The sequence below is a fragment of the Mycobacterium sp. NTMscope_MAC_12 genome (assembly GCF_976985675.1).
In genome coordinates this window covers 861,077-918,747 of the sequence record NZ_CDRJYY010000001.1, presented here as the reverse complement: position 1 = coordinate 918,747, position 57,671 = coordinate 861,077, and the positions used below count along the sequence as shown (strand labels likewise).

Below are 57,671 nucleotides of genomic sequence, written 5' to 3'. Positions count from 1 at the left end.
GGCAGTTCCGACTCAGCCATCGACCCAACCAGCCTGGCGGTCAACGACTTCGGCGAGCTGTTCGCCGACTACCCCGCCCTCACGACGGTGTACTTCAACGGCGTCAAGGCCGCGGAGCTCTACCGCAGGCGGGTGGCATCGCCTAGCGAGATCCGGTGCACCCGGCTGCCGTCGACCAGCCCGGCCCACGTGATGCGGCCGGGCGCGAAGCTCGCGGCGTGGGCAGTGATCGCGGAGGCGCCGCCGGGCGAAGCGGGTCGGCGCGCGTAGATCCAGCCGATCGCGGAGGCTGGGCCGCTCTTATGACACCGGCGGCCGGCGAAGGGCCCACGGTCGAGCGGCTTCGATCTGCGCCGACAGCGACAACAGCGTCGCTTCGTCATAAGGCCGGCTGACGAGTTGCACCGACATCGGCATACCGTCTGCGTCCAAGTCCCACGGAACCACCGCCGCGGGCTGTCCGGTCAGGTTCCAGACCTGTTGGTAGGGAACGTATTGCCCCACTCTCAGCAGTGTCGACACGGCACCGCGCCGTTGATAGGCGCCGATACGGGATGGGCCCGTTGCTGTTCCGGGCGTGACGACGACGTCGACATCGTCGAAGATCGCCTGGATCCGCGAGACCACGGCTCCTTCGGCCGCCCGGAGGGACTCCATCCGGCGGTCCGAGAAGAACGATCCCAAGCGGGCCATGTTGCGGGTGCGTGATTCCAAGCGTTCCGGATGAGCCAGGGCGTCCGCGTCGTCGCAGATGCCGCGCAAGTAGCGGGGCAGGTAGTTGGTGAGGATCGCCGAGGCCGGATATTCCGGGTCGGCCGTGATGACGTCATGCCCGAGATCGCGAAGCAACGCGCCGGCCTGGTCGACCGCGGCCAACTCTCGCTTGCCGACCCGAACCGGCAGCGGCGTTGGGACCTTGGTGCTCAACGCAATTCGTAGCCGGCCGGGGCTGCGCGTCGCCGCGGCCACGAACTCCCCCTCCGGGCCGGGCACCGTCGAGGTCGCGTCCAGGAACAAGGCCGCGTCGATCACCGTGCGGGCGATCGGGCCGTTGACGCTCAACCCGTACCAGGCGTCGTCGTGGGGTTCCAGCGACACCCGATCGCGTTGCGGCTTCAGGCCGAACACGCCGCACCAGGTCGCCGGGATGCGAATCGACCCGCCCCCGTCGGACCCCAACGCCAGCGGAGCCAGCCCGGCCGCGACCGCGGCGGCGCTGCCGCCGCTGCTGCCGCCCGGCGTGCGCCTGGGATCCCACGGATTGCGGGTAGCTCCGAACGTCAGCGACTCGGTATACGGCAGCATCATCAGCTCGGGCACATTGGTTTTGCCGACGATGACGGCGCCCGCGGCGCGCAACCGCCGCACCACCTCCGCGTCGGAGCTCACCGCAGGCCGGTGCCCGCCGCTACCGAAGGTCGTCACCTCCCCGGCCACGTCGACGTCGTCTTTGATCGCGATCGGCACACCGAGCAGCGGCAGCCGTTCACCCGCGTCCAGGCGGTCCTGCGCCACGGCGGCCTCGTAGCGGGCTTGGTCGGCGAGCACCACGCGGTAACACCGCAGCTGGCTGTCCAGCTGCGCGATCCGCTCCAGGTAGACCTCGAGCAATTCCGGTGCGGTCAGTTCACCGTTGGCCAGCATGCGCGCCTGCGCCGCCGTGCCGGCGAAGGCGAGATCGTCGCTCACTGCGGCAGCGTAACCCCGTAAACGGGCCGGGCCCTGGCTGGTCCCGGCGGGGTTGCGGCGCAGCAACAAGTACCGTGGGCGACATGTCCTGCGTGTTCTGTGCGGTCGTCGCCGGGGAAGCTCCGGCCATCCGGATCTACGAAGACGACGACTACCTGGCGATCCTCGACATCCGCCCGTTCACTCGCGGCCACACGCTGGTGGTGCCCAAGCGGCACAGCGTCGACCTCACCGACACCGCACCGGAAACGCTGGCCGGGATGGTCACCCTGGGCCAACGCATCGCCCGGGCCGCGCGCACGACGGAATTGGCCGACGCGACCAACATCGCCATCAACGACGGCAGCGCGGCCTTTCAGTCGGTGTTCCACATCCACTTGCACGTCTTGCCGCGCCGCAACGGCGACAAGCTGTCGGTGGCCAAAGGAATGCTGCTGCGCCGCGACCCGGACCGCGACGCCACCGGCCAGATTCTGCGCAACGCGCTGGCCCGTATCGACGCAAGTCAGCCGGACTAGGCTCGGCGCCCGCCGCCGCTCGGTGGGCAGGGGCCGCACCAACCTGGCAAAAGCCACACTCAGCGCACATCCGCAGCGGTTTAATGCCCTGTAACTCGTGGTGAAGTTGTTCGTTTTCACCACACAGCAGGGGAGCGGCTGGAGCGGCATGAAACGGCGGGCGGTGAATCCGTGGCGGCGGTCGGGGGTGCCCGCGCCCGCCGGGTGGCTCCTCGTCGCCGTATACGGCGTAGCCGGGTTGTTGATCGTGCTGTCGTCGTTCTGGGGATGGCGCGGCCCGTACGGGACGCACCCGGTCAATGGGTTCGTCATCGCGATGTGCCTTGCCGTCGCGGCGGCATACGCCGGGCGCGCGGCCCGCTCCAAGCCCCCGCGGCAACGATACGGCTGGCTGGCGCTGGTCGCGGCCCTGCTCGGTTGGGCGGCCGGGGAGGTCATCTGGGCGGTTTATGACGTGCGGCCGGAATTCGACCACGCCACCCACCCCGCGGCGACAGAGTTCGTGCTGCTGCTGTGGCCGGTCGGCGCCATGACGTCGTTGGTGCTGCTGTCCCAGTTGTCTCGCAACAGTCCCCGGCGTCTGCTTCTCGACGGTCTCATCGTGGCGACGTCGCTGTTCGTCATCGCCTGGGTGTTCGTGGTCGAAGCGCAGCTGCAAAAGCATTCCGGTGCACGGCTGGTGACCTCGGCGGAGGTCTTCGCCGACATCATCCAGGTGACGACGGCGATCCTGATGCTGTCCCGGGCTCGTCCCGGTGACCGGCCGAGCCGCACCCTGCTCGCCGGTGGCGTCGCGACCATCTGCCTCGCCGACATGGCGCTGGTCTTCTATACCGGCATCGCCAGCTATCACACGGGCGGTGTCGGTGACCTGATCCGCGTGGCCGGGCTGGCGTTGTTGGCGCTCGCGGCGCTGTCCGCGGTGCACGAGGGTCCCGCGCCGGCATCGCCGGATGAGATCGAATTCCGGGCCCGGCTGTGGCTGCCCTACTTGCCGTTGATCCTCGCCGCCGCGGCGGTCTGGGCACACGCGGCGGGAAATTCGCTGCACGATCCCATGCTGGCCGCGCTGGGCGTACTGGTGGCCGCCGTCCTGGCCCGCCAATTCGTCGTCCTGGTCGACAACCAGCATCTGTTGTCGGAAGTCGCGCGGGAAGCTTTTCGTGACAACCTGACCGGTCTGGCGAATCGGGCCCTCTTCCTGCAGCGCCTGGAACAGGCGGTGGCGCGCCGGCATCCCAACGGCATGCCCATCGCGGTGTTGTGCCTGGACCTCGACAACTTCAAGGCGGTCAACGATGCCCTGGGGCATCCCGCCGGCGACGAGCTCCTCATCCGGGTGGCCGGGCGGCTCACCGCGGCGTTGGGGGAAGCCGGCACCATCGCCCGCCTTGGTGGCGACGAATTCGCGGCCGTCATCGAGGCTTCCGTCACGGAATCGCAGGCGGCCGCGCATCGGATCCTCGACGCCTTCACCGGGGCCATTCTGATCGACGGCATTCCGATCACCGTCCGGCCCAGCATCGGATTCACGGTGTGCACCGGCGCGTCGGCCTGCACGGTCGATCAGCTGCTGCGGCATGCCGACCTCGCCATGTACGCCGCCAAACGCGAAGGCGGGCAATGCATCCGCAGCTTCATGCCCGACCGGCCGCTGCCGTATGCCTTTCCGCCGTCTCCCGGTTCGCAGGATTCCGCGGTTGCGTCGCGTGTCGCCGTCAGCGCCGAGGCGACACCGCCGCCGCCCGTGTCCGACGTCGCGACAACACCCACGACCTCGCCCGCCGCCGATGTCGCGCAAGCCCCCCGTCGACCGCCGAGCGTTGTCCAGGCCGGCTTCGCGGTGCTGGCCATCGGGGTGATCGCCTTCGCCGCGTCCAGCGTCGTACATCCGGATACGGGACATGGCATGTTCTCGGCCACGACGCTGTATTCGGCGCTGAACGTGTTGGCGGCCGGTCTGGTTGCCCTTCGCGTGTGCCGCGTCCCGGGCGACCGCTTGGCGTGGTCACTGATCGCCGCCGCTATGGCGTTCTCGGCCGCGGGCGACATCGTCTACGCCGTGTGGGTGCCCAACGGTCGGTCCCCGTCGGTGGCCGACCCGGTGTACTTGGCGTACTACCCCTTGGTCTACGCGGGGCTGCTGCTGCTCATGCGGGCACGGTTCAAGCGGCTGCCGATCCCGATCCAGCTCGACTCGCTGGTGTGCGCCCTGACGTTGGCGGCGGTGGCCGTGGCCTTGACCGAGGGCCCCATGCGCGCGGCGACGTTACGCACACCGGCGACGGTTTGGATGGGCCTGGTCTACCCCTGGATCGACCTGGTGCTCCTGGCCCTGGCCGCCGGCATGTTGCCAATACTCGGTTGGCGCAATGAATTTCGTTGGGCTCTGCTGGTGGCCGGGTTGGTCTTGTTTGCGGTGGCGGACGGGGCGTATCTGTTCCAGACGACCGCCGGCTCGTATCGGGTCGGCACCTTGCTGGATGCCTGCTGGCCGGCGTCGTCGTTACTCATCGCGATGGCCAGCTGGTCCCCTTCGTCGCCGGCGGCGCCATTGCCCAAGTACCGATTCAGCCCGTATATCACCCCGGCGATGACCTCGGTTGTCGCACTGGGAGTGATTGTCCTGGCGCATCATTCGCGACCAGCCGCGACGCTGGCGGCGTTGAGCCTGGTCGTGGCGACGGGGCGGTTCTCGCTGACCTTCCGCGACGTGAGCCTGCTGCACACGCACGGCAAGCACGCCATGACCGACGAGTTGACCGCGCTGCCGAACCGGCATTCACTGGCGGCGGCGCTGACCGCGTTGCCCGCTTCGGCGTCGCCGGGGCCGTCGTCGCTGCCAAGCAAAGCGCACGCGCGGCGGGCATTGTTGTTGTTGAGCCTCAGCGATTTTCGCGAGATCACCGACTCGATCGGTCGCCAATTCGGCGATGAGTTGCTGTGCCATATCGCAAACCGATTGTCCGGCAGCGTCCGCCGCGACGACATGCTTGCGCGGGTCGGTGATGACCAATTCGCCGTGCTGCTCTCGGACGGGGCCAACCTCACCGCCGCCAGCGCCCAGGCGGGCCGGCTGCTGGAGTCGTTGAGCGAGCCGATCGCCCTGGATCCGATCACCGTCCAAGTCGAAGGCCGCATCGCCATCGCGCTGTGTCCCGACCACTGCGACCGCCCGCAGGAGCTGCTGAGCCGCGCCGAAACCGCGATGGCGCACGCCAAATCCGCCCGCAGCAAGATCGCGGTGTACGACTCGTCGTTCGAGGCTTATCGGAACAACGACCCCGACCTCATCGAGGACCTGCGCACGGCATTGTTCGACACCGACGAGCTGAGATTGCACTACCAACCCAAGATCGACGGGCGCGACGGCAGCGTTCACAGCGTCGAGGCGGTGCTGCGCTGGCAGCACCCCACCCGCGGAACCCTGCTGCCCGAGGAGGTTCTGCCCATCGCCGAACGCGCCGGACTGATGCGCAAGATCTCCAACCGCACGCTGAGCATGGCTCTCAAACAGGTCCGGTGCTGGCGTGAGCAGGGCATCACGCTCACCGTCGCGGTGAACCTGTCGACGACCAACCTGCTCGACATCGAGCTCGTCGGTACCGTCGAGCGGCTGCTCGCAAATTATGACCTGCCCGCAGACGCGCTCATCCTCGAGATCACCGAGAGCGCGCTGATGGATTCCGCGCGATCCCGCAACACCGTCGCCGCATTGCAACGCCTGGGAATTCGCATATCGATCGACGACTACGGCACCGGCTGGTCGTCATTGGCTCGCCTGCAAGAGGTTTCGGTCGACGAGCTCAAACTCGACCGGATTTTCGTAACCCGCCTGGCCCACGACACGCGATCGGTCGCCATCGTGCGCTCGACCGTGGCGCTCGCGCACAACCTGGGCGCCGACCTGGTCGCCGAGGGCGTCGAAAACGAGACCACGCTGAACGCCCTGCACCGCTATGGCTGCATGATCACCCAGGGTTTCGTGCACAGCCCGCCCATGCCTCCGGAAGAGTTGCGGCACTGGATGGCCGACAACGCACCCGAACCCCGCCCCAGCCAGTCCAACCCGCGGGCCTGAGCGGGGCTCAGAACAACTCTTTGGCCAGCAGCTCCAGCGTCGCGACGCGCGCCGGTGCGGCGTCGGGGTCGGTGCCGCGGCGGGCCGAAGCCACCGGGTTCACCATCACCTCGTCGACGCCGAACCCTTTGGCAAGCGCCCGGATCTGCTCGGCGGCCTCCGCCGGCGCACCCAGGACGGCCCGTCGCAGACCACTCTCGACGATCCCCTGCTGCGGTCCCGTCAGCTCGGCCGTCGCCGCCTCCTCCACCAGCGGCACCGGCCCAAGCGGCTGCCCGGTGCGCAGCCTGGCCATCATCTGCAGGTTGGGCAACATCAACGCCGTTGCCTCCTCCCGGGTTTCGGCCACCGCCGCGTTGACCGTCAAAAACGTCCGCGGCTCGGCGGCCACGGCACTGGGCTTGAAGCGGGAGCGGTAAACCTCGAGCGCCTCTTCGGTTCCCCTGCCGGAGAAGTGATGTGCGAAGACGTACGGCAACCCCTTGGCGGCGGCCAGATGCGCCGAATACATCGACGAACCCAGTAGCCACAGGCGCGGTTCGGTCGCGGCGGCCGGGGTGGCCTTGAGCGTGTAGTCGCCGGAGCGCAGCGCAACCCGCACGCCGCGCGCGCTCATCAGCGCCGCCACGTCGTCGAGGTATTCGGGGAAGTTCTCGATGTCCCGACCGTCATGCCCACCCCGCAGCGCATATGAGGTCACCGGGTCGGATCCCGGCGCCCGGCCGATGCCGAGGTCGATGCGACCCGGGGCGGCCGCCTCCAGCAGCGCGAATTGTTCGGCCACCGCCAGCGGCGCGTGGTTGGGCAGCATCACCCCGCCCGAGCCGAGCCGTAGCTGCGAGGTCTGCGGGGCAAGATAGGCGAGCACCACCGGCGGGCTGGTGGCGCCGACCGAAGGCATGTTGTGGTGCTCGGCGACCCAGTAGCGGGTAAAGCCCAACCGATCCGCGGCCTGCGCCAGCTGCACGGTGGCCGCCAGGGCGTCGCCGGTCGTCTGGTCGGTGCGCACCGGGATGAGATCAAGGACGGAAAGACGCACGATGGCGTCAACGTGTGCGGCCCGGCAAACGTTCCCGAACCCGCCCTAGTAGTCCTTGAGGGTGATCGAGGAGACGATACGGTCGAACACCTCTTGCGGAATCGGTGCGCCGCCCGGAATGTTGTCCACGACCAGCCACTGGTTGCGCTGGACGTAGTCACCGAACTCGCGCTGGTAGTCGGCGAATCCGCGTTCGTAATCGGCTGTCCCGTCCTGGGAGGCGGACTTGAGCTCGCCGGCCAGCACGTAGGCGCCCAGCAGCGCGACGCTGGTTCCCTGACCCGACAGGGGCGAGCAGCAGTACCCGGCGTCGCCGACCAGCGCCACCCGGCCGCGTGACCAGCGGTCCATCTTGATCTGCGACATCTCGTCGAAGTAGAAATCCGGCGCGGTCCGCATGTACTCCAGCAGTTGCGGGCGGATCCATCCTTCACCGGCCATCCGCCGCTCCAGCTCGCCGAATTGGGCCTCGGTGTCGCGGTAGTCGATCCGCAGCTCTGGCTCCATGAAACCCAACATGGCCCGGGCCTCGGCGTTGTTACGCGCGCTGTAGATCCCCGCCATGGTGGAGTCCCCGTAGTGCCACATCTGCCAGTAATCCAGGTCCAAGAAATTGGGCACGGTGAAGATCGCCGCGTGCGTGCCCAGCCGCTCGATGAAATTCTCCTCCGGCCCGAACACCAATCGCCGTACGTTGGAGTGCAATCCGTCGGCACCGATGACGAGGTCGAATTCGCGTGGCGCGGCGCGCTCGAAGGTGACGCGGACGGCCGCACCAACGTCCTCCAGCGCGGTGATGCTGTCGTCGAAAAGGTAGTCGGTGGTCCATTGGCTTGCGCCGTAAAGCAATTCGACCAAGTCGTCGCGCAGCAGTTCGATGTCGGGACTGTCGATGCGTCCGCCGGTCGGAGTCGACTCGGTGTCGCGGGACAGTTCATTGCCGTCACGGTCGACGACGGAGGAGCCGCGGATTTGCGTCCTGCGCTTCTCGGCGGCGGCCAGCAGCCCCATGCGGTCGAGTACGGTCAGCGCCGGGCCGCGCACGTCGATCGCCTGGCCGCCCGGGCGCGGCCCGCGATGACGCTCCACCACCGTCACCGAATGGCCGTGCCGCCCAAGCCAAAACGCGGCCGCCGTGCCCGCCACGCTGGCACCGGAAACCAGAACCTCGCTCACTTGATCCCTGCCAGTTCTTTCGCGTCGCGGAAGACGTCGTCAAGCATTGCTGGAGTCAACCTACCGGTGAACATGTTTTGCTGGCTCGGGTGGTAGCAGCCGAGCAACCGCACGCCGGGCGCCAGGTCGGCAACGACGCCGTGACCGAACCGGGGCTTGCGCCCCGCTCTTGTAGCGGAGGGACCCGGCAGCCGCAGCGCGATCTGCCACCCGAAACCTCCGAGGGCCACGACCACGCGAACGTGGTCGGCCACCAGCTGCCATTCGGCTTGCAGCCAGGGCCAGCAGGTGTCCCGCTCGGTCGGGGTCGGGGCGTTGGCGGGCGGCGCGCACCGCACCGGGGCGACGATGCGAATCTGCTTGGTCTGCAAGCCATCCGCGGCGTCGACGCTGGTCGGCTGGTTCACCAGTCCGGCCCGGTACAGCGCCGCGTACAACTGGTCGCCCGAGCGGTCGCCGGTGAACATCCGGCCGGTGCGGTTGGCGCCGTGCGCGGCGGGCGCCAGCCCGACGATCAACAGCCGGGGCCGCGCCGCTCCCCAGCTGGGCACCGGCCGGCCCCAATACGGTTGGTCGGCGAAGGCCCGCCGTTTGATGAGCGCGACCTCCTCGCGCCAATCGACCAACCGCGGGCAGGCCCGGCACACGCTGACCAGGGCGTCGAGTTCGGGGATCGAGGTGGCGCGTTGCGCGAGCGCGACGACCTGGGCGGCATCGGCCGCTACCGGGGTCTGCGGTGTGGCCGGATCACCCGGCCATCCGGTGCCCGCGCCGACCGGAGAGTCGAACGGCTGGCCGGTACGCGGGTGGTCGAGCACATGAACATCCTGCATTCAGCGGCCACGTCGTGCCGACCCGGGCGCCGTCCGGGGCCGCGACACGGGCTTACTATCGGGCCGTGAGCTCCGACGCCCTGGCCAGCCTGATCGCCGACCTGCCCGACGGGATGGTCGTCACCGATCCCACCGTGACCGAGGGCTATCGCCAGGACCGCGCGTTCGACCCTTCGGCCGGCAAACCGCTGGCCGTGGTCCGGCCGCGGCGCACCGAAGAGGTGCAGACCGTGTTGCGCTGGGCCACAGCGAACCGGGTTCCGGTCGTGCCCCGGGGCGCCGGCAGCGGTTTGTCCGGCGGGGCGACCGCGCTGGATAACGGCATCGTGCTCTCGATGGAGAAGATGCGCGACGTCGCCGTCGACCCGGTGACCCGCACCGCGGTATGTCAGCCCGGGCTGTTCAACGCGGAGGTGAAAAAGGCCGCCGCCGAACACGGCCTGTGGTATCCGCCGGATCCGTCCTCGTTCGAGATCTGCAGCATCGGCGGCAACATCGCCACCAACGCCGGCGGGCTGTGCTGCGTGAAGTACGGCGTCACCACCGACTATGTGCTGGGCATGCAGGTGGTGCTGGCCGACGGCACCGCGGTCCGGTTGGGCGGGCCGCGACTCAAGGACGTCGCGGGCCTGTCGTTGACCAAGCTCTTCGTCGGCAGCGAAGGCACGCTGGGGGTCGTTACGGAGGTGACGCTGCGGCTGGTACCCAAGCAGAACGCGTCCAGCATCGTCGTCGCCAGCTTCGCGTCGGTGCAGGACGCGGTCGACGCGGTGCTCGCCGTCACCGCGCGGCTTCGCCCGTCGATGCTGGAGTTCATGGATTCGACGGCGATCAACGCCGTCGAAGACACCCTGCGCATGGACCTGGATCGCGGGGCGGCGGCCATGCTGGTGGCCGGGTCCGACGAGCGCGGCCGCGCCGGTAGCGAGGACGCCGAGATCATGGCCAAGGTGTTCGCGGAAAGCGCTGCGACGGAAGTGTTTTCGACCGACGATCCCGATGAGGGCGAAGCGTTCGTCGTCGCGCGGCGGTTTTGCATCCCGGCCGTCGAAGCCAAGGGATCGCTGTTGCTCGAGGACGTAGGCGTGCCGCTTCCGGCGCTCGGCCGGCTGGTCACCGGGATCGCGGGCATCGCCGCCGAACGCGACCTGATGATCTCGGTGATCGCGCACGCCGGCGACGGCAACACCCACCCGCTGATCGTCTATGACCCCGCCGACGCCGACATGACCGAGCGCGCGCACCTGGCGTTCGGCGAGATCATGGATCTGGCCGTGGGGCTCGGCGGCACGATCACCGGCGAGCACGGCGTCGGCCGGCTGAAGCGGCCCTGGCTGGCGGGCTATCTGGGGCCGGACGTGATGGACCTCAACCGGCGCATCAAGCAGGCGCTGGATCCGCTCGGCATCCTCAACCCAGGGTCGGGCATCTAGTTCTGGTTTGGCTCGGCGGCGAGCCGCTGGTCGAGCGTGAAGCTGGCCGCACGCTCGGTCCCGAACGTGAAGCTGGCCGCGCTGTCGTCGCCAGCGACGGTTGACATATTGCTACCACTGTCGTACGAATGAGACATGGCTACTGTTATGTCCCAGAACGTGCCGGTCGCATTCCAGCTCGCGACCGCCGCCACCTGGCCGAACCCGTGGCCGATGTACCGCGCCCTGCGCGACCACGATCCCGTGCACCACGTCGTTCCCCCGAAATCCCCCGCGGACGACTACTACGTGTTGTCCCGGCACGCCGATGTGTGGGCCGCGGCACGGGACCACGAAACCTTCTCCTCGGCAAAGGGCCTGACCGTCAACTATGACGATCTGGAATTGATTGGGCTGCAGGACAATCCGCCGTTTGTGATGCAGGATCCGCCAGTGCACACCGAGTTCCGCAAGCTGGTGTCGCGTGGGTTCACGCCGCGACAGGTCGAGGCGGTGGAACCCAAGGTGCGGGATTTCGTCGTCGAGCGCATCGAGGGGTTGCGCGCGGCCGGCGGCGGTGACATCGTCACCGAGCTTTTCAAACCGCTGCCGTCGATGGTGGTCGCGCATTATCTGGGTGTGCCCGAAGAGGATTGGGCGCAGTTCGACGGATGGACCCAGGCGATCGTCGCGGCCAACACCGCCGAGGGCGGCGTCGCGGGCGCGCTGGAAACCGTCGGCGATGCGGTCGGGTCGATGATGGCCTACTTCACCGGCCTGATCGAATGGCGTCGCACCGAACCCGAGGACGACACCATCTCCCACCTGGTTTCTGCCGGCGTCGGAGCCGACGGTGACATCGCCGGCACGCTGTCGATCCTCGCCTTCACGTTCACGATGGTCACCGGCGGCAACGACACCGTCACCGGGATGCTCGGCGGGTCGATGCCATTGCTGCACGAGCGGCCCGACCAGCGAAAGCTTCTGGTGGACAACCCCGAATTGATCACCGACGCCGTCGAAGAGTTGCTACGGATGACCTCACCGGTCCAGGGGTTGGCGCGCACGACCACCCGCGACGTGACGATCGGCGACACCACCATTCCCGCCGGGCGTCGGGCGCTGCTGCTGTACGGGTCGGCCAACCGCGACGAACGCCAATACGGGCCGGACGCCGCCGAACTCGACGTGACGCGATGCCCGCGCAACATTTTGACGTTCAGCCACGGAGCGCACCACTGCCTGGGCGCCGCCGCGGCCCGGATGCAGTCCCGGGTGGCGCTCACCGAACTGCTGGCGCGGTGTCCGGACTTCGAGGTCGACGAGGCGGGCATCGTCTGGGCCGGCGGCAGTTACGTGCGGCGGCAGCTGTCGGTGCCGATCCGAATGCGGTCCTGATGGCGGGTAACGACTGGCTTTCCTCGCGCCGCAACGAGGCGGCCGTCGACCGGATACTCGACGCGGCGGAGGAGCTTTACACCGTGCGCGACTCGGGTTCGATCGGCATGAACGAGATCGCCAGGGCCGCGGGGTGTTCCCGCTCGACGCTGTACCGGTACTTCGAGAACCGCGAGGCTCTGCGCACCGCCTATGTGCACCGTGAGACCCACCGACTGGGCCGCGAGATCCTCGCGCGCACCGGCGGCATCGAGGACCCGCACGAACGGCTGATCGTGAGCATTCTCGTCACCTTGGGGATGGTGCGCGAGAGTCCCGCGCTTGCGTCTTGGTTCGCGACGAGCCGCCCGCCGGTCGGCGGCGAGTTGGCAGGCCAGTCCGACGTCATCGCGGCCCTGGCGGCGGCGTTCCTGCACTCCCTGGGGGCCGACGATCCCGCGATCGTCGAGCGCCGGGCGCGCTGGGTGGTCCGGGTGATCGTGTCGATGCTGATGTATCCGGGCCGCGACGATAACGAGGAGCGGGCGATGATCGAGGAGTTCGTCGTCCCGATCATCGCCCCGGCAAGCGCCCGCCGCTAGCTGGCAGCCGTCCCCCTCTCCTTCATCAGGCCACCCAATAGGCTTGCGCCTTAATCGATTTGCGCGGGATACCGAAGTCCTCCCGCAACGCTTTGGCAACCGAGCGGGTGGTGCGGTTGTCGCAGGCCACCCAACCGAAGTGGTCCCCGGCGTCAAAGGCCGCCGACCGCACCGCCTCCAGCAAGGCCTGACCGGCATCCTTGCGGTCCACCCAGATGACATCGGCGCAACGCGCCACCGGCAGGTCTTTGTCACCCTCGTGGCCCGCCTCCAAGAAGACCCGCGCCGGCACCTCACCGATCGAGGTGAGCAGCGAGTTGATCGCCGGCAGCGACGCGCAGTCCCCGACGATGACGTAGCCGGCTGGGGCCGGATCGGGAACGGCGAACCTGCTGCCGAGCACGGTGGCGTCGATCGTGTCGCCGGGTTGCGCCGTTCGCGCCCACCGCGACGCGGTGCCGTCGTGCAGAGCGAACTCGATGTCCAGTGCGCCGGCCGCCGGGTCAGGGTCCACCAGCGTGTATCCGCGCTGGTGCAGTTTGTCGCCGTCGGCGAACCACAGCCGTACCCACATCGTGGGATGGACCCCGTGTTGGCCGAGCAATCCGCCATCGGCGAAGCTCAGGCGCAGGTAGTGCGGGGTGATCTCGCGGCGGGCGGTCACGGTGAGCCGGTAATCGCCGGCCCCCAGCAGCTTGAGCACCGTGCCGGTCCATCCCCGTGAAGCCTGGTGATCGCTCATGCGTCGGATGCCCTTTCCTCAAGTTGAACGTAGGTAAGGGTAACCTATCTTTGTCGATCTGTGGGCTCAGTCGCGGACGCGCGTGAAACGGTGCAGCAGCCATGCCAACGGGATCGTCAGCACCAGCGTCGCGATGAACAGGTACAGCATCGGCCCGGTGTAGACGCGCGCGCCCACCACGTAGTCCATCGCGAATTCCATGGTGATCAGGTGGATCAGGAAGATTTCGTAGGAGATCTCCCCCAGCCACACCATGGGGCGGCTGGCCAGGAGCCGCGAATACCATCCGTGGTCCCCCAGCGCCAGCGGCGCCACCGCCAGCGCGGCGATCACGGCGTAAAAACAGGTCTTGAACAACGCTTCGCTCAGGGTTGCCGGGGAGGTGGTGGGCGCGCCGGCGATGGGAGTGGAGACGATGAAATAGCTGATGATCGCCAGCGGGATGGCCACGAACCCGTAGCCGCGCACACCCATCTCTTGCAACACCGTGAGCATCATGCCGGCGAGGAACCAGGCCAGGTAGGTAGGCAGCCATAGCCGGGCACCGTCGGGAAACCAGTGATCGGTGTGCACGAGAACCAACCACGCCGGGCTGATCAACAGCATCCCCGCCAGGGCGCCCAGCACCAATTTCGGCTGCCACTGCCGCCGGCAGATCAGCACCAGCAGCAGGTAGGCCAGCAGCGGAAGGATGACGTAGAACGAGGCCTCCACGGCCAGGCTCCACATCTGGGTCAGCCCCTGGTGCAGATACTTGCCCAGGTAGCCGTTGCAGTAGATCTGGGTCAGCGTCAGGTTGCGCGCCAGCCCGAGCCACGAGTGTCCGGGGTTTGGCCCCGCCTCGCGGTAGTGATACAGCACGTAGGCGAACAGCACGGTGATGACGTAGGCGGGCATGATGCGCCGAACCCGGTGCCACGCATAGCGACTCAGCGACGGCGGCGGGCCACCCGTTGCGGCGGATTTCACCCACGGACGGAACAACAGGTAACCGGAGAGCACGAAGAAGATCGGCACCCCGATCTCCATCCGGGAACCGACCAGGCCCCAATAGCCGTGTGTGTATTTGCCGGTGGTGTAGGCCGCGTGGGTGCCGACGACGAGCAGCGCGGCGACGGCGCGGACGCCGGTCAGCGAGGCGACGCGGTCGACGCGGGAGGTCTGCTCGAGCCCGCCCTGGGCGTCCTGTTCTTCAGACAGCGTCATCCGCCGTGTTTCCTGCGCGGTTTCCCGCCGTCGCGGCCGCCGCGGGCCTTGGCGGAGGACCTGTCCGGCTGAAGGTTGATCAACACCCCCGAAATGCGGGTCTGCTCAAGCCTTTTGAACGTCGATTGGGGCAACTTGGCCGGCAGTTCCACCAGCGAGAAATCCGGCCCGATCGAGATGTGGCCGAAATCGCTGCGATGCAGCCCTCCCTCGTTGGCGATGGCGCCCACGATCGCCCCCGGACCGATCTTGTGGCGCTTGCCCACCGCGATGCGGTAGGTGGCGAACGGCCGTGTCGACCTTGGCTTTTCGGGCCGATCGCGCCGTTCGGTGCGCCGCTCGCGTCGCTCGGGCGGAGGTTCGGGTGCCATCAGGAACGCCTCGCCGTCGCGGGACTGCAAGGCCAGCGCGGCGGCGATATCGGCCATCGGGGTGTCGTGCTCGCGTTCGTAGTCCTGGACCAGCTTGCGGAACAGGTCAATGCCGGGGGCCCCGAGCGCGTTGGTGATCGAATCGGCGAACTTGGCCACCCGCTGCGCGTTGACGTCCTCGACGGTGGGCAACTCGGTTTCGGTGAGCGTTTGCCGCGTGGCCTTTTCGATCGCCTTGAGCAGGTGGCGCTCTCGCGGGGAGACGAAGAGCAGCGCGGTTCCCGAACGTCCGGCCCTGCCGGTGCGCCCGATCCGGTGCACGTACGACTCGGTGTCGTGCGGGATGTCGTAGTTGAGCACGTGCGAGATCCGCTCCACGTCGAGCCCGCGCGCGGCCACGTCGGTGGCAACCAGGATGTCGATGCTGCCGTCCTTCAGGGCGGCGACGGTCCGCTCGCGCTGCGCCTGGGCGATGTCGCCGTTGATGGCGGCCGCGGAGAAACCTCGCGCCCTGAGCTTTTCGGCGACTTCCTCGGTGGCCTGTTTGGTCCTGACGAAGATGATCATCGCTTCGAACGGCTCGACTTCGAGGACCCGGGTCAGCGCGTCCATCTTGCGGGGGCCGGCGACCTGGATGTAGCGCTGCGAAATGTTCTCGGCGGTAGCGGTTTTCGCCTTGGTGCTGACCTCGAGCGGATCGTGCAGGTACTTGGTGGTGAGCTTTCGGATCGCGGGCGGCATGGTCGCGGAGAACAAAGCCACCTGTTTGTATTCCGGGGTCTCGGACAGGATGCGGTCGACTTCTTCGGCGAAGCCCATGGTGAGCATCTCGTCGGCCTCGTCGAGCACCAGGTAGTCGACGTGGGACAGGTCCAGCGTCCCCCGTTCGAGGTGGTCGATCACCCGACCGGGCGTCCCGACCACCACGTGGGCGCCGCGGCGCAGCCCGGCCAGCTGCACGCTGTAGGACGAGCCGCCGTAGATCGGCAGCACGTTGATCTTGGGCAGGTGGGCACCGTACCGACTGAACGCCTCGGCAACCTGCAGGGCCAGTTCCCGGGTCGGGGCGAGCACCAGGGCCTGGGTGGCGTTGCTGGTGACGTCGATTTTGGACAGGATCGGGATCGCGAACGCGGCGGTCTTGCCGGTGCCGGTCTGCGCCAGTCCGACGACGTCCGAGCCCGCCATCAGCGCCGGGATCGTCGCGGCCTGGATGCCGGTGGGTGATTCGTAACCGACGTCAGCGACCGCCCGCAGCACCGAAGGGTGGATCTGCAGGTCGGCAAACGTCGGAGAGGCAGCCCCGGTCGAGCTGTCTGAGAGGGTCATCGCCCAAGGAGTCTAGTGGTGACCGGCCGTCCGGCGGTCCGCGTGATCATCAGCACAGCCGAGCGGGGCCCGGCCACGCCTGCCACACCCGCGGAGCCGATGACGGTACGGTGCGTCGATGTGTGGTCGCTACCGTGTCGTACCGAGCCACTGACCTGCTCGGCCGCTGTTGCATTAATCGCCATCACCTTGACCGGCTGCGGTTCAGGAGATTCCACCGTCGCAAAGACACCGCAGGCCAGGACGTCGGAAACCCCGTCGATCACTGCCCCGGCCACGCCGTCGCCGGCTGCCCAGCCCGGCAACGCGCCACCGGCCGATCCATGCGCGGTCAATCTCGCCTCGCCCACCATCGCGAAGGTGGTGTCCGAACTGCCGCGCGACCCGCGCAGCCAGCAGCCGTGGAATCCCGAGCCGCTGGCCGGCAACTACAACCAGTGCGCGCAGCTCTCGGCGGTGATCATCAAGGCCAACACCAACGCGGTCAGCCCGACCACCCGCGCGGTGCTGTTCCACCTCGGCCAATTCATCCCGCAGGGTGTCCCCGACACCTACGGCTTCAACGGCATCGACCCGGCGCAAACCACGGGCGACACCGTGGCGTTGACCTACCCGGGCGGGATCAAGGGCTTGAACACCGACGTGAAGTTCCATTGGAACGGCAACGCGGTCGAACTGATCGGCAATACGCCCGGGCACTGATCCCGGGCACGCCCGCCCAGCGCGACCATCCTGTCGGAGCCCTGTCCTACAGTGGCTCCAGTGTTCGTGACCGGCGACAGCATCGTTTACAGCGCGTCGGACCTTGCCGCCGCCGCCCGCTGCGAATTCGCGCTGCTGCGGGATTTCGACGCGAAACTCGGCCGCGGCCCGGCGACCGCGATCGAGGACGAACTGCTCACGCGGACAGCCGCCCTCGGCGACGAGCATGAGCGGCGCGAGCTCGCCCGATTGCGCGAGCGGTTCGGCGATGAGGTCGCGGTCATCGGCCGCCCGGCGTACACGACCGCCGGGCTGGCGGCGGCCACCGACGCGACGCTGCGCGCCGTCGCCGACCGCGCCCCCGCGGTGTATCAAGCCGCGATGTTCGACGGCCGCTTCCTCGGATTCGCCGACTTCCTAGTGCGTGACGGCGAGCAGTATCGGGTCGTCGACACCAAGTTGGCCCGCTCCGAAAAGGTGACCGCGCTGTTGCAGCTCGCCGCCTACGCCGACGCGCTGGCCGCCTCGGGCGTGCCGGTCGCGCCGGAGGCCGAACTGCGGCTCGGTGACGGAACGGCCGTGCGGCACCGCGTCTGCGACCTGGTCCCGGTCTACCGTTCGCAGCGGGCGCGCCTGCAGCGGCTGCTCGTCGACCACTATGCGAGCGGCGCCGCGGTGCGGTGGGACGACGAAAGCGTGGCCGCCTGTTTTCATTGTCCGTTGTGCCTCGAGCAGCTACGGGCCGCCGACGATGTGCTGCTGGTCGCCGGCTTACGAGTAAGCCAGCGGGACAAGCTGTTCCATGCCGGCATCACCACCGTCGCCGAACTGGCCGCCCACAACGGACCCGTGCCCGGGCTTGCCCCCGGTGTCGTCGCCACGTTGACGACTCAGGCGAAACTGCAAGTGCGCCAACGCGACACAGGCGTGGCGCAGGTCGAGGTCATCGACCCACAGCCGTTGGCGCTACTCCCCGAGCCGGACCCCGGCGATCTGTTCTTCGACTTCGAAGGCGACCCGCTGTGGACCACCGACGGCCGCGAGTGGGGCCTGGAATACCTGTTCGGTGTCCTGGAGGCCGGCCCGACGGGCACGTTCCGCCCGCTGTGGGCGCACAACCGGACCGATGAACGCAAAGCACTGACCGATTTCTTGGCGATGGTGGCCAAACGGCGCAAGCGCCGCCCCAACATGCACATCTACCACTACGCGCCCTACGAGAAGACCGCGTTGCTGCGGCTGGCCGGGCGCTACGGCGTCGGCGAGGACGAAGTCGACGAACTGCTGCGCAGCGGCACGTTGGTCGACCTTTACCCGTTGGTGCGCAGGAGCATTCGCGTCGGCGCGGAGTCATTCAGCCTCAAGGCGCTCGAGCCCCTCTACATGGGGTCCCAACTGCGCGCGGGGGACGTGACCACCGCGACCGATTCGATCACCTCCTACGCACGGTATTGCGAACTGCGCGCAGAGGGCCGGGGCGACGAGGCCTCGTCCGTGCTCAAGGAGATCGAGGACTACAACCACTACGACTGCCGGTCGACTCAGGAATTGCGTAACTGGCTGCTGCTGCGCGCCTATGAATCCGGCGTCGTACCGATCGGCGCCCAGCCCGTGGGCGACGGCAACACCGTCGAGGACCGCGACCCACTGGCGGTGACGCTGTCGGCGTTCACCGGGGCTGCCGGCATCGACGAGCGCACCCCGGAGCAGACGGCGGTGGCGTTGGTGGCCGCCGCACGCGGCTACCACCGCCGCGAGGACAAACCGTTCTGGTGGGCGCATTTCGACCGGCTGAACTTCCCCGTCGACGAATGGGCGGACAACACCGATGTTTTCGTCGCCGAGGACGCGTCCGTCAGCGTCGACTGGCACACCCCGCCCCGCGCGCGCAAACCGCAGCGACGCCTGCAGTTACACGGCGAGCTGGCCCGCGGCGACCTGAAGAGCGACGTCTTTGCGCTGTACAAACCGCCGGCGCCGCCCGGCATGACCGACAGCCCGGACCGACGGGCGGCCGGACGGGCCACGGTCCTCGAAGCCGACGACCCGGCGGTGCCCACCACAGTGATCGTCCTCGAACGAGTTGGCGGCGACGGCAAGCCATTTCACCAGCTGCCCTTCGCGCTGACCCCCGGCCCGCCGATTCCCACCACGGCGCTGCGGGAGTCGATCGAGGCGACCGCCGCAGCACTGACCGACGGACTCCCGCGCCTACCCTGCAGCGCCATCGTCGACGTCCTGCTGCGCCGCGCGCCCCGCACGCGCAGCGGCACTCCCCTGCCGCGCGGCACCGACGCCTCGAACATCACAGCCGACATCACCGCCGCACTACTCGATTTGGATTCGTCGTACCTGGCGGTGCACGGGCCGCCCGGCACCGGCAAGACGCACACGGCCGCGCGAGTGATCCAACACCTGGTCACCGAGCGCGGCTGGCGCGTCGGCGTCGTCGCGCAATCGCACGCCACGGTGGAGAACCTGCTGGACTGCGTGATCGACGCCGGCCTGGATCCGCAACGGATCGCGAAGAAGCGCAACGACCACCAGGCTCCGCGCTGGCAAGAGATCGACGGCAGCGCGTACGCCGCGTTCCTCGCTGACACGCCGGGTTGTGTGATCGGCGGCACCGCATGGGATTTCGCCAACGCCAACCGGATACCGCCGGGCAGCCTGGATCTGCTGGTGATCGACGAGGCGGGCCAATTCTGTCTGGCCAACACCATCGCCGTGGCTCCGGCCGCCGCGAATCTGCTGCTGCTCGGAGACCCCCAACAGTTGCCGCAAGTCAGCCAGGGCACCCATCCGGAGCAGGTGGACACGTCCGCGCTGGCTTGGCTGGTCGACGGTCAACGGACGCTGCCCGACGAACGTGGCTACTTTCTGGACCGTTCCTACCGGATGCACCCGGCCGTCTGCGCCGCTGTGTCCTCGCTGTCCTACGAAGGCAGGCTGCATTCGGATGAATGCACCGCCGCCCGCCGCCTGGACGGGTACGGGCCGGGTGTGCGGCTGCTTTCGGTTGAGCACCAGGGTAATTCGACCGAAAGCCCGGAGGAGGCCGACGCGATCGCCGCCGAGATCGGGCAACTGCTCGGCGCGCCATGGACCGATGAGCACGGCCGCCGGGCATTGACGGCCGCCGATGTGCTGGTGCTGGCACCCTACAACGCGCAGGTGGCATTGCTGCGTCGCCGGTTGAGCTCTGCCGGGCTCGGCGGTGTGCGGGTGGGGACCGTCGACAAGTTCCAAGGCGGCCAGGCGCCCGTGGTGTTCATCTCGATGACGGTTTCCTCCACGGACGTGGTGCCACGCGGAATGTCCTTCCTGCTCAACAGGAATCGACTCAACGTGGCGGTCAGCCGGGCGCAATACGCAGCGGTGATCGTGCGGTCGCCGTCGCTGACGGACTACCTGCCCGCCACGCCCGCGGGCCTGACCGACCTGGGCGCATTCTTGGCGCTCACCCAACCCGATCTGCGCTGAGGCGCCTAATTTCCCGACGAGTGCCGGCCGTAACCGGTGGGATCGTCGTCGGGATCGGCGCGGTGGTGGTGACCTCGCAGCGAGTCGCCCTCGGTGAAGTGGTGACCCGCCGGACCCCTGTGGGGGCGGCGCGGCGGTCGGGTAAACCGCTCCACCGGCGGGCTGGGCTTGACCGAGCGTCGCACCGCCACCTGACGGAGGCGCTTGCCGCTGTCGACATGAGAGCCGTTGTGGGCAAAGCCAATTGGTTGCGCCGGCGCTACCGGCTCATTGAACACGCTGCGCGACGAATCGACCGGGCCCCGCGGCCGCGGGCCGGCGGGAGGGGGCCCCGCATTAGCCCGCTCCCCTGACGGCGGGCCGCCGCGCTCGACATCGGATTCGCGTTGGAGGAGCAATTCGACGTACTCGTCGTCGTCATAGTCGTCGTCGACGATGTCATCGTCGTCGGGCCCGAAGGGATCGCCGCCTCGGCCGGTGCGCGACCAGGGGGCGAAGCCCACCAAGAACAGGGCGGCGATGATCCCGAACAACGCGATGAACGCGGGCAACAGCACCGATTGCGACATCGCGACCGCAAACGGTTCGCGCAGAAACGGGGGCAACTGCAACGCGATGGCGTCCTCGTCGACGCCCCCACCGGACGGCCGCCGCGGCATTTCGGCACTGATCCGCCAGGTCATGAATGCGGCCATGCCGGCGCTGCCGAGCACCGCGCCCAGCTGCCGGACCGAGTTGTACACCGCAGAGCCCGCACCGGCCAGCTGCGCGGGCAGGTTTCGCGTCGCGGTCGCGGTCAGCGGCGACCACACGAACGCCATCCCCACGCCCATCGCGAAGAACGGCAACACCAGCCGCCAGATCGGCGTCGTCGGCGCCATCTCGAAGGTGAGCCAGGTCAGCGCGATCGCCAGCACCGAAAAACCGAAACCGAGCACCGGCCGCGGATGGTAGTTGTCGACGATCTTGCCGACGAACGGCGCGAACACCCCGTTGGCGATCGCCATCGGCGCGATCAGCAGGGCCGAGCGCGTCGGCGACAGCCCGCAAACAGCCTGCGCATAAAACGTCAGCGGCAGCATCATCGCCGTCGCGGCGAACGAGACGATTGCCACCCCGACGTTGCACAGGCTGAAGTCGCGGTCACCGAAGATCACCAACGGAATCAGCGGTTCGTGGGGGTTCGCCGACTGCCAGAAGACGAACACCGTCATGAACCCGAAGCCCGCGACGATCAACGCCCAAATCCACGGCTGCCAGTGCGCGGCCTGCCCCTGCTGCAGCCCGAACACGATCAGGAACATGCCCACCGCGGACAGGCCCACCCCGATCAGATCGAACCGGTGTGACTGGGTGGGCAACACCGGGATCAGCCAATACGCCAACGCCAGCCCGATCACCCCGATGGGGACGTTGACGAAGAAGATCCACTCCCAGCCCAGCCCGTCGACCAGGACACCGCCGGCCAGCGGGCCCACCAGGCTGGCGACTCCCGCGGTGGCGCCCCACAAGCTCACCGCGATGCCGCGCCGTTCCGGCGGGAAGATCCGGGTGATCGTCGACAAGGTTTGCGGGGTGAGCACGCCCGCTCCGATGCCTTGCACGACGCGGGCCGCGATCAGCATGGCGGCGCTGCCCGACAGTCCGCACCACACCGAGGAGATAGTGAAGACCACCAGGCCGATCAGGTACAGGTTCTTGGGGCCGAACCGGTCGCCGAGGCGACCCGCCACGAGCAACACGACGGCATAACCCAGCAGGTAGGCGCTGGTCACCCAGACCACGGTGTCGTAGCCGATGCGCAGGTTGGCCATGATGGTCGGGTTTGCGATCGCGACGATGGTCGAGTCGACCATGATCATGAAAAAGCCGATCATCATCGCCCAAAGCGGGTTCCAGGGGTTCTGTGAGTGCGGCGAGCTCCGGGTGATGAAATCCCAGCGATGGGCGGCCCGCGCCGGCCCGGAACCCGCACGCCCCTCACCCTCGGGCGTGCGGGGCGCAGCCGTGGTCATCCACCCCACCTCGTTTCGCTCCCGACGATGCCGTTTACGCCGCATCGGCCCGTCTGGTCGACCGGCCTGAACTGCCAGGTCATCGACCGCGCGCACGGCGAACCGTTCACCACGACGACCGACCAACGGCACGGCCGTCGCAGACATCCAGCCTGCATTATTCCCGGCGGCGCAAGAGGGCCGGCAGCCACGGATCCGGTGGGGACAGATAACGCGTCAGGATGTGCCGCGGGCACGTTAGCCTGAAGGAACCCCATTTGCAGGAGAGACAGTATGCGGGCCCGACGGAACAGGTCGCGGAAGCGGTTTTTCAACATGGCCAACGCGGGAGAGGCGCCGACCGGCAAGGACGGTCGGCCCAAGATGTCCGCGCGGGCGTTGGCGCAGGTCATCGAGCGCAGCTCGCGGATACAGGGCCCCGCCGCCGAGGCTTATGTGAACCGGCTGCGCAACGCCGATCCCGAGGCCAGCCCGGCGGAGATCCTGGCCAAGCTGCAGAAGCGTTACGTGGCCATCGTGACGGCCGGCGGCGTTGCGGTTGGGGCCGCGGCGACCGTCCCCGGAATCGGCACGTTGAGTGCCCTGTCCGCGGCGGCCGCGGAAACGGTGACGTTCCTCGAGGCCACCGCGTTCTTCGTGTTGGCGGTCGCGGTGGTCCACGACATTCCGGCCGATCACCGCGAACGACGCCGCGCCCTGGTGCTGGCGGTGCTCGTCGGTGACAACAGCGAGCACGCCGTCGCGGAGCTGCTCGGTCCGCGGCGCACCAGCGGCGGCTGGATTTCCGAGAGCCTGGCCGCGCTGCCGCTGTCGTCGATGTCGGGACTGAACTCGCGACTGCTCAAGTCGTGGGTCAGGAAGTACACCGTGCGGCGGGGCGCCCTGTTGTTCGGCAAACTGCTGCCGGTCGGGATCGGGGTCGTGGTGGGGGCAGTGGGCAATTACCTCGCCGGCAAGAAGATGGTCCGCAACGCCAAGCGGGCGTTCGGCGCCCCACCCGCGCGCTGGCCCCGCGCCCTGCATCTGGTGCCCCCGGTCCCCGAAGCCGGCTGACCCTCCCCGAGGCCCCCCGGTCCGCCTGGCAGATTGGTGGCGAGAGGTTAGCCTTTATAGGGCGGAAGCAATGCGTGCCGCCATGGCTATGAGGTGCTCGGCCCGCCGGGGCCGACGAGGGTGCTGCCGCGCAATAGCGCTGCGGTGACCCTGTAGGACAAAGGGATTGAGGCGAACTGCGGTCGTGAGCAACATAAGTTCACCATTCGGTCAGAACGAATGGCTGGTCGAGGAGATGTACCGCAAGTTCCGCGATGACCCCTCGTCGGTGGATCCGAGCTGGCATGAATTCCTGGTCGACTACAACCCCGAGCCCACCGGCGAGGCGGCGCCCGCGGCCCCGACCAGCGGCGATGGCCGGCCGGCCGCGGCCCCCGCGCCGGCGAAGCCGGCCCCGGCTCCCGCCCAAAGCCCCAAGCCCGCGCCCCCTTCCAGCACGACACCCCCCGTCAGCACGGCCGCCGGCAACGGGGTCCCGGCGCGGCCCGCGCCGGCGAAGGCCGCCGCTCCCCCGCCGGCCGAAGGCGACGAGTTGCAGACGCTGCGCGGCGCCGCGGCGGCCGTCGTCAAGAACATGTCGGCGTCGCTGGACGTGCCGACGGCGACCAGTGTCCGCGCCGTCCCCGCCAAGCTGCTGATCGACAACCGGATCGTCATCAACAACCAACTCAAGCGCACGCGCGGCGGCAAGATCTCGTTCACCCACCTGCTCGGGTACGCGCTGGTGCAGGCGATCAAGAAGTTCCCGAACATGAATCGGCACTACGCCGAGGTCGACGGCAAACCCACCGCCATCACCCCGGCGCACACCAACCTCGGCCTGGCCATCGACCTGCAGGGCAAGGACGGCAAGCGTTCTCTGGTGGTGGCCGGCATCAAGGGCTGCGAGACCATGCGGTTCGCGCAGTTCGTCACCGCCTACGAAGACATCGTGCGACGGGCCCGCGACGGCAAGCTGACCGCCGAAGACTTTGCCGGCGTGACGATTTCGCTGACCAACCCGGGCACCATCGGCACCGTGCACTCGGTGCCGCGGCTGATGACGGGCCAGGGCGCCATCATCGGCGTCGGCGCCATGGAATATCCCGCCGAGTTCCAGGGCGCCAGCGAGGAACGCATCGCCGAGCTGGGGATCGGCAAGCTGATCACGCTCACGTCGACCTATGACCACCGCATCATCCAGGGCGCGGAATCCGGCGACTTCTTGCGCACCATCCACGAGATGCTGCTGTCGGACGCCTTCTGGGACGAGATCTTCCGCGAGCTGGGAAACCCCTATCTACCGGTGCGCTGGAGCACCGACAACCCGGACTCGATCGTCGACAAGACCGCCCGGGTGATGGAGTTGATTGCGGCCTACCGCAATCGGGGCCATCTGATGGCCGACATCGACCCGCTGCGCTTGGACGGCAGCCGGTTCCGCAGCCACCCCGACCTCGAGATCCTCAACCACGGTCTGACGCTGTGGGATCTGGATCGGGTGTTCAAGGTCAACGGGTTCGCCGGTTCCGAATACAAGAAGCTGCGCGACGTGCTGGGTCTGCTGCGCGATGCCTACTGCCGTCACATCGGCGTGGAGTACACCCACATTCTCGAGCCCTCGCAACAGGAATGGCTGCAGCAGCGTGTCGAGACCAAGCACGTCAAGCCGACGGTGGCCGAGCAGAAGTTCATCCTGAGCAAACTGAACGCGGCCGAGGCCTTCGAAACCTTCCTGCAGACCAAATACGTTGGGCAGAAACGGTTTTCACTTGAGGGTGCGGAAAGCATCATTCCAATGATGGATGCGGCGATCGACCAGTGCGCCGAGCACGGGCTCGACGAGGTGGTCATCGGGATGCCGCACCGCGGCCGGCTCAACGTACTGGCCAACATCGTCGGCAAGCCGTACTCACAGATCTTTTCCGAGTTCGAGGGCAACCTCAACCCGGCGCAGGCACACGGCTCCGGAGACGTCAAGTACCACCTGGGCGCCACCGGCGTGTACCTACAGATGTTCGGCGACAACGACATTCAGGTTTCGCTGACCGCCAACCCGTCGCACCTGGAAGCCGTCGACCCGGTGCTGGAGGGCCTGGTCCGGGCCAAGCAGGACCTGCTGGACCGGGGCGCCGAGGACCAGGGCGACGACAAGGCCTTCTCGGTGGTGCCGATGATGCTGCACGGCGATGCGGCGTTCGCCGGTCAGGGCGTGGTCGCCGAGACCCTCAACCTGACCCACCTGCCCGGTTACCGCGTCGGCGGCACCATTCACATCATCGCCAACAACCAGATCGGCTTCACCACCGCGCCGGAGTACTCGCGGTCCAGCGAGTACTGCACCGATGTCGCGAAGATGATCGGGGCGCCGATCTTCCACGTCAACGGCGACGACCCGGAGGCGTGCGCGTGGGTGGCCAAGCTGGCCGTCGACTTCCGGCAGGAGTTCAAGAAGGACGTCGTCATCGACATGCTGTGCTACCGCAAGCGCGGGCACAACGAAGGCGATGACCCGTCGATGACCAACCCCGCCATGTACGACGTCGTCGACATCAAGCGCGGAGTCCGCAAGAGCTACACCGAAGCCCTGATCGGCCGCGGCGACATCTCGATGAAGGAAGCCGAGGACGCCCTGCGCGACTACCAGGGCCAGCTCGAGCGGGTGTTCAACGAGGTCCGAGAGCTGGAGAAGCACGGCGCGCTGCCGAGCGAATCGGTGGAAGCCGACCAGATGCTGCCCGCGGGCCTGGCCACCGCGGTGGACAAGGCGTTGCTGGCCCGTATCGGTGACGCATTCCTGGCGCTGCCCGAGGGCTTCACGGCGCACCCGCGGGTGCAGCCGGTGCTGGAGAAGCGCCGGGAGATGGCCTACGAGGGCAAGATCGACTGGGCCTTCGCCGAGCTGCTGGCGCTGGGCTCGCTGGTGGCCGAGGGCAAGCTGGTGCGGCTGTCGGGGCAAGACACCCGGCGCGGCACCTTCTCGCAGCGGCACTCGGTGATCATCGACCGCAACACCGGTGAGGAGTTCACGCCGCTGCAGCTGCTGGCGACCAACCCCGACGGCACCCCCACCGGCGGCAAGTTCCTGGTCTATGACTCCCCGCTGTCGGAATACGCCGCGGTCGGCTTCGAGTACGGCTACACCGTGGGCAACCCGGACGCCCTCGTCCTGTGGGAAGCCCAGTTCGGGGACTTCGTCAACGGCGCGCAGTCGATCATCGACGAGTTCATCAGCTCCGGTGAGGCCAAGTGGGGCCAGTTGTCCAACGTGGTGCTGCTGCTGCCGCACGGCCACGAAGGCCAGGGCCCCGACCACACCTCGGGCCGGATCGAGCGCTTCCTGCAGCTGTGGGCGGAGGGTTCGATGACGATCGCGATGCCCTCCACGCCGTCCAACTACTTCCACCTGTTGCGGCGGCACGCCCTCGACGGCGTGCAGCGGCCGCTGATCGTGTTCACGCCCAAGTCGATGCTGCGCAACAAGGCGGCGGTCAGCGACGTCAAGGACTTCACCGAGATCAAGTTCCGCTCGGTGCTCGAAGAGCCGACCTACGAGGACGGCATCGGTGATCGCAGCAAGGTCAGCAGGGTCCTGCTGACCAGCGGCAAGCTCTACTACGAGTTGGTGGCCCGCAAGGCCAAGGACAATCGGGACGACGTGGCGATCGTGCGGATCGAGCAGCTCGCTCCGCTGCCGAAGCGCCGGCTGGGCGAAACGCTGGACCGCTACCCGAGCGTCAGGGAGTACTTCTGGGTTCAAGAGGAGCCCGCCAACCAGGGCGCGTGGCCGCGCTTCGGTCTGGAATTGCCCGAGCTGCTGCCCGACAAGCTGACCGGGCTCAAGCGGATTTCCCGGCGGGCGATGTCGGCTCCGTCGTCGGGCTCGTCGAAGGTGCACGCCGTCGAGCAGCAGGAGATCATCGACACCGCCTTCGGCTAATGACGAACGTCGATTTGGTTGGGCGGAGACGCCCGGTTTCGCGCAACTGCTCGACGTTCACACCCGACGAGAGCGGTACCGCCGGTACCGGCTAGCCTCGACGCAAACGGGCCAACAGGAAGGGTGCTCATGCAAGGGTTCGCCGGCAAGGTCGCGGTGGTGACGGGTGCGGGTTCGGGTATCGGGCAGGCACTGGCGCTGGAACTGGCTCGCTCGGGAGCCAAGGTGGCCATCAGCGACGTCGACCTCGAAGGCCTGGCCCACACCGAGGAGCAGCTGAAGGCGATCGGTGCGCAGGTCAAGGCGGATCGCCTCGACGTGACCGAACGTGAAGCGTTCCTGGCCTACGCCGACGCGGTCAAAGAGCACTTCGGCAAGGTCAACCAGATCTACAACAACGCCGGGATCGCCTTCACCGGTGACGTCGAAGTCAGCCAGTTCAAGGACATCGAACGCGTGATGGACGTCGACTTCTGGGGCGTCGTCAACGGCACCAAGGCTTTCCTCCCGCACCTGATCGCCTCCGGCGACGGACACGTCGTCAACGTCTCGAGCGTGTTCGGGCTGTTCTCCGTGCCGGGGCAGGCTGCCTACAACTCGGCCAAGTTCGCCGTCCGCGGCTTCACCGAGGCGCTGCGGCAGGAGATGGTGGCGGCCGGCCACCCGGTGGCGGTGACCACGGTGCACCCGGGCGGCATCAAGACCGCGATCGCGCGCAACGCCACCACCGCCGAGGGCCTCGACCAGGCCGAGCTGGCCAAGTTGTTCGACAAACGGCTGGCCAAGACCACCCCGCACCGCGCGGCCCAGATCATCCTCGACGCGGTGCGGAAGAAGAAGGCGCGGGTGCTCGTCGGGGTGGACGCCAAGCTGCTGGACATCTTGGTTCGCCTGACGGGTTCGGGGTATCAGCAGCTGTTCGGGCCCGTCATGGGCCGGCTGCTGCCCAAGCAGTGATCGATCTCTCAGTGCGGCGCGGCCGCATGTTCACCATTTCGCCCTGCGCTAGCCACCGCCGCTGGTAACGATTAGCGTCAACGCGTCAAGCCTGGTCGAGGGAGTATTGCATGGATGGGTTCGCCGGCAAGGTCGCCGTGGTCACCGGCGCGGGTTCGGGCATCGGCCAGGCGTTGGCGGTGGAGTTGGGGCGCGCCGGTGCCAAGGTGGCGATCAGCGACGTCGACACCGCGGGACTGGCGCAGACCGCCGAGCAACTGGCGGCGACCGGCGCGCCGGTCAAGTCCGATCAGCTCGACGTGACCGAGCGCAGCGCCTTCCTGGCTTACGCCGACGCGGTCAACGAGCATTTCGGTGCGGTCAACCAGATCTACAACAACGCCGGCATCACGTTCATCGGATCCATCGAGGACAGCCGGTTTAAGGACATCGAACGCGTGATTGACGTCGACTACTGGGGCGTCGTCAACGGCACCAAGGCTTTCCTCCCGCACCTGATCGCCTCCGGCGACGGACACATCATCAACATCTCGAGCGCGCTCGGCCTGTTTTCGGCGCCCGGCCAGGCGGCATACGTCTCGGCCAAGTTCGCCGTCCGCGGGTTCACCGAGGCGCTGCACCAGGAGATGGCGCGCGCCGGTCACCCGGTGCGGGTGACGACGGTGCACCCGGGCGGCATCAAAACCGCGTTCGCCCGCAACGCCACCGGCGTCGAGGGGGTCGACCACGCCGAGCTGGCCAGCCTCTTCGAGGAACAGCAGGCCAAAACCACCCCGGAACGGGCGGCTCAGCTCATCCTCGAAGGGGTGCGCAAGAACAAGGCCCGGGTGTTGGTGGGGCCGGACGTCAAGGCGATGGACCTGGTCGTGCGGCTGACGGGTTCGCGACCGGAGCTGCTGCTGGGTGGGCCCATCATGGGCCGGCTTCAGCAGTTTGTGCACCGGTTGATGCCCAAGCGCTGACCCGGTCGATGAGCGCGTGAATACGCGCGAAGAGAGCCGGGGCACATCAGCCCTGACGTTCAGCGCCCCAGCGGGTGCTCGGCTAACCAGCCCGCCGCCACCGCCTGCGGGTCGGCGCCCGCACCCACCTGCCGGCGCATGTCGACCAGGGCGGCGGTGTCCAGCACGCCGGCCACTTCGTTGATCGCCAACAATTGCCGGTCGCTGAGCGCGTTGCGACGATACAGCGGCACCACGTTCTCGGCCCGAATCAGTGTGGGTTTGGCGTCGGCCAGCGCGACCAGGTCGGCGTGCGCGCCGGGATCGGCGGTGGTCGTCCATCCCGCGGTCAGCTGTCCGGCCGCGACCGCCGCGAACATCGTTGTGCCATCCGGGAATTCACGCGGGGCGGGAAGGCGGCAGGGGCCGATGGCCGACGGCGGCCGTTGACCGGCGACGGCCCCGACGACGAGGCCGGCACAGTGTTGCGGCAGCGTGCTCAAGTCCGCACTGACATCGCTGCCGCCCCACGCCTTGGCGGTGGCTCGACTCACCAGCAGCACGGGTTTGTCCTCGGCGGCCGTCGTGTAGTCGCCCGCCACGATGCCCTCGGGTAGCGCGGCGATCATCGCGCGGTAGACGTCTTTGTCGGACATCGCCGTCGCGCCGGGCTGCAGGGCCTGCAACACCCGGCCGGTGAAGGCGGGAACGACGGTGACTGCGCCCGAATCCAATTGACCCTTGGGGTCGGCGGTCGCCTGGAACCGCGCGCCAAATCCGTAGGACCGCAAGGCCGCCACGTAGATGTCGGCCAGCACCGTCGACTCGGCGTCGGACCGGGACCCGACCACCACTTCCGCGCCGGCACGACGATCGCCCCCGGTGTCGGTCGCGCAACCGGAAACGGCAATTAAGGCGGCGAGCAGCGGTGCCGCCAGCCTGCCGATCCTCACCCCGTGGTGTCGGACGCGATCGCCACGGCCGCGGCCACCGCTTCCCCGACGCGCAGGTCCAGCGGGCTGGGGACGATCCGGTCGGGAGCGAGGTCGTCGCTGACGACGGAGAAGATCGCCTCGGCCGCGGCGACCATCATCTTCTCGGTGATCCGGCGGGCACCGGCGTCCAGCGCACCGCGGAACACCCCGGGGAATGCCAGCACGTTGTTGATCTGGTTTGGGAAGTCGCTGCGGCCGGTGGCCACCACCGAGGCGTACTTGGCCGCGATTTGGGGGTGGATCTCCGGATCCGGGTTGGACAGCGCGAACACGATCCCGTTAGGGGCCATGGTGGCGATCATCTCTTCGGGGACCACGCCGCCCGACAGACCGAGAAACACGTCGGCGCCCCGCAGGGCTTCCGCCGCGCTGCCGGACAGCCCGTCGGGATTGGTGCGCCGCGCCAGAGCCGCCTTGACGTCGTTCATGTCGTCCCGAGCGGTGTGCAGAATCCCGCGCGAGTCGAGGACGGTGATGTCCGAAACACCCATCACCATAAGGAGATTGGTGCACGCGACGCCGGCCGCGCCGGCCCCGGAAACCACCACCTTCAGCGAGTTCATGTCCCGGCCGAGCAGCTTGCTGGCACCCATGAGCGCGGCCAGCACAACGATGGCCGTGCCGTGCTGGTCGTCGTGCATCACCGGGCAGTCCAGCGCCTCGATGGCTCGGCGTTCGATCTCGAAGCAACGCGGCGCGGCGATGTCCTCGAGGTTGACGGCGCCGAACGTCGGGCGCAGGCGCACCAGGGTTTCCACGATCTCGTCGGGATCCTTGGTGTCCAGCACGATCGGGATGGCGTTCAGCCCGCCATACGCCTGGAACAGGGCGCACTTGCCCTCCATGACCGGCAACGACGCCGCGGGCCCGATGTCGCCCAGGCCGAGCACCGCGCTGCCGTCGCTGACCACCGCCACCAACCGGTTCGCCCAGGTGTAGCGGGCCGCTTGAGCGTGGTCAGCGGCGATCGCACGGCTGACCTGCGCCACACCCGGGGTATACGCGATGGACAAAGCGCGCTGCGTGTCCAGCGGGGACGTCAGGCCTACCGAAAGCTTCCCGCCGACGTGTGCCTCGAAGATCTCCTCGTCGGTGATCGCGCCATGCTCGGCCTGCGTCTGTATCGATTCAAGCAATTCGGACACGGGGTTCAGGGTACTGACTACCCATTAGTAGGCCTAATTGGTGACGTGGGTCATACCGAGCGCGAAGCGCCGAGCTAGATCAGCTTGAGTTCCGTGACCGCGGTGCGCTCCTCGACCAGCTCGGCGGTGGTCTTGTCGATGCGGCCCTGGGAGAACTCGTCGATCTCCAGGCCCTGCACGATCGACCAGTTGCCGTCCTTGGTGGTCACCGGGAACGACGAGACGATGCCCTCGGGCACGCCGTAGGAGCCGTTGGAATAGACGGCCATCGACACCCAGTCGCCCTCCGGGCTGCCCAGCAGCCAGGACCGGGCGGCGTCGACGGTCGCCGATGCGGCCGACGCGGCCGAGGACGCGCCGCGGGCGTCGATGATGGCGGCGCCGCGCTTGGCGACGGTCGGGATGAAGTCGTTCTCGATCCAGGCCTGGTCGTTGACCACCTCGGCGGCGTTCTTGCCGCCGACCTCGGCGTGGAAGATGTCGGGGTACTGGGTGGCCGAGTGGTTGCCCCAGATCGTCACCTTCTTGATGTCGGTGACAGCGGCACCGGTCTTCTTGGCCAGCTGCGAGATGGCCCGGTTGTGGTCCAGGCGGGTCAGCGCCGAGAACCGCTCCTTGGGGATGTCGGGGGCGTTGCTCAGCGCGATCAGCGCGTTGGTGTTGGCCGGGTTGCCGGTCACCCCGACGCGGACGTCGTCGGCGGCGACGGAGTTGAGCGCCTTGCCCTGGGCGGTGAAGATCGCGCCGTTGGCCTCCAGCAGGTCGCTGCGCTCCATGCCCGGGCCGCGCGGCCGCGCCCCGACCAGCAAAGCCAGGTTGACACCGTCGAAGATCTTGTTCGCGTCCGCGCCGATCTCGACACCGGACAGCAGCGGGAAGGCGCAGTCGTCCAGCTCCATCACGACGCCCTCGAGCGCCTTGAGAGCGGGCTCGATCTCAAGGAGACGCAGCTCGATCGGGCGGTCGGGGCCCAGCAACGAGCCACTCGCCAGGCGGAACAAGAGGCTGTAGCCGATCTGGCCGGCGGCGCCGGTGACGGCGACCTTGAGAGGACTTGCGCTCACGTCGATGTACTCCTTGTGGAGAAGGTCGTGCAGATTCGGGTTTCGGCTCGAAACTAGCGCACCCTTTTCCGACCGCGTCCTCCGGTCCGCTACCAGGGCTGATCGTCAGGCTTTGAACAGCCGGGACGCGTAGCATGGAGCACCGCCCGGTCGGACCTGTGCTGCGTGGGAGGTGGATGTGTTCCAAGGATTCGACGCACTGCCCGAAGCGCTTCGGCCGCTCGCGCAGGAACCGGAGCCGCAGCCGAGCGCCGACCCTCGACCCCCCAAGGAAACGCTCGTTGACTGCGCCGTCTACGCCGACGGCCACCGGCTGCCCGGCAAGATCGATTACGCCGCGTCCCTGGACAAAGTGCGCGAGATCGAAACGCTGGGCCACGAAGGGTTCGTCTGGGTGGGTCTGCGCGAACCCAGCCAGGCCCAGATGCAGGAAGTGGCCGACGTGTTCGGGCTGCATCCGCTGGCCGTGGAAGATGCGGTGTGCGCCCATCAGCGCCCCAAGGTGGAGCGCTACGACGACACGCTGTTCCTCGTCCTCAAGACCGTCAACTACGTCCGCCACGAATCGGTGGTGCTGGCCCGCGAGATCGTCGAGACCGGCGAGATCATGGTCTTCGTCGGCCGCGATTTCGTGGTCACGGTCCGCCACGGTGAACACGGCGGGCTGTCCGAGGTGCGCAAGCGGATGGACGGCGACCCCGAGCAGATGCGGCTGGGCCCCTTCGCGGTGATGCACGCGATCGCCGACCATGTGGTGGACCACTACCTCGAGGTGAGCAGTCTGATGTTGTCCGACATCGACAGCATCGAGGGCCTGGCGTTCGCTCCGGGCAGCAAGATCGACGTCGAACCGATCTACCTACTCAAACGCGAGGTCGTCGAGCTCCGGCGGTGCGTCAACCCGCTGTCGGCCGCGTTCCACCGGATCCAGGTGGAGAACAAGGACGTGATCTCCAAGGAACTTCGGCGCTATCTGCGCGACGTCGCCGACCACCACTCCGAGGCCGCAGACCAGATCGCCAGCTACGACGACACGCTCAACTCGTTGATCCAGGCGGCGTTGGCCCGCGTCGGGATGCAGCAGAACAACGACATGCGCAAGATGGCGGCCTGGGCCGGCATCCTGGCGGTGCCCACCATGGTCGCCGCCATCTACGGGATGAACTTCCGCTTCATGCCCGAGCTGAATTGGACGTGGGGCTACCCCGGGGTGATGGCCGTCATGGTCGTCGTCTGCCTGGTGCTGTATTTCCAATTCCGCAACCGCAACTGGCTCTGATGCTTTTTCGCCGAGCGTGTATCCACGGCGAAATCGCAGAATTCTCGCCCTGAGTGCACGTTCGACGATGCGCTCAGCGCGGTCAGTTGGGTTGCGCGGCGGGGCGATTGGTGTTCAGCACGTCGACGCCGTCGTTGTCCCACGCCTGCCGCATCGCCTCGGCGCCTTTCAGCCGCACCCACGCCGCCTCGGTCGCGGTGATGGGCGTCGCCGACAAGAAGCGCACCGGGTCCCGGGGCGGTTCCAGTGGTAGATCCGCGATCTCGCTGCGGCCCAGCAACACCGCGGTGAACGGCACCTTCCGCGACGGCGACGCCCACAGCGGGGAGCCGAGGTCGATCAGCGCATCGGCACTCAGCACGGCACCCTCGACGGCCGGAGTTGCCGCCAGTATCGCGATGCTGCGGGCGATTCCGGTGATCGGGCCGGGATCGCGCAATTGCAGGACGATTTCGGCACGCGGGCCGCGCACCGGGTCGGCGACATCCAGGGTCGGTTCGGTCATCGGGTGGCGCGAGCAGCCCAGCGAGACGTAATGGACCAGCCCGCTTGTCTCGCGGAATCGCAGCACCTCGATGGTTTCGGTGCCCAGAAATGTCACGCTCGCCGAGTCGGGTTCGAGGTCGCCGAAGTGAGCGCGTACATGCGCACGAACCTGCTCCAACGGCTGGGTCACCGCGGCTCCGACGGCGCGATGGTCAGGTTGGCCCCCGAGTCGGCGTCGAAGACAACGAGCCGTGTCGTGTCGAACGCCAACTCGATCGACTGCCCGATGACCGCTTTGGATTCTGCGGGAACCCTTGCTACGAACTGGTTTTCGTGCGCGTCTCCCTCGGCGGCAAGGTCGTCCAGTTGAGCCGAGTGCGCGGCCCATGCCGCCGTGGAGAAGTACACGTACTTGTCAGCGCCCAGCGATTCGACCAGGTCGACCTTCACCTCGAAGGTCAGCGCCCTGATGCGCTGGTACCCGTCGATCAACGCGGCGTCGGACAGGTGCTCGGGCCGCACACCCACGATGACGCTGCCCGGTGTCGGATGCTGAGCGATCACCTCCCGGACTTCCGGTGTCAGCATCACCTCCCCGAAGGGGAGCGTCAACCCGATGGGGGTCAACGTGGCGGGGAAGAAATTCATCGCCGGCGAGCCGATGAAGCCCGCGACGAACAGGTTGGCCGGGTGTTCGTAAAGCTCGTCGGGGGTGCCGATTTGCTGTGCGACGCCCGAATGCATCACCACCACTCGGTCGCCGAGGGTCATGGCCTCGGTCTGATCGTGGGTGACGTAAACGGTGGTCGTACCCAGCCTCTTTTGCAGCCTGGCGATCTCGCCACGCATCTGGACGCGCAGTTTGGCATCCAGGTTGGACAGGGGCTCGTCCATCAAAAACGCCTTGGGATGACGCACGATGGCGCGGCCCATCGCCACCCGCTGCCGCTGCCCACCGGACAACTGCGAAGGCTTGCGGTCCAGAAACTCGGTCAGGTCAAGGGTTTTGGCGGTCTCGGCGACCTTCTGCGCGATCTCGGGCTTCGGCATCTTCGCCAGCGTCAACGGGAACGCGATGTTTTGCCGCACCGTCATGTGCGGGTACAGCGCATAGGACTGGAACACCATCGCGATATCGCGGTCTTTGGGCGCTTTCTCGTTCACCCGTTCGCCGCCGATGCGCAGCTCTCCCGAGGAGATATCTTCAAGCCCCGCAATCATGTTCAGCGTCGTGGTCTTACCGCAGCCCGACGGGCCTACCAGGATCAGGAATTCACCGTCGGCGATGGTGATGTTCAGGTCCTGCACCGCCACGGCGCCGTCGGGATAGCTCTTGGTGACATGGTCCAGCACAATCTCGGCCATCGCGTCATCCCTTCACAGCGCCGGAGGTCAACCCGGCGACGATTCGTCGTTGGAAGATTAGAACAAAAGCGATGATGGGAACGGTGATCACCACGGCCCCGGCCGCGACCGATCCGGTCGGCTCCTCGAACTGTGAACTGCCGCTGAAGTTCACGATCGCCACCGGTGCGGTGATGGCGGCTTTGGTGGCGGTCAGGGTCAGCGCCAGCAGCAGATCGTTCCAGGCGAAGATGAACACCAGGATCGCGGCGGTCACCACGCCGGGCGCCGCCAGGGGGACGATCACCTTGCGGAACGCCTGAGCCGGCGTGGCGCCGTCCATTGTCGCCGCCTTCTCCAAATCCCATGGGATCTCGCGGAAGAACGCCGACAGCGTGTAGATCGCGAGCGGCAGCGCAAACGTGATGTAGGGCAGGATCAGGCCCGGCCAGGTGTCGAACAGGCCGATGAAGCGTTCGATGTTGAACAACGGTGTGACCAACGAGATCGCGGGAAACATGGTGATCAGCAGGGTGGCGCCGACCAGCGGTCGCTTGCCCGGAAAATCCAGGCGCGCGATCGCATAGCCCGCCATCGCCCCGAGAGTTACCGCGATCGCGGTGGTGATCAACGCGATCCCGACGGAGTTGATCAGTGCCGAGCTGAAGAAGTCGCCGCGAAAGATGCCGCGATAATTGTCCAGGGACATCGACGACGGAATCAGCTTGCCGTCCTTGACCGTTGACGTCGGCTTCAGGGAGAGGCTGAAGATCCACAACACCGGAAGCAGCGCGTACACCACGACCACGATGTCGATGACCGCCCAGATCGCGGTGCGCCGCGCGCCCTGCCCGTCAACGACCATCGACGTCACCACCGGGCGCCGCCGCGCCGAAGACCTTGATGAACAGTAGGGCGATGAGGCCCACGCAGAAGAAGATCAGCACGCTGATCGCCGAGCCGAGCCCGACGTTGAACCCCTTGAACAGGTTGTCATAGCCCAGGATCGAGACCGAATCGGTGTTGTTGGCGCCATTGGTCAAGACGTAGATGTTGTCGAAAATGCGGAAGGCGTCGAGTGTTCGGAACAGCAGGGCGACCACTACCGCCGGCTTGATGATCGGCATGATGACTCCGGTCAAGCGGCGCCACGGGCCGGCGCCGTCGACCTGCGCGGCCTTCAGCAGATCCTCTGGCACCAGCGCCAGCCCGGCCAGCAGCAGCAGCGCCATGAACGGTGTCGTCTTCCAGACCTCGGCGATCACGACGATGGCCAGCGACGGGATCTGAGCGGTCAGCGGCGCACTACCATGCGGCAGCAGGTTGGCCAGATAGCCCGTCCCCGGGGTCCAGGCGTAGTACCAGCTGTACGACGCGACCACCGTCACGATGCCGTACGGGATCAGGATCGCGGTGCGCACCAAGCCCTTTCCGACGAGGGTGCGGTGCATCACCAGCGCCAGCGCCAGGCCGAGGACGAATTCGAGGGACACCGAAACCACGGTGATGCCCAGGGTGACCGCCAGCGCGGTCCACCAATACCGATCGGTCAGGATCGTCACGTAATTGCTCAGGCCGATGAACGCGGTGTCGTCGGGGACGGCAAGGTTGTTGCGCTGCAGGCTCAACCACACGGCGTAGCCGATCGGATATGCCGTCACCGTCAGCATCAGGATCGCCGCCGGGGCGGCGAGTAACAAAGCCAATCGCTGTTCGGAGTGCTGATTCCGGGTCCGCAAACGCGATGCGACGGAAGGCAGTCGGGCCGGGCGCGTTTCGGGGGCCGTGGCCGTCACGGCAACAGCCCCTTCCCGTCGATGGCCTTCTGCACCTCGGTGGCGAGCTCGTCGGCGGTCCGCTCGGGGTCGACCTTGGTGATCGGGCTCAGCGTCGCGGCCAACCGGATGGCCACCGCCTGATAGACCGGCGTGGCCGGACGCACCGCGGCATCGGTGAGTTGGCGGCGAATGATCGTGTACATCGGGTACTTGGCCTGGAACTGCGGGTCCGAATACAGCGACGTGCGCACCGGGGGCAGGCCCCCCGCGATCGACACGTACTTCTGGTGCTGCAGGCTGCGCAGGCAGCGGATGGCTTCGAACGCCTCGGCTCGGTGGCGGGTGGTGCTGGCCACCGCCAGGTTCGCGCCGCCGATGGTCACCTTGGCCGGACGGCCCGGCGTCACACCGGGATACGGCGCGAAGCCGAAGACTTTCTGGCTGGCCTGATAGGCGATGCGGAATTGCTCGTCAGTGGGCACGAACGTTCCGACGTCGTTGATGCTGCCGGCCAACCGCGGATCCTGGTTGAGCGGCAGAAAGGGCACACCGCCCTTCACCGCGTTCTCCAGCATGGATGCCAGCGCGTACGGCCAGTTGACCGCGAGCGCGGCCCTGCCCTGTTCGACCGCCAACCGCGCGGTGCCCTCGTCGGTGCGGGTGATCGACGGATCGGCCCCGGGCGCGCTCGCCACGGATTTGAGGATCCGCAGCGCAGTGACGGTGGCTGCCCGGTGCGCCGGCGTGTCGGTCAACGTGACGTGGCGGCCGTCGTCGGATAGCACCTGGCCGCCCCCGCTGGCCAGCAACGTGTTGAACCAGACCACCAGGCCTTCGCCCTCGTTGGCCTGCACGGCGATCCAGCTGGGCTGCCCCGCGGCGTGCAATCTGGTGGCCTCGCGCACCATCCCATCCCAGGTTCGCGGCGGCTGACGCACCAAATCCGGCCGATACCAAAGCAATTGGGTGTTCGTTGTGACGGGGGCTGCGTAGAGCTTGCCTTCCCAGCGCGCCGTCGACAGCGGGCCCGGCAGGATATCGGCCGTCGCGTCGGGTTCGGCGCGCCCCGCGGGATCGTCGGACAGCGGTAGCGCCCAGCCCGCCTCGGCGAACTCCGCCGTCCACACCACGTCGAGCGACATCACGTCCAGCGTGCGGTCGTGACCGGTCAACCGCCGCGCCAGCTGCAAACGCTGCTCGCCGGGGGCTCTGGGCAGACTGATCTGTTGAATGGCGAAGCGGCCGCCGAATTGCTTGGTGCAATCCTGCGCGACCGCGGTGAACGTCGCACCGTCGGCAGCCGTGGTGTAGAAGCTGATTACCAGCCCGTGCGTTCCGGAAGCGCATGCCGATACCGCCGCGGCGATGGTGAGCGTCGCCAGCGCGATTGCGCCCGTCCGGCGTACGCGCACACGACGACTCACCACCGATCACACCTCTCGTGCGCGCCTCAGATCGCCAAGCGCGCCAACAGGTCCCGCGCCTTTTCTGCGTTTTGCGGATCACAGAGCACGTCGTAGCGCCCAGCCACCAATTGCATGGTCGAACTGAAATCCCTTGTGCCACGGGCCATTGAATACGGAACAGCCGAAGTGATGAGCCCGAAGAAGACGCCGGCGACCAGGCCCGTGACCAGTGCGCCCCAGGGATTGGGACTGAAGAAGCCCAGCACCAGGCCGATGAACAGGCCCAGCCACGCCCCGCTCAGCACGCCTCCGCCGAGCACCTTGGGCCAGGTCAATCGGCCGGTAACTCGCTCCACCTGCATCAGGTCGACACCCACGATGGTCACCTGTTGGACCGGGAACTGTTGCTCGGAGAGGTAGTCGACGGCGCGTTGCGCCTCGGCGTAGGTGGGATAGGACCCGACCGGCCAGCCCCGCGGAGGTGTCGGCAGTCCAGGCGACCCTCGCCCACGCCCCGTCGCGCCTCCTGGCGTCGCGCCGGGAACCTGCCCAGGCTGGAAAGGATTAGTCATCGCCGTTCATTGTCCTCCGCCTCGGTCGTCGTTTCATCTCAGGGCCTTTCCACCCTATCCCGCGGCCCGGCGCCACCTGCGAAAACACGGCGCGCTGGCGCGGGGTGACCAGCCCGGGGCTGCGCGGCGCCCTGACGTTTCGCAACGGTGGCCGCCACCTGCCCATGGGTTAGGTTGAACACCATGACAGCTCCCGGCGGCGGCTTCGGCGAGAGTGCCCACGACGACAAGGCCGACCCACCCACCGGCGGCGACGCCTCTGAGCAGCAGGACCAGCCGGCCCCCTGGGAACCGCCCTCCGCCGATTCGGCGCCCCCGCCGTATCCACCGCCGGGCTATCCCACCGACTACGCAGCCGGGTATCCGCCGCCGTCGTACCCCCCGCCCGTCCCGCCACCACCGGGCTATGAACAACCACCCGGTTACGGCGGATCGCCCTACCCGCCGGCACCACCGCAGTACGCCGGGCCGCCCCCCTACGGGTCTCCCGGATATGCGGGCGGCTATTACCCGCCGCCGGACTACCACGGTGGCTATCCGGCCCAGGCCGCTGTGCCCGGGACGAACCCGCTGGCGATCGCCTCGCTCATCGCGTCGTTCACCGGCCTGTTGTGCTGCATCGGCTCAATCGTGGCCATGGTGCTGGGCGCGATCGCCCTGGACCAGATCAAGCGGACCCGGCAGGAGGGTTTCGGCCTGGCGGTCGCCGGCATCGTCATCGGAATCGCCACGCTGGTGGTGACTTTGGTGATCGTGCTCTTCGCGCTGCGCACGCATTAGCGGCGTTCGCCCCGCATCAGTGCCTGGCGCGATCGCAAGCGCGGCGGAGCCGGGCGCAGCGGGTCGCCCCGCATCAGTGCCCGGCGCGATAAGCCCGGCCGGTCTGCCATCGGACCGATGGCTGCCTAGGCTCTACTTCCATGGGATCGGTCAACAGGGTGTACATCGCGCGGCTCGCGCGAATGTTGGTGTTGGGTCCACTCGGGGAGTCCGTCGGCCGGGTCCGCGACGTTGTGATCAGCATCAGCATCGTCCGCCAGCAGCCGCGCGTCCTGGGGTTGGTCGTCGACCTCGCGACCCGGCGCAGCATCTTCATCCCGATCCTGCGAGTCGCGTCCATCGAGCCCAACGGCGTGACGCTGAGCACCGGCAACGTGTCCCTACGCCACTTCGTGCAGCGGCCCGGGGAAGTTCTGGCGATCGGCCAGGTGCTGGACACCCAGGTCAAGGTCAACGACCCCGAACTGCCCGAGCTGGCCGGCCTCGACGTCGTGGTCACCGATCTGGGCATCGAACAGAACCGGACGCGCGACTGGATGGTGAGTCGGGTCGCCGTGCGCCCGCACCGACGGCTGGGACGGCGCGGTCCCGTTCACGTCGTGGACTGGCAAAGCGTGCAGGGTTTGACCCCGTCGGCGCTGGCCTTGCCGGGGCAGGGGGTGGCGCAGCTGCTGGGCCAGTTTGAAGGGCGCAAGCCGATCGATGTGGCCGACGCGATCCGCGCACTACCGGCCAAGCGACGCTACGAGGTGCTCAGGGCGCTCAACGACGACCGGCTGGCCGACATCCTGCAGGAGTTGCCGGAGCTGGATCAGGCCGAGGTGCTGTCGCAGCTGGGCACCGAGCGATCGGCGGACGTGCTCGAGGAGATGGATCCCGACGACGCCGCCGACCTGCTCGGCGTGCTGAACCCCACCGACGCCGAGATGCTGCTGACCCGGATGGACCCCGACGAGTCCGCGCCCGTGCGCCGGCTGCTGACGCATTCGCCGGACACCGCGGGTGGCCTGATGACTTCCGATCCGGTGGTCCTCACCCCGGACACGTCGGTCGCGGAGGCGCTGGCCCGGGTCCGCGATCCGGACCTCAGCACCGCCCTGTCCTCAATGGTGTTCGTGGCGCGTCCACCGACGGCGACGCCGACCGGCCGCTACCTGGGCTGCGTGCACTTGCAGCGGCTGTTGCGCGAGGCGCCAGCCGAGCTGGTCGGCGGGATCGTCGACAGCGAGTTGCTCACCCTGACACCGGAGACGCCGCTGATCGCGGTGACCCGCTACCTCGCCGCGTACAACCTCGTGTGCGGCCCCGTCGTCGATGACCAGAACCACCTGTTGGGTGCGGTCACCGTGGACGACCTGCTCGATCACCTGCTGCCGCACGACTGGCGCGTGGACATGCAGGAACTCGACGCGGCCGGCCAATTCCAAGGATTGGGAGGTTCCGCGTGAGCAAATCCACGGCTCCGCGAGGGCTGTACACCCCGCGGACATCGCGCAGGTATTCCCCCCGGCTGGATCCGGAGACCGTCGGGCAGCTCACCGAATCGATCGCGCGTTTCTTCGGCACCGGCCGCTACCTTCTGCTGCAGACGGTCATGGTGGTGGTGTGGATCGCGGTGAACCTGTTCGCGGCCAAGGCGCGCTTTGACCCCTACCCATTCATCCTGTTGAACCTGGCCTTCTCCACACAGGCCGCCTACGCGGCCCCGCTGATCCTGTTGGCGCAGAACCGGCAGGAGAACCGCGACCGCGTCGCACTCGAAGAGGACCGCCGTCGCGCCGCCCAGACCAAGGCCGACACCGAATACCTGGCCCGTGAATTGGCGGCATTGCGGCTGGCCGTCGGCGAGGTGGTGACCCGCGAATACCTGCGCCACGAACTGGATGACCTGCGCGAACTGCTCGCCGATCTGACGCCGGAATCCCCCGATGCGGGCCCGGCACCGCAGGGCGACAACCTGGAGCGCGCGGCTAAGAAATCAAGGTGAGATCCGCTTCGACCATTGCGCCACTCGCGCCACAAGAGTTATGTATGGTGATCTGGTTCACCGATCTAACAGAAAGTAAGTCCAGCTCACACCTAGGACGGTCGAGTGCGCATAGGGGGAAACCGGGGTGCGAGCCCGGCCGCCGCGACTGCGCGGCAGCTAGCACTTCGGAATACGCGCAAGCCGATATTCGGCGTCGCCATGATCACTCCGCTGGTCTTCGCGGGCGCCGTCAGCGGGGCGGCACCTGAACTTCCGGCGCAGATGCCGCCGGTTCATGCCGCCGTCACTCCGGTGGCCGCGGTCTCCCCCACCTTCCCCGACCTCACCGGGCCCGCCGTCGTCGCGGTCGACCGCAGCCCCACCGCCTTTCACGTCGCCGAGCCCGCGCTGTCCGCGCCGCCGCCGGCGATGATCGTCAATGCGCGTGGCGCACTGGGCATTCCGAGCATCGCATTGGCCGCATACCGCAACGCGGAGCAGAAGATGGCCGTCGCCGCCCCGGGCTGCGGCGTCAGCTGGAACCTGCTGGCAGGCATCGGGCGCATTGAATCGGGGCACGCGGGCGGCGGCGCGGTCGACGCACGCGGCACCGCGATCACCCCGATCTACGGCCCGTCGCTGGACGGCACGCTGCCCGGCAACGAAGTCATCATCCAGAGCAGCGCCGCCAATCGCGTCACCTACGCCCGCGCGATGGGACCGATGCAGTTCTTGCCGGGGACCTGGGCGCGCTACGCCTCCGACGGCAAGGGCGACGGCGTGGCCGACCCGCAGAACCTGTTCGACTCCACCCTCGCGGCTGCCCGGTATCTGTGCAGCGGGGGGCTGAACCTGCGTGATCAATCGCAGGTGTTGAGCGCGATTCTGCGCTACAACAACTCGATGCCCTATGCGCAGAACGTGCTGGGGTGGGCGGCGGCCTACGCCACGGGCGTCGTCCCGGTCGACCTGCCGCCGATGACCGGACCGCCGCCGCCGTTGGGCGACGCGCACCTTGAGCATCCCGAAGGGCTGGGGCCCAACCTGCCGATGAACATCAACGGCCTGCCGCTGGACGACCCGCTGGCGCGCGTACCACTGATCGACCTGAGCAGCCCCGCGATGGTCAGTCCCCCGCCGATGTTCCCCTGGATGTCTCCCACGCCTCAGCAGGCGCCGGCCCAACTTCCCGGGTGCACCGTGATTTGCATCGGCACCCAGAGCTCACCTCCGGCGGCACCTCCGCAACCGTTCGCTCCGCCGCAGCCTTTCGCTCCGCCGCCCCCGGATGTCGTCGCGCCGCCGGCCGCCGGCGCGCCGCAAGCCGTGCCGTCGCCCAAACCGGCCGGCCCGGCGGCGGCGCCGAACGCGCCCGCGGTGCACAAGCCCGCGCCGGGTCCGGCCAACTGACGCCGCGGCGATCGCCAGCGCGGCAAAGCCGGGCGCAGCGGGTCGCCGCCAACTGATCCTCAACGGGTCGCCACCGAACTGCTCCATCGCGCACGCCTACACTCGGCGGTGATGTCCAGCCATGACTCTTCTGATTCCGCCGACCTGAGCGCGGCAATCCGCGCCGCACTGGGGAAGGTGATCGACCCCGAACTGCGGCGTCCTATCACCGATCTCGGGATGGTCAAAAGCATCGACACCGAACCCGACGGCTCGGTCCATGTCGCGATCTACCTGACCACCGCCAGCTGTCCGAAGAAGAACGAGATCAGCGAACGGGTCAGCCAAGCGGTCTCCGACGTCCAGGGCACGGGCGCGGTGAAGGTCAGCCTCGACGTGATGAGCGACGAGCAGCGCACCGAGCTGCGCAAGCAGTTGCGTGGTGACGCCCGTGAGCCGATTATCCCGTTCGCACAACCGAATTCGCTGACCCGAGTCTATGCGGTCGCGTCCGGGAAGGGCGGGGTGGGCAAGTCCACCGTCACGGTCAACCTGGCGGCGGCGATGGCGGCCCGCGGCCTGTCCGTCGGCGTGCTGGACGCCGACATCCACGGCCATTCCATCCCCCGGATGATGGGCACCACCGACCGGCCCACCCAGGTCGAGTCGATGATCCTGCCGCCCATCGCCCACGAGGTGCGGGTCATCTCGATCGCTCAGTTCACCGAGGGCAACACGCCGGTGGTATGGCGCGGGCCGATGCTGCACCGCGCCCTGCAGCAATTCCTGGCCGACGTCTATTGGGGTGATCTGGACGTGCTGCTGCTCGATCTGCCGCCGGGGACCGGCGACATCGCCATCTCGGTGGCGCAGCTGATCCCGAACGCGGAGATTCTGGTGGTGACGACGCCACAGCTGGCCGCGGCCGAGGTCGCCGAGCGGGCCGGCAGCATCGCGCTGCAGACGCGCCAACGCCTCGCCGGCGTCGTGGAGAACATGTCGGGGCTCACGCTGCCGGACGGCTCCACGCTGAAGGTGTTCGGTGAGGGGGGCGGCGAGCAGGTGGCCGAGCGGCTGTCGCGCGCGGTCGGCGCCGATGTGCCGCTGCTGGGTCAGATCCCGCTGGATCCCGAGCTGGTGGCCGCGGGCGATTCCGGCACTCCCCTGGTGCTGAGCGCGCCCGATTCGCCGGTGGGCAAGGCGCTGCGCGGGGTGGCCGACAGCTTGTCCTCGCGTCGGCGCGGGCTGGCCGGCGTATCGCTGGGGCTCGATCCGAAAGGCCGCTGAAACCGGCCGGGCCGGTTTAGGTTGCGTCGGTGTCGAACGGCGTGTGGCCGCCCGTCTGCTGTTCCGCCCCGAGCGGTTGTCCGTTCGCCGGTGCGGGAGGGGCGGGCGGCGGAGTCTCCAGCGCGGCCCCGTTCACCGGCTTGTCGAAGTTTCCGGTCAGGAACGAGTCATCGCCGTCCAACAGGTGCTTGGTCAGCGCGGCGCGGGGGGTCATGCCCCGCAACTTCTGCAATTCGCTGAGCGGACCGCGCAGGTCATCGAACTCGGGACCGAGATCCTCGCGCAACTGGCTGGTCACACCGCTCAGGTAGTCGCGCGCCTGGCGCAGCGCGTTGGCCGACCACCGGATGGCGCCGGGGAGCCGCTCGGGGCCTAGGACCACCAACCCGACCACGACGAGGACGAGCATTTCTCCCCAGCCGACGTTGGCGAACATCTAGCCGCTATCCGGGTCCGGTTTCACCGTCAGGGTGACGTGCCGGCCATCGCGGACCACCTCGATCGGGGAATCCTGGCCGATGGTCAGTTGCCGCACCGCGACCACGAATTCGTCGGCGTCGGCGACCTTGCGGTTCCCCACCTTGACGACGACGTCGTTTTCCAGGACGCCGCCCTTCTGCGCCGGACTTCCTGCCTTCACGTTGGCGACCTGGGCGCCGGAGGCGATCGCGTTGCTCACCGAGCGGGTGCTGACGCCCAGCGTCGGGTGCACGATCTTCCCGTCCCGGATCAAGGTCTGGGCGACTTCCTTGGCCTCGTTGATCGGGATCGCAAAGCCGAGCCCACTTGCGCTGTCGGACAACGACTTACCCGCGGTGTCGATGCCGATCACCTGGGAATCCATGTCGATCAGCGGGCCGCCGGAGTTGCCGTGGTTGATCGACGCGTCGGTCTGCAGGGCGTCGATCACCGTGTCGGTGTCCGAGCCCTCCCCGGACAGCGGGACCGGCCGGTGCAGCGCGCTGATGATCCCGTGCGTCACGGTGCTGCGCAACCCCAGCGGCGCACCCGCGGCCAGGACCTCGTCGCCCACCCGCACCTTGTCGGAATCACCCAGGCGCGCCACGCTCAGGTTGTCGACGTTGTCGACCTTGATCACCGCCAGGTCGGTCTTGGGGTCGCGCCCGACCAGGTTGGCGGGCACTTCCTTGCCGTCGTTGAACACCACGGTGGTCTTGAACTGGCTGGGGTTGTTCGCCGCCTCGGAGATGACGTGGTTGTTGGTGACGATGTAGCCACGCCCGTCGATGACGACGCCGGAGCCCTGCATGCCCTCCTGGTCGCTCTTGGACTCGATGGTCACCACGGCGTTCGCGGTCGCCGACGCCACCTTGGCGAAGCGCCCGGCCGGGCCTTCCCCGTTGCCGTTGGTCGACAGCGTCACCTTGGAGGTGGTGAACGCCTCGGCGACCTCGGCCGTCTTGCGGCCCACCACCCCGCCGATCAGGCCGATGACCAACGCGATCAGCGCCAACACCAGCAACGCCAGGTAGGACACCCGGCCGCCGAACAGCACGTCGCGCACACCCAGTTTGCCGCCGTAGCCCAGCGCGGAGCGCGAGGTCGATGGCGCAACCGCCGGGGTTCCCAAGGCCGCCGCGGCCGCCGGATCCCGCCAGGGATCGTCCAGCTCGTCGGGCTCCCCGCCGTCTTTCTCGGCGGCCAGCGCGCCGACGTCCACGGGGTGGCGCTGCAGCGAATCGAGGCTGCCCTGCGGCCGGTGGAAGGCCTCCTGGAGGACGGGGTCGGCCGGGCGATCGCTCGGCCGGAATTCGGACTGGTCCCGGTACTTCTGCGGGCGGACGCGCTCGGCCACGAACGACCCGCGCAGCCCGTCGGGACGACTGAACTCCCGACGCGATGCGGGGTCGACCGGCGGACGCGAGACGGGGCGCGGCGCTAGGCGGTTGCCGCTGTCATTGCTTCGGTCGAAGCCTTGGTCGGAGGTCACGTTATCCCTTTTGGATCCTCTACTTGAGCGCTCGAGACGGGCCTTTACCGGTCGATATGTGCGGCAGCGGCGTTGTCCGTGTCCACCCTAGTATCCACGGCGCGTCGTGGGTCGACATGAACGAGCGTGTGGGGCGATTGCGCAGCGGGTTCGATTGCTATCGACGCTTGCGCCGCTCGCGGGCATCGCGGTCGGCGAAACCGTCGGATGCCGGCGCGGTCGCGTCGTCGGGCGAATCGTAGGGAATGTCAGCCAGCATGCCGAGCAGCGTGCTGGGGATGCGGATCGGGTGGGAATCGCGCAGCGCCGCGCGCGTCCGACTCTGATCGTCGACCTCGGCCGCGCACTGGGGGCACATCGACAGGTGATGCGCGGCCCGCAGGTGGGCGTTCATCCGCAGCTCGCCGTCGACGAACGCGGCGATCGCCTCGACGGACAGGTGCTCGGTGGAACCGAACTGGCGGGGTGCGCCGACGGGCGCGTCGCTCTGGGAGGCGAACTGGGCGGGAAGCCAGGAGAACGCGCGGCGGAACACATGTCCTCGATCGGGCATCACCAGCTCCTTGCCACTCATTGTCCTTGCCGCCTCGTCTCGAATGTAGCGCGAGCCGGTGAGCAATAGCGCAGCTACGGGCGCAAAGCCGCTGAATATCTACCTGATCGCTCCGCTGCCGAGACAGGCGGGCGTCGCCGTCTACGCCGACTGGGCGCGCAGCTCGTGCCGATCGGAGTGCGCGGCGAGGTAGTCACGCAGGGCCTGGCGTCCGCGGTGGATGCGGCTGCGCACGGTCCCGAGCTTGACGCCCAGGGTGGCACCGATCTCCTCGTAGGACAGACCTTCGATGTCACACAGGACGACGGCCGCACGAAATTCCGGCGGCAGCGAATCCAGCGCCGCCTGCAGGTCAGGGCCGAGCCGTGAATCGTGGTAGATCTGCTCGGGGTTGGGCTCGTCGGCGGGCACCCGCTCGTAGTCCTCGGGCAGTGCCTCCATCCGGATGCGCGCGCGCCGGCGCACCATGTCGAGGAAGAGGTTGGTGGTGATGCGGTGCAGCCACCCTTCGAACGTGCCCGGCTGATAGTTCTGCACCGACCGGAAAACCCGGATGAAGGTCTCCTGGGTGAGGTCCTCGGCGTCGTGCTGGTTGCCGGAAAGCCGATAGGCCAGCCGGTACACCCGGTCGGCGTGCTGACGAACCAGCTCGTCCCACGACGGCATGGCCGACTTGTCCCCGGTCGCGTCGAAAACCGCGGTCCCCTGCGGAGCATCCGTCGGCTGCACCCACTCGTCGGTGGGGCGCTCCTGCGCGTGAGACATGCTGGACGGGCTGAGCAAGGTGGTGATGATCAATTCCTCCGAATCGGGTGTGCCGATCACTGGCACTTCGTCATTGACGGCAACAGGCAGCTGCCATTCGGTATTCCCCGCCCAACGCGCTCCGCGATCCATACGGACACCGTCGCGTATCGGCGTATGTGCGGTATATGAACAGTCTGAGCTGAGCCTGAGAAACCGTTTCGTTACCTGCGCTGTGCAGGAAATATCCATCGCACGGTGACCTTAAACGCACCGGGCCGGTTGGGCGTGTCGCCGGCGTGCGGTTTTAGGCGCGCCTGTCGGTTCGCGCGATCAATTGGAATACGCTGCGGGCATGGACGGCACCGACGCAGAAGCCCCTGGCCAAACAGCGCCCAGTCGGGCCGCATCGCTCTTTGCCCACGCCGAGGGATCGATATCGGAGGACGCGGTGTTGGCGGCCGCCCGCGAGCGTGCCGTCGACATCGGCGCGGGCGCGGTGACGCCGGCCGTGGGCGCGTTGTTGAGCCTGCTGACCAAGCTGAGCGGCGGCAAGGCCGTCGCCGAGGTGGGCACCGGCGCGGGCGTCAGCGGCCTGTGGTTGCTGTCGGGCATGAGCGATGACGGCGTCTTGACCACCATCGACATCGAACCCGAATACCTGCGGCTGGCCAAGCAGGCGTTCACCGAGGCCGGCATCGGCCCCTCGCGCAGCCGGCTGATCGGCGGGCGCGCCCAAGAGGTGCTCACCCGGCTCGCCGACGAGTCCTACGACCTGGTGTTCATCGACGCCGACCCGATCGATCAGCCGGACTACGTCGTCGAGGGCGTCCGGTTGCTACGCCCCGGCGGCGTGATCGTGGTGCACCGGGCGGCGCTGGGCGGGCGGGCCGGCGATCCGGCTGCCCGCGACGCCGAGGTGGTGGCGGTGCGCGAGGCGGCCCGCCTCATCGCCGAGGACGAGCGGCTCACCCCGGCGCTGGTGCCGCTCGGCGACGGCATCCTGGCCGCGGTTCGCGACTGAATTCGCGCGCTTTTACGCATTCTTGACGCGAGTCATCCTTGACCGCGGACTGAACGTGTGTTTAGCGTACTGAACATGCGTTCAGCCGACCTGACGGCCGCGGCCCGAATCCGCGATGCGGCCATCGAGCAGTTCGGCGAGCACGGGTTCGGCGTCGGGCTTCGTGCCATCGCCGAAGCGGCGGGCGTGAGTGCCGCGCTGGTGATCCACCACTTCGGCTCGAAGGAGGGCCTGCGCAAGGCCTGCGAAGACCACATCGCCGAGGAGATCCGCAACACCAAGTCCGAGGCGCTCCAATCCAACGACCCGGCCACCTGGTTCGCCCAGATGGCCGAGATCGAGGAGTACGCACCGCTGATGGCATACCTGGTGCGCAGCATGCAGACCGGCGGCGAGCTGGCGAACATGATGTGGCGCAGGATGATTGACAACGCGCAAGAATACATGGAAGAGGGTGTGCGCGCCGGGACGATCAAGCCCAGCCGCGATCCCCAGGCCCGCGCGAAATATATGGCGATCACCGGCGGCGGCGGGTTCCTTCTCTACATCCAAATGCATGAAACACCAACGGATCTCCGCGCGGTGCTGCGCGACTACGCGCGTGAGATGATCCTGCCCGCCCTCGAGGTCTACACCGAAGGATTGCTGACCGGCCGGACCATGTACGACGCGTTCCTGGCTGCCGAAGATCAAGGAGAATCCCATGGCAACTGAAAATTCCATCGGCTCTGCCCCGATCGAGATCCGAGGGCTCACCAAGAATTTCGGCGCGGTGCGGGCACTGGACGGCCTCGACCTCACCGTGCAGGAAGGGGAAGTCCACGGCTTCCTCGGCCCCAACGGCGCCGGGAAGTCCACCACCATCCGCATCCTGTTGGGTCTGGTGAAAGCCGACAGTGGCAGCGTGCGGTTGCTGGGCGGTGATCCCTGGACCCAATCCGTCGCGCTGCATCGCCAAATCGCGTATGTCCCGGGTGATGTGACGCTGTGGCCCTCCCTGACAGGTGGCGAAACCATCGATCTACTGGCCCGCATGCGCGGCGGCATCGACAAGCGGCGCCGCGCGGAGCTGATCGAGCGCTTCGACCTGGACCCGCACAAGAAGGCGCGCACGTATTCCAAGGGCAACCGCCAGAAGGTCTCCCTCGTCTCGGCGTTCTCATCCCACGCCAGGCTGCTGCTCCTGGACGAGCCCAGCAGCGGCCTGGACCCGTTGATGGAGAACGTGTTTCAACAGTGCGTGGCGCACGCCCGCGACCGGGGCACGACGGTGTTGTTGTCCAGCCACATCCTGGCCGAGACGGAAGCGTTGTGCGAACGGGTGACGATCATCCGGGCGGGCAAGACGATCGAAAGTGGTTCGCTCGACTCCATGCGGCATCTGAGCCGCACCTCGATCAGGGCCGAAATGACCGGCGACCCGGGCGATCTCAGGCGGATCAAAGGCGTCGAGGACGTCAGCGTCGAGGGCAATACGCTGCGCGCCCAGGTCGATAGCGAAAGCCTGGGCGAGCTCATCCGCGTGCTCGGCGACGCCGGCGTGAGCAGCCTCGTCAGCCAGCCGCCGACGCTCGAAGAGCTCTTCTTGCGCCACTATGACACGTCCGGAGACACCTCCGGCGGTGACGGCCGGCACGGGCGCGACGCGGAAAAGGTGTCGTTGTCATGAGCGCGCCAACACTGGACCGGCCTTACGCGTCGGCATCGCCTGCGCCACCCCGCAGTTCGAATTTTTCCGGAACGCTTGCGATGTTGCGGCTCTACTTGCGCCGCGACCGGGTCTCGTTGCCGCTGTGGGTGTTTCTGCTGTCGGTGCCGTTGGCGACGGTGTACGTCGGCAGCATCGAAAAGATCTACCCCACCGAGGCCGGCCGTGCCGGATTCGCCGCGTCCATCATGGCCAGCCCGGCCCAGCGCGCGCTGTACGGCCAGGTCTACAGCGACAGCCTTGGCGCCGTGGGGATTTGGAAAGCCGGGATGTTCCACGTGCTGATCGCGGTGGCCGTCATCCTCACGGTGATCCGGCACACCCGCGCCGACGAGGAGAACGGGCGGACGGAGTTGGTGGACTCGACCGCGATCGGCCGCTACGCCAGCCTGAGCGCGGCGCTGCTGCTGTCGTTCGGGGCCTCGATCGGCACCGGCGCGATCGGCGCGGCGGGCCTGCTGAGCACCGACGTCCCGCCCGCCGGGTCGCTGGCGTTCGGGGCGGCGCTGGCCTGCTCCGGCCTCGTGTTCACCGCGGTCGCCGCGGTGACCGCACAGTTGTCGCCCAGCGCCAGGTTCGCGCGCGGTGCCGCATTCGCCGTCCTGGGAACCGCGTTCACCCTGCGCGCCGTCGGCGACGCCGGGTCGGGAACGTTGTCGTGGCTGTCTCCCCTGGGGTGGTCGCTGCTGGTCAAACCGTATGCGGGTGATCGCTGGTGGGTGCTGCTGCTGCACCTGGCGACGGCGACCGCGTTGACCCTCCTGGCGTATCGGCTACTCGCCGGCCGCGATGTCGGCGCCGGGCTCATCGCCGAACGCCCCGGGCCCGCGACCGCTTCGCCGGCGCTGAGCAACGCGTTCGGGCTGACGTGGCGCCTCGACCGCGCGGCGCTGCTGCTGTGGACGGTCGGACTGTGCCTGTACGGGCTGCTGGTGGGCAGCGTGGTGCACGGCATCGGCGACGAGCTGGGCGACAGCGGCGCGGCCCGCGACATCGTCGCCCGGATGGGCGGCACCAGCGCCCTCGAGGATGCCTTCATCACCGTGGCGTTCGCCATGATGGGCATGGTGGCAGCCGCGTTCGCCGTCTCGCTCACACTACGGTTGCACCAGGAAGAGTCCACCCAGCGGGCCGAGACGGTGTTGGCCGCGGCGGTGTCGCGAACCCGTTGGCTCGCAAGCCATTTGGTGACCGCACTGGGTGGGTCCGCGCTGGCGATGCTGGCCAGCGGGGTGACCGCCGGGGTTGTCTACGGCATCGCGGCCGGCGATGTCGGTGGCAAACTCGCGACGGTCGTCGCAAGCGCGGCGGTCCAACTGCCCGCCGTCTGGCTGTTGTCGGCCGTGACGGTTGGTGTCTTCGGCGTCACGCCGCGGTTCACACCGGTGGCCTGGGGCGTGCTGATCGGTTTCATCGCCCTGTACCTGATCGGATCGTTGGCCCGGTTCCCGCAGTGGCTGCTCGACCTCGAACCGTTCGGGCACATCCCGAGAATTGGCGCTGATTTCACCGCCGTGCCCTTGCTATGGCTACTGGCCATCGACGTAGGGTTGGTGGTTCTGGGTGCCATGGCTTTTCGGCGCCGCGATCTACGCTGCTAGGAGCGTGATGAAAACCGGCATCCGCGTGACGACGACATCCCTCGGAGGCATTCTTTCCTGGGTCTTGATCCTGCTCCTACCGGCGGGCACGCTGCACTACTGGCAGGCGTGGGTCTTCATCGCCGTGTTCACCGTGGCGACCATCGTGCCCACGGTCTACCTGAGCCGGGCCAACCCCGCGGCCCTGCAGCGGCGCATGCGTGCGGGCCCGCGGGCCGAACCCAGAACCGCTCAGAAATTCATCATCACCGGCTCGTTCCTGGGTCTGTTCGCGACGATGGTCTTCAGCGCGCTCGACCATCGGTTCGACTGGTCGTCGGTGCCGGCGTGGCTGTCGCTGCTCGGCGACGTGCTGGTGGCGATCGGGCTCGGGATCGCCATGCTGGTGATCGTCCAGAACAGTTATGCCGGCGCCACGGTCACGGTGGAAGCGGACCAGACCGTGGTGTCCGGCGGCCTGTATCAATTCGTGCGCCATCCGATGTACGTCGGAAACGTGATCATGATGATCGGCATCCCCCTGGCACTCGACTCGTATTGGGGGCTGCTCTTCGTCATCCCCGGCACCATCGTGCTCGCGCTGCGCATCTTTGACGAGGAAAAGCTGCTCATTCACGAATTGCCCGGCTACCGCGAATACGCCGAGCGCGTGCGCTATCGGTTGGTTCCCTACATCTGGTAGCCGGCGCGCCTAGGGTATTGCCGTGGCGCCCAATCGGCTACCGGCCCTGGACCGCCCGTGGCGACGGCGCGGTGGGCTGCGGTACGCACTGAGCCGGATTCGCGGCGTCGCCAGACCGCCCGTCACCGTCACCGACCCGCCCGCCGACCTCGAGGTCGAGCGCGACGTCGCCGTCGCCACGCGCGACGGAACGGTGTTGCGGATCAACGTCTTTCGCAGTGCCGGCGCCGAAGCACGACCGGTCGTCCTCAGCATCCACCCCTACGGCAAGGACAACCTGCCGCAGCGGCGGGGTGACACGTGGACGTTCTCCGCGCAGTACCGGGTACTGCGCCAGCCGCGGCCGGTGACCTTCTCGGCGCTGACCGGTTGGGAGGCGCCCGACCCGGCGTGGTGGACCGCGCAGGGCTTCGTCGTGGTGAACGCCGACTCGCGCGGTTGCGGGCACTCCGACGGCACCGGGAGCCTGCTGTCGCGGCAAGAGGCCGAGGACACCTACGACCTGGTGCAGTGGGTCGCCGGCCAACCGTGGAGCGACGGCAACGTCGTCATGCTCGGGGTGTCCTACCTGGCCATCAGCCAGTACGCCGTCGCGGCGCTGCGGCCGCCGGCGCTGCGCGCGATCTGTCCGTGGGAAGGCTTCACCGACGCCTACCGCGACCTGACGTTTCCGGGCGGCGTCCGGGAGCGGGGCTTCACCCGGATGTGGTCGCGAAACGTGCGACGCGCTACGCGGCAGACCTACGACCTCGAACGCATGCAGGACCTCCACCCGCAGCGTGACGAGTTCTGGCGCTCCCTGGCACCGGACCTGGCCTCGATCACGGTGCCCATGCTGGTGTGCGGGAGCCTGTCCGACAACAACCTGCACACCGCGGCTCCCTCCGCGCGTTCACGCACGGCGGGTCCGGCCACGCCCGGCTCTACATGCATCGGGGCGGCAAGTGGGCCACCTTCTACTCCGAGGACGCGCTGGCCGAGCAGCTGGCGTTCTTTCGCGGTGTGCTCAACGGCGCCCCCGCGTCGCGCAGTGTGCGCCTCGAGGTACGCGAGGACCGCGACACCGTCGCGGCGGTGCGCGAAGAAGCCGAGTGGCCACTGAACCGAACCCGATGGCGCCCAATCTATTTGGGCACCAGCGGGGTGTTGACGTCCGATCCTCCCTCGCACCCCGGCCGCGTGACATTCGGAACACGTTCGCGCGCGGCAACTTTCACCTGGACGGTTCCCGACGACATCGAACTGACCGGGCCGATGGCCGCCCGGTTGTGGGTCGAGCTGACCGGCTGCGACGACGCGAACCTGTTCGTCGGGGTGGAGAAGTGGCGCGGGGGCCGCTTCGTCGGATTCGAGGGCTCGTATGGCTACGGCCGAGACCGGGTGAGCACCGGCTGGCAGCGCGTCTCGCTGCGCACCCTGGACCCCGAGCTGTCCCGCCCGGCCGAACCCGTCACCACCGGCACCGATCCGCGGCCGGTCTCCGCCGGCCAGGTGGTCGAGGTCAACGTCGCGCTGGGCCCGTCGGCGACGTTGTTCCGCGCGGGCGAGCAGCTGCGGCTGGTGGTCGCCGGGCGCTGGTTGTGCCCGAGAAACCCGCTGACGGGCCAATTCCCGGCGGCCTACCAGAGCTCACCGCGCGGGCGCGTCACCCTGCATTGGGGCCCGGAACGCGGCGCGCACCTGCTGATCCCGGAGATCCCCTAGATCCAGACGCCCTTGCCCACCGCGACCACGCCACCGGCGCTGATCGCGAAGCGCTCCCGGTCCTTCTCCAGATCCACCCCGACCATCTCGCCCGGCCCCACGACGACGTTCTTGTCCAGGATCGCGTGGCGCACCACCGCGCCACGACCGACCCGAGCGCCGGGCATGATCACGCTGCCTTCCACGATCGCGCCGTCGTCGACCACCACGTTGGACGACAGCACCGAGTTGCGCACCGACGCCGCCGAGATGATGCTGCCGGCACCCACCACCGACTCCTGCGCGGAACCGCCGTTGACGAACTTGGCCGGCGCCAGGTTCTCCGACTCGCCGCGGATCGGCCAGCGCTTGTTGTAGAGGTTGAACACCGGATGCACCGACACCAGGTCCATGTGCGCGTCATAGAACGCGTCCAGCGTTCCGACGTCCCGCCAGTAGGCCCGGTCACGATCGGTGGCGCCGGGCACCTCGTTGTCGCTGAAGTCGTAAACCGCGGCCATCCCGTCAGCCACCAGTCGCGGGATGATGTCACCACCCATGTCGTGGTCGGAATGGTCGTCGTCGGCGTCCGCGCGGATCGCGTCGATGAGCACCTTGGTGGTGAAGATGTAATTGCCCATCGACACGAACGTCGTCTCGGGGTCATCCGGGGTGCCCGGCGGATCGAGCGGCTTCTCCACGAATTGGCGGATGTGCCCGGACTCGTCGGAGTCAATGCAGCCGAACGCGGTGGCCTCGCTGCGGGGCACCCGGATGCCGGCTACCGTCGCGCCGGCCCCGCTGTCGATGTGGAACCGGACCATCTGCTCGGGGTCCATCCGGTACACGTGGTCGGCACCGAAAACCACTATGTAGTCGGGGTCTTCGTCGTAGATCAGATTCAGCGACTGGTAGATCGCGTCGGCCGAACCGGTGTACCAGCGCGGGCCGAGGCGCTGCTGCGCGGGCACCGGCGTGATGTACTCACCGGCCAAACCGGACAACCGCCAGTTCTGCGAAATGTGACGGTCGAGTGAATGCGACTTGTACTGCGTCAGAACGCAGATCCGCAAATAGCGGGCGTTGACGAGGTTGGACAGCACGAAGTCGATCAGCCGATAGGCGCCCCCGAAGGGAACCGCGGGCTTGGCGCGATCCGCGGTCAGCGGATACAGCCGCTTGCCCTCACCGCCGGCCAGGACGATGCCCAGCACGTGTGGTGCTTCCCTCATGGTGTCAAACCTATCGGCCGCCGCGAAACGCTGCCAGGGGGACGGCGTCATTGCCCGCTTCTGTGGGGCTGTCCGTCAAGGTATTTGGGTCTGCGGGCAAACAGACGACCCCGCCCGACTCACGGCCCTCGTCGTCGCCGAACTACGGTGCGGGTATGCGGGTGGCGATGATGACTCGGGAATATCCCCCAGAGGTCTATGGCGGGGCGGGGGTACACGTCACCGAACTCGTCAGCCACCTGCGCCGGCTGTGCGCGGTGGACGTGCATTGCATGGGCGCGCCCCGCCCGGAAGCCCAGGGAGTGCACGTGCACCAGCCCGACCCGCGGTTGCAGGGGGCCAACGCGGCGATGACGACCCTGTCCGCCGACCTGATGATGGCCACCGCGGCATCGGCGGCCAGCGTGGTGCATTCACACACCTGGTACACCGGCATGGCCGGTCACCTGGCCGCGCTGCTCTACGACGTCCCGCACGTGTTGACCGCGCATTCGCTCGAGCCGCTGCGCCCGTGGAAGGCCGAACAACTCGGCGGGGGCTACCGGATCTCGACCTGGGTCGAACACACCGCGGTGCTGGCCGCCGACGCCGTCATTGCGGTCAGCTCCGCGATGCGCGAGGACATCCTGCGCGTCTACCCCGCGCTGGATCCCGGCGCCGTACACGTCATCCGCAACGGCGTCGACACCGACGTCTGGTTCCCCGCGACCCCACCGCAGACCGGGTCGATGCTGGCCGCACTCGGCGTCGATCCCGCCCGCCCGCTGGTGGTGTTCGTGGGTCGCATCACCCGGCAGAAGGGGCTCGCGCACCTGGTGGCGGCCGCCCACCGGTTCAGCCCGGAGGCGCAGGTGCTGCTGTGCGCCGGGGCCCCCGACACCCCGGAGATCGCCGACGAGATTCGGGATGCGGTCGCCGGCCTGGCTCGCGGCCGCACCGGCGTCTTCTGGGTCCGGGAAATGCTTCCCATCGGGGAATTGCGCGAAATCTTATCGGCCGCATCGGTTTTCGTGTGCCCGTCGGTGTATGAGCCGTTGGGCATCGTGAACCTGGAGGCGATGGCCTGCGCGGCCGCGGTGGTGGCCTCGGATGTGGGCGGTATTCCGGAGGTGGTCGCAGACGGGGTCACCGGGACCCTGGTGCATTACGACCCCGACGATGTGGCGGGCTATCAGGCCGGATTGGCCGAGGCGGTCAACGACCTCATCGCCGACCGCGAAAAAGCGCAGCGCTACGGCAAGGCAGGACGCCAACGCTGCGTCGAGGAGTTCTCCTGGGCCCACGTCGCCGAGCAGACCCTGGAGATCTATCGGAAGGTGTGTGCGTAGCACCGCCGACTCTCGTTCGGCGGCAAGCCCTAGCTGGAGCTCGTGACGCCCTTGAGTTCGTCACCGAGGGCAGCGGCTTCGTCGGGCGTCAGCTCGACGACCAGTCGACCTCCACCTTCAAGTGGTACCCGCATCACGATGCCGCGCCCCTCCTTGGTTGCTTCCAGAGGACCGTCTCCGGTCCGGGGCTTCATCGCCGCCATCGAGTGCTCCCTCCAGGTTCGAG

The 57,671-nt window shown here is 67.9% G+C and carries 47 protein-coding genes and 1 pseudogene (1 of these 48 cut by a window edge); 25 read left to right on the top strand and 23 right to left on the bottom strand.

Going from position 1 to position 57,671, the window contains the following annotated elements; translation table 11 throughout:
- Positions 1-270 carry the 3' portion of a DNA-deoxyinosine glycosylase gene (locus AC0KS4_RS04390; RefSeq protein WP_238958097.1) on the top strand. Its footprint begins 252 nt before the window's first position, so the window shows 270 of its 522 coding nt (coding positions 253-522); the start codon falls outside the window, past its left edge; its stop codon occupies positions 268-270.
- A 30-nt stretch (positions 271-300) separates the two neighbouring features.
- Here the strand turns inward: AC0KS4_RS04390 and AC0KS4_RS04385 are convergent, their stop codons facing one another.
- On the bottom strand, positions 301-1,689 hold the full coding sequence (locus AC0KS4_RS04385; protein WP_308193105.1) for an amidase: 1,389 nt from the start codon (positions 1,687-1,689) through the stop codon (positions 301-303).
- A gap of 83 nt (positions 1,690-1,772) precedes the next feature.
- Between AC0KS4_RS04385 and AC0KS4_RS04380 the strand changes: the two genes are divergently transcribed.
- A complete protein-coding gene (locus tag AC0KS4_RS04380; protein WP_225329968.1) occupies positions 1,773-2,207 on the top strand; it encodes an HIT family protein in 435 nt (144 codons plus the stop codon).
- 148 nt (positions 2,208-2,355) lie between these two features.
- Positions 2,356-6,288: a bifunctional diguanylate cyclase/phosphodiesterase gene (locus AC0KS4_RS04375; protein ID WP_238958381.1), complete on the top strand. Its 3,933-nt coding sequence runs from the start codon at positions 2,356-2,358 to the stop codon at positions 6,286-6,288.
- Positions 6,289-6,295: 7 nt separating this feature from the next.
- Here AC0KS4_RS04375 and AC0KS4_RS04370 read toward each other — a convergent pair whose 3' ends face one another.
- Genes AC0KS4_RS04370 through AC0KS4_RS04360 form a run of 3 tightly spaced genes read right to left on the bottom strand, consistent with a single transcriptional unit; the run spans position 6,296 to position 9,336 of the window.
- On the bottom strand, positions 6,296-7,327 hold the full coding sequence (locus tag AC0KS4_RS04370) for an LLM class flavin-dependent oxidoreductase (protein WP_238958098.1): 1,032 nt from the start codon (positions 7,325-7,327) through the stop codon (positions 6,296-6,298).
- A 45-nt stretch (positions 7,328-7,372) separates the two neighbouring features.
- Positions 7,373-8,503 carry an FAD-binding protein gene (locus tag AC0KS4_RS04365; RefSeq protein WP_238958099.1) on the bottom strand — a complete coding sequence of 377 codons (1,131 nt, stop codon included), beginning with the start codon at positions 8,501-8,503 and terminating at the stop codon, positions 7,373-7,375.
- Positions 8,500-9,336: a uracil-DNA glycosylase gene (locus AC0KS4_RS04360; protein ID WP_238958100.1), complete on the bottom strand. Its 837-nt coding sequence runs from the start codon at positions 9,334-9,336 to the stop codon at positions 8,500-8,502. The genes AC0KS4_RS04365 and AC0KS4_RS04360 overlap by 4 nt, the downstream gene beginning before the upstream one ends.
- Before the next feature lie 65 nt (positions 9,337-9,401).
- On the opposite strand from AC0KS4_RS04360, the gene AC0KS4_RS04355 reads away from it, so the two are divergent.
- From AC0KS4_RS04355 to AC0KS4_RS04345, 3 genes are all read left to right on the top strand, one after another.
- A complete protein-coding gene (locus AC0KS4_RS04355) occupies positions 9,402-10,769 on the top strand; it encodes an FAD-binding oxidoreductase (RefSeq protein WP_238958101.1) in 1,368 nt (455 codons plus the stop codon).
- 135 nt (positions 10,770-10,904) lie between these two features.
- Positions 10,905-12,146 (top strand): cytochrome P450, encoded by a 1,242-nt coding sequence (locus AC0KS4_RS04350; RefSeq protein WP_238958102.1) that lies wholly within the window; start codon positions 10,905-10,907, stop codon positions 12,144-12,146.
- Positions 12,146-12,727, top strand: a complete 582-nt coding sequence (locus AC0KS4_RS04345; protein ID WP_238958103.1) for a TetR/AcrR family transcriptional regulator — start codon at positions 12,146-12,148, stop codon at positions 12,725-12,727. The genes AC0KS4_RS04350 and AC0KS4_RS04345 overlap by 1 nt, the downstream gene beginning before the upstream one ends.
- Positions 12,728-12,752: 25 nt before the next feature.
- On the opposite strand, the gene AC0KS4_RS04340 is transcribed toward AC0KS4_RS04345, so the two are convergent.
- The 3 genes from AC0KS4_RS04340 to AC0KS4_RS04330 all read right to left on the bottom strand — a co-directional run bounded on the left by AC0KS4_RS04340 (position 12,753) and on the right by AC0KS4_RS04330 (position 16,375).
- Positions 12,753-13,469 carry a siderophore-interacting protein gene (locus tag AC0KS4_RS04340; protein WP_225329975.1) on the bottom strand — a complete coding sequence of 239 codons (717 nt, stop codon included), beginning with the start codon at positions 13,467-13,469 and terminating at the stop codon, positions 12,753-12,755.
- A gap of 66 nt (positions 13,470-13,535) precedes the next feature.
- The gene (locus tag AC0KS4_RS04335) at positions 13,536-14,675 is read right to left on the bottom strand and encodes an acyltransferase family protein (RefSeq protein ID WP_225329976.1); all 1,140 of its coding nucleotides are present in this window, start codon (positions 14,673-14,675) and stop codon (positions 13,536-13,538) included.
- Positions 14,672-16,375, bottom strand: a complete 1,704-nt coding sequence (locus tag AC0KS4_RS04330; RefSeq protein WP_225329977.1) for a DEAD/DEAH box helicase — start codon at positions 16,373-16,375, stop codon at positions 14,672-14,674. The genes AC0KS4_RS04335 and AC0KS4_RS04330 overlap by 4 nt, the downstream gene beginning before the upstream one ends.
- A 99-nt stretch (positions 16,376-16,474) precedes the next feature.
- Between AC0KS4_RS04330 and AC0KS4_RS04325 the strand changes: the two genes are divergently transcribed.
- Both AC0KS4_RS04325 and AC0KS4_RS04320 read left to right on the top strand, forming a co-directional pair.
- Positions 16,475-17,077, top strand: a complete 603-nt coding sequence (locus AC0KS4_RS04325) for an LppP/LprE family lipoprotein (protein WP_225329983.1) — start codon at positions 16,475-16,477, stop codon at positions 17,075-17,077.
- Between the two features lie 60 nt (positions 17,078-17,137).
- On the top strand, positions 17,138-20,560 hold the full coding sequence (locus AC0KS4_RS04320; RefSeq protein WP_238958104.1) for a TM0106 family RecB-like putative nuclease: 3,423 nt from the start codon (positions 17,138-17,140) through the stop codon (positions 20,558-20,560).
- A 5-nt stretch (positions 20,561-20,565) separates the two neighbouring features.
- On the opposite strand, the gene AC0KS4_RS04315 is transcribed toward AC0KS4_RS04320, so the two are convergent.
- Positions 20,566-22,440 (bottom strand): MFS transporter, encoded by a 1,875-nt coding sequence (locus AC0KS4_RS04315; protein ID WP_374109657.1) that lies wholly within the window; start codon positions 22,438-22,440, stop codon positions 20,566-20,568.
- A gap of 408 nt (positions 22,441-22,848) precedes the next feature.
- On the opposite strand from AC0KS4_RS04315, the gene AC0KS4_RS04310 reads away from it, so the two are divergent.
- The 4 genes from AC0KS4_RS04310 (at position 22,849) to AC0KS4_RS04295 (ending at position 29,466) form a co-directional block, all read left to right on the top strand.
- On the top strand, positions 22,849-23,628 hold the full coding sequence (locus AC0KS4_RS04310; protein ID WP_225329980.1) for a hypothetical protein: 780 nt from the start codon (positions 22,849-22,851) through the stop codon (positions 23,626-23,628).
- Between the two features lie 184 nt (positions 23,629-23,812).
- Positions 23,813-27,547, top strand: a complete 3,735-nt coding sequence (locus AC0KS4_RS04305; RefSeq protein WP_238958106.1) for a multifunctional oxoglutarate decarboxylase/oxoglutarate dehydrogenase thiamine pyrophosphate-binding subunit/dihydrolipoyllysine-residue succinyltransferase subunit — start codon at positions 23,813-23,815, stop codon at positions 27,545-27,547.
- A gap of 129 nt (positions 27,548-27,676) precedes the next feature.
- The gene (locus AC0KS4_RS04300; RefSeq protein ID WP_238958107.1) at positions 27,677-28,504 is read left to right on the top strand and encodes an SDR family NAD(P)-dependent oxidoreductase; all 828 of its coding nucleotides are present in this window, start codon (positions 27,677-27,679) and stop codon (positions 28,502-28,504) included.
- A 110-nt stretch (positions 28,505-28,614) separates the two neighbouring features.
- Positions 28,615-29,466 carry an SDR family NAD(P)-dependent oxidoreductase gene (locus AC0KS4_RS04295; RefSeq protein ID WP_238958108.1) on the top strand — a complete coding sequence of 284 codons (852 nt, stop codon included), beginning with the start codon at positions 28,615-28,617 and terminating at the stop codon, positions 29,464-29,466.
- Between the two features lie 59 nt (positions 29,467-29,525).
- Here the strand turns inward: AC0KS4_RS04295 and AC0KS4_RS04290 are convergent, their stop codons facing one another.
- From AC0KS4_RS04290 to AC0KS4_RS04280, 3 genes are all read right to left on the bottom strand, one after another.
- Positions 29,526-30,398: a glycine betaine ABC transporter substrate-binding protein gene (locus AC0KS4_RS04290; protein ID WP_238958109.1), complete on the bottom strand. Its 873-nt coding sequence runs from the start codon at positions 30,396-30,398 to the stop codon at positions 29,526-29,528.
- Positions 30,395-31,585: an NAD(P)-dependent malic enzyme gene (locus AC0KS4_RS04285; protein ID WP_225330228.1), complete on the bottom strand. Its 1,191-nt coding sequence runs from the start codon at positions 31,583-31,585 to the stop codon at positions 30,395-30,397. The genes AC0KS4_RS04290 and AC0KS4_RS04285 overlap by 4 nt, the downstream gene beginning before the upstream one ends.
- Positions 31,586-31,659: 74 nt before the next feature.
- Entirely contained in the window at positions 31,660-32,649 is a 990-nt protein-coding gene (locus tag AC0KS4_RS04280; RefSeq protein ID WP_238958110.1) for a malate dehydrogenase, read from the bottom strand.
- 178 nt (positions 32,650-32,827) lie between these two features.
- Here AC0KS4_RS04280 and corA point away from each other — a divergent pair, with 178 nt between their 5' ends.
- Positions 32,828-33,928: a magnesium/cobalt transporter CorA gene (gene corA / locus AC0KS4_RS04275; RefSeq protein ID WP_225330226.1), complete on the top strand. Its 1,101-nt coding sequence runs from the start codon at positions 32,828-32,830 to the stop codon at positions 33,926-33,928.
- 82 nt (positions 33,929-34,010) lie between these two features.
- Here the strand turns inward: corA and AC0KS4_RS04270 are convergent, their stop codons facing one another.
- Genes AC0KS4_RS04270 through AC0KS4_RS04245 form a run of 6 tightly spaced genes read right to left on the bottom strand, consistent with a single transcriptional unit; the run spans position 34,011 to position 39,514 of the window.
- Positions 34,011-34,604: a suppressor of fused domain protein gene (locus AC0KS4_RS04270; protein WP_225330225.1), complete on the bottom strand. Its 594-nt coding sequence runs from the start codon at positions 34,602-34,604 to the stop codon at positions 34,011-34,013.
- Positions 34,601-35,779 carry an ABC transporter ATP-binding protein gene (locus AC0KS4_RS04265; protein WP_238958111.1) on the bottom strand — a complete coding sequence of 393 codons (1,179 nt, stop codon included), beginning with the start codon at positions 35,777-35,779 and terminating at the stop codon, positions 34,601-34,603. The genes AC0KS4_RS04270 and AC0KS4_RS04265 overlap by 4 nt, the downstream gene beginning before the upstream one ends.
- Before the next feature lie 4 nt (positions 35,780-35,783).
- A complete protein-coding gene (locus AC0KS4_RS04260) occupies positions 35,784-36,623 on the bottom strand; it encodes a carbohydrate ABC transporter permease (protein WP_238958112.1) in 840 nt (279 codons plus the stop codon).
- Positions 36,613-37,518: a carbohydrate ABC transporter permease gene (locus AC0KS4_RS04255; protein ID WP_238958382.1), complete on the bottom strand. Its 906-nt coding sequence runs from the start codon at positions 37,516-37,518 to the stop codon at positions 36,613-36,615. Before AC0KS4_RS04255 ends, AC0KS4_RS04260 begins: the two co-directional genes overlap by 11 nt.
- Positions 37,519-37,550: 32 nt before the next feature.
- Entirely contained in the window at positions 37,551-38,963 is a 1,413-nt protein-coding gene (locus tag AC0KS4_RS04250; protein WP_225330222.1) for an extracellular solute-binding protein, read from the bottom strand.
- 23 nt (positions 38,964-38,986) lie between these two features.
- Complete coding sequence (locus AC0KS4_RS04245) at positions 38,987-39,514, bottom strand: YflT domain-containing protein (RefSeq protein ID WP_225330221.1); 528 nt, start codon at positions 39,512-39,514, stop codon at positions 38,987-38,989.
- A 183-nt stretch (positions 39,515-39,697) separates the two neighbouring features.
- Here AC0KS4_RS04245 and AC0KS4_RS04240 point away from each other — a divergent pair, with 183 nt between their 5' ends.
- The 5 genes from AC0KS4_RS04240 (at position 39,698) to AC0KS4_RS04220 (ending at position 44,939) form a co-directional block, all read left to right on the top strand.
- Positions 39,698-40,294 (top strand): DUF4190 domain-containing protein, encoded by a 597-nt coding sequence (locus AC0KS4_RS04240; protein ID WP_238958113.1) that lies wholly within the window; start codon positions 39,698-39,700, stop codon positions 40,292-40,294.
- Between the two features lie 140 nt (positions 40,295-40,434).
- Positions 40,435-41,742 (top strand): magnesium transporter MgtE N-terminal domain-containing protein, encoded by a 1,308-nt coding sequence (locus AC0KS4_RS04235; RefSeq protein WP_225330219.1) that lies wholly within the window; start codon positions 40,435-40,437, stop codon positions 41,740-41,742.
- Positions 41,739-42,281: a DUF1003 domain-containing protein gene (locus AC0KS4_RS04230; RefSeq protein ID WP_225330218.1), complete on the top strand. Its 543-nt coding sequence runs from the start codon at positions 41,739-41,741 to the stop codon at positions 42,279-42,281. The genes AC0KS4_RS04235 and AC0KS4_RS04230 overlap by 4 nt, the downstream gene beginning before the upstream one ends.
- A gap of 105 nt (positions 42,282-42,386) precedes the next feature.
- Positions 42,387-43,673 (top strand): lytic transglycosylase domain-containing protein, encoded by a 1,287-nt coding sequence (locus AC0KS4_RS04225; protein ID WP_238958114.1) that lies wholly within the window; start codon positions 42,387-42,389, stop codon positions 43,671-43,673.
- A 111-nt stretch (positions 43,674-43,784) separates the two neighbouring features.
- Positions 43,785-44,939 (top strand): Mrp/NBP35 family ATP-binding protein, encoded by a 1,155-nt coding sequence (locus AC0KS4_RS04220; RefSeq protein ID WP_238958115.1) that lies wholly within the window; start codon positions 43,785-43,787, stop codon positions 44,937-44,939.
- Positions 44,940-44,955: 16 nt separating this feature from the next.
- Here AC0KS4_RS04220 and tatB read toward each other — a convergent pair whose 3' ends face one another.
- The 4 genes from tatB to sigE form a co-directional block, all read right to left on the bottom strand.
- On the bottom strand, positions 44,956-45,375 hold the full coding sequence (gene tatB / locus AC0KS4_RS04215; RefSeq protein WP_238958116.1) for a Sec-independent protein translocase protein TatB: 420 nt from the start codon (positions 45,373-45,375) through the stop codon (positions 44,956-44,958).
- Entirely contained in the window at positions 45,376-46,890 is a 1,515-nt protein-coding gene (htrA, locus tag AC0KS4_RS04210) for a serine protease HtrA (protein WP_225330177.1), read from the bottom strand. It abuts the gene before it with no gap.
- Positions 46,891-47,047: 157 nt separating this feature from the next.
- Positions 47,048-47,443 carry an anti-sigma E factor RseA gene (gene rseA, locus AC0KS4_RS04205; RefSeq protein WP_238958117.1) on the bottom strand — a complete coding sequence of 132 codons (396 nt, stop codon included), beginning with the start codon at positions 47,441-47,443 and terminating at the stop codon, positions 47,048-47,050.
- 141 nt (positions 47,444-47,584) lie between these two features.
- Positions 47,585-48,340, bottom strand: a complete 756-nt coding sequence (gene sigE, locus AC0KS4_RS04200; protein WP_238958118.1) for an RNA polymerase sigma factor SigE — start codon at positions 48,338-48,340, stop codon at positions 47,585-47,587.
- A 202-nt stretch (positions 48,341-48,542) separates the two neighbouring features.
- On the opposite strand from sigE, the gene AC0KS4_RS04195 reads away from it, so the two are divergent.
- The 6 genes and pseudogenes from AC0KS4_RS04195 to AC0KS4_RS04170 all read left to right on the top strand — a co-directional run bounded on the left by AC0KS4_RS04195 (position 48,543) and on the right by AC0KS4_RS04170 (position 54,906).
- Complete coding sequence (locus tag AC0KS4_RS04195; protein ID WP_238958119.1) at positions 48,543-49,211, top strand: O-methyltransferase; 669 nt, start codon at positions 48,543-48,545, stop codon at positions 49,209-49,211.
- A gap of 75 nt (positions 49,212-49,286) precedes the next feature.
- A complete protein-coding gene (locus AC0KS4_RS04190; protein ID WP_238958120.1) occupies positions 49,287-49,925 on the top strand; it encodes a TetR/AcrR family transcriptional regulator in 639 nt (212 codons plus the stop codon).
- Positions 49,915-50,880, top strand: coding sequence for an ABC transporter ATP-binding protein (locus AC0KS4_RS04185; RefSeq protein WP_238958121.1), 966 nt, complete (start codon positions 49,915-49,917; stop codon positions 50,878-50,880). Before AC0KS4_RS04190 ends, AC0KS4_RS04185 begins: the two co-directional genes overlap by 11 nt.
- The gene (locus tag AC0KS4_RS04180; RefSeq protein ID WP_238958122.1) at positions 50,877-52,520 is read left to right on the top strand and encodes an ABC transporter permease; all 1,644 of its coding nucleotides are present in this window, start codon (positions 50,877-50,879) and stop codon (positions 52,518-52,520) included. The genes AC0KS4_RS04185 and AC0KS4_RS04180 overlap by 4 nt, the downstream gene beginning before the upstream one ends.
- Before the next feature lie 7 nt (positions 52,521-52,527).
- The gene (locus AC0KS4_RS04175) at positions 52,528-53,202 is read left to right on the top strand and encodes a methyltransferase family protein (protein WP_225330172.1); all 675 of its coding nucleotides are present in this window, start codon (positions 52,528-52,530) and stop codon (positions 53,200-53,202) included.
- Positions 53,203-53,224: 22 nt separating this feature from the next.
- Positions 53,225-54,906: pseudogene (locus AC0KS4_RS04170) on the top strand (CocE/NonD family hydrolase).
- Here the strand turns inward: AC0KS4_RS04170 and glgC are convergent.
- Complete coding sequence (gene glgC, locus AC0KS4_RS04165) at positions 54,903-56,117, bottom strand: glucose-1-phosphate adenylyltransferase (protein ID WP_225330170.1); 1,215 nt, start codon at positions 56,115-56,117, stop codon at positions 54,903-54,905. The pseudogene AC0KS4_RS04170 and the gene glgC sit on opposite strands and share 4 nt — an antisense overlap.
- A 155-nt stretch (positions 56,118-56,272) precedes the next feature.
- Here glgC and glgA point away from each other — a divergent pair, with 155 nt between their 5' ends.
- Positions 56,273-57,445 carry a glycogen synthase gene (gene glgA, locus AC0KS4_RS04160; RefSeq protein WP_238958123.1) on the top strand — a complete coding sequence of 391 codons (1,173 nt, stop codon included), beginning with the start codon at positions 56,273-56,275 and terminating at the stop codon, positions 57,443-57,445.
- A 29-nt stretch (positions 57,446-57,474) separates the two neighbouring features.
- Here glgA and AC0KS4_RS04155 read toward each other — a convergent pair whose 3' ends face one another.
- The gene (locus tag AC0KS4_RS04155) at positions 57,475-57,648 is read right to left on the bottom strand and encodes a DUF3117 domain-containing protein (RefSeq protein WP_003878471.1); all 174 of its coding nucleotides are present in this window, start codon (positions 57,646-57,648) and stop codon (positions 57,475-57,477) included.
- Between the last annotated feature and the right edge of the window lie 23 nt (positions 57,649-57,671).

Coding starts and splice junctions, on each gene's coding strand:
- AC0KS4_RS04380 (WP_225329968.1), top strand. CDS start 1,773: ATGTCCTGCGTGTTCTGTGCGGTCGTCGCCGGGGAAGCTCCGGCCATC.
- AC0KS4_RS04375 (WP_238958381.1), top strand. CDS start 2,356: ATGAAACGGCGGGCGGTGAATCCGTGGCGGCGGTCGGGGGTGCCCGCG.
- AC0KS4_RS04360 (WP_238958100.1), bottom strand. CDS start 9,336: ATGCAGGATGTTCATGTGCTCGACCACCCGCGTACCGGCCAGCCGTTC.
- AC0KS4_RS04350 (WP_238958102.1), top strand. CDS start 10,905: ATGGCTACTGTTATGTCCCAGAACGTGCCGGTCGCATTCCAGCTCGCG.
- AC0KS4_RS04345 (WP_238958103.1), top strand. CDS start 12,146: ATGGCGGGTAACGACTGGCTTTCCTCGCGCCGCAACGAGGCGGCCGTC.
- AC0KS4_RS04340 (WP_225329975.1), bottom strand. CDS start 13,469: ATGAGCGATCACCAGGCTTCACGGGGATGGACCGGCACGGTGCTCAAG.
- AC0KS4_RS04335 (WP_225329976.1), bottom strand. CDS start 14,675: ATGACGCTGTCTGAAGAACAGGACGCCCAGGGCGGGCTCGAGCAGACC.
- AC0KS4_RS04330 (WP_225329977.1), bottom strand. CDS start 16,375: ATGACCCTCTCAGACAGCTCGACCGGGGCTGCCTCTCCGACGTTTGCC.
- AC0KS4_RS04325 (WP_225329983.1), top strand. CDS start 16,475: ATGACGGTACGGTGCGTCGATGTGTGGTCGCTACCGTGTCGTACCGAG.
- AC0KS4_RS04315 (WP_374109657.1), bottom strand. CDS start 22,440: ATGATGATCGGCTTTTTCATGATCATGGTCGACTCGACCATCGTCGCG.
- AC0KS4_RS04310 (WP_225329980.1), top strand. CDS start 22,849: ATGCGGGCCCGACGGAACAGGTCGCGGAAGCGGTTTTTCAACATGGCC.
- AC0KS4_RS04300 (WP_238958107.1), top strand. CDS start 27,677: ATGCAAGGGTTCGCCGGCAAGGTCGCGGTGGTGACGGGTGCGGGTTCG.
- AC0KS4_RS04295 (WP_238958108.1), top strand. CDS start 28,615: ATGGATGGGTTCGCCGGCAAGGTCGCCGTGGTCACCGGCGCGGGTTCG.
- AC0KS4_RS04265 (WP_238958111.1), bottom strand. CDS start 35,779: ATGGCCGAGATTGTGCTGGACCATGTCACCAAGAGCTATCCCGACGGC.
- AC0KS4_RS04260 (WP_238958112.1), bottom strand. CDS start 36,623: ATGGTCGTTGACGGGCAGGGCGCGCGGCGCACCGCGATCTGGGCGGTC.
- AC0KS4_RS04245 (WP_225330221.1), bottom strand. CDS start 39,514: ATGACTAATCCTTTCCAGCCTGGGCAGGTTCCCGGCGCGACGCCAGGA.
- AC0KS4_RS04240 (WP_238958113.1), top strand. CDS start 39,698: ATGACAGCTCCCGGCGGCGGCTTCGGCGAGAGTGCCCACGACGACAAG.
- AC0KS4_RS04235 (WP_225330219.1), top strand. CDS start 40,435: ATGGGATCGGTCAACAGGGTGTACATCGCGCGGCTCGCGCGAATGTTG.
- AC0KS4_RS04220 (WP_238958115.1), top strand. CDS start 43,785: ATGTCCAGCCATGACTCTTCTGATTCCGCCGACCTGAGCGCGGCAATC.
- tatB (WP_238958116.1), bottom strand. CDS start 45,375: ATGTTCGCCAACGTCGGCTGGGGAGAAATGCTCGTCCTCGTCGTGGTC.
- rseA (WP_238958117.1), bottom strand. CDS start 47,443: ATGCCCGATCGAGGACATGTGTTCCGCCGCGCGTTCTCCTGGCTTCCC.
- sigE (WP_238958118.1), bottom strand. CDS start 48,340: ATGGATCGCGGAGCGCGTTGGGCGGGGAATACCGAATGGCAGCTGCCT.
- AC0KS4_RS04195 (WP_238958119.1), top strand. CDS start 48,543: ATGGACGGCACCGACGCAGAAGCCCCTGGCCAAACAGCGCCCAGTCGG.
- AC0KS4_RS04190 (WP_238958120.1), top strand. CDS start 49,287: ATGCGTTCAGCCGACCTGACGGCCGCGGCCCGAATCCGCGATGCGGCC.
- AC0KS4_RS04185 (WP_238958121.1), top strand. CDS start 49,915: ATGGCAACTGAAAATTCCATCGGCTCTGCCCCGATCGAGATCCGAGGG.
- AC0KS4_RS04180 (WP_238958122.1), top strand. CDS start 50,877: ATGAGCGCGCCAACACTGGACCGGCCTTACGCGTCGGCATCGCCTGCG.
- AC0KS4_RS04175 (WP_225330172.1), top strand. CDS start 52,528: ATGAAAACCGGCATCCGCGTGACGACGACATCCCTCGGAGGCATTCTT.
- glgC (WP_225330170.1), bottom strand. CDS start 56,117: ATGAGGGAAGCACCACACGTGCTGGGCATCGTCCTGGCCGGCGGTGAG.
- glgA (WP_238958123.1), top strand. CDS start 56,273: ATGCGGGTGGCGATGATGACTCGGGAATATCCCCCAGAGGTCTATGGC.
- AC0KS4_RS04155 (WP_003878471.1), bottom strand. CDS start 57,648: ATGGCGGCGATGAAGCCCCGGACCGGAGACGGTCCTCTGGAAGCAACC.